Genomic DNA, 48,074 nt, shown 5'->3' with positions numbered 1-48,074 from the left:
GTTCGGATCGTCTGATCGAGCGCAACAACCGCGTCGCCGAAGGTGGTTCGGATCGCCTGATCGAACGTAACAACCGCGTTGCCGAAGGTGGCTCGGATCGCCTGATCGAGCGCAACAACCGCGTCGCCGAAGGTGGTTCGGATCGTCTGATCGAGCGCAACAACCGCGTCGCCGAAGGTGGTTCGGATCGCCTGATCGAACGTAACAACCGCGTTGCCGAAGGTGGCTCGGATCGTCTGATCGAGCGCAACAACCGCGTTGCCGAAGGTGGTTCCGACCGTCTGATCGAGCGCAACAACCGCGTTGCCGAAGGTGGTTCCGACCGTCTGATCGAACGTAACAACCGCGTTGCCGAAGGCGGTGCAGAACGTCTGCAAGAGCGCAACAACCGTGTTGCCGACAGCGGTGCCGAAGTACTGAATCAGCGCAGCGTCGCCGAAGGTGGCTCGGATCGTCTGGTCGAACTCAGCCGTGTGAGCTAACCCTTATGGCTGAAACCGACAACTTGACCTACCAAGCGTGTTCCCCTCCAAAGCCCGGTCCATTGACCGGGCTTCGTTTTTCCAGGCTGTGTAGAAAGTCGTGCATGACCAAGTATCAAGGCTTTTCGTACAGAGCTTGATCAGCCCATCCACTGCCCTGTTCATTTGAATGCCCCTCCCGCAAGCCGCCCGAATGGTGTTAGCGTTGCCGCCTTCCCGTTTCCTACAAACGGGCACCCTCTTTCAACACCTTGCGAAGGAATGCGCATGCTTTTGAAGAAGCTCTCCGCCACCACCCTCATGCTCGCCAGCCTGGCGCTGGTCACCGGCCACGCCCAAGCCAACCTCTCCACCGAACAATCCGCCGCCATCCTCAAGGCCTACGACGGCAGCAACCCCGCCGACTTCAAGCAGTTCCTCGACAAACTTGCCAGCAGCGACCTGGCCAAGCCCTATGCGCTGGGCGCCACCGTCAAGGCCTACCTGGCCGGCAAGCCGCTCAGCGCCGAGCAGCAGAACGAAATCAACCGCCTGCTGGGCCTGTACACCCGCATCAAGTACGCCAAGGCCGCCACCCAGACCCTGCGCGAACTGGTGGAAATTCCCACCTTCCGCGTCGACGGCCTGGCCCAGCACGACAACCCCGAGTTCCACAAGGTTGCCGCCAAGATCGAGACCCTGGCCAAGGACTTCGGCCTGCAGTTCCGCAACATCGACAACCGCGTGTACGAAATCACCCTAGGCGAAGGCAAGGAAGTGGTCGGCATCCACGCCCATGCCGACGTAGTGCCGGTGAACCCGGACAACTGGAAGCTCGAGGACGGCACGCGCCTCGACCCATTCAAGGTCACCCTGGTGGGCGACCGCATGTACGGCCGCGGCACCGAGGACGACAAGAACGGTATCGTCGTGGCGATGTACGCGATGAAAGTGGCCAAGGACGAGAAGCTGCCGCTGGCCCGCCAGTTCAAGCTGCTGATCGACACCACCGAGGAAACCACCGGCGACGCCATTCCCTACTACTTCGCCCGCAACCCCACACCGGCCTACAACCTGGCGCTGGACGGCGGCTACCCGGTGGTGATCGCCGAGAAAGGCTACGGCACCGTGATGGCCAGCTTCAGCCGCCGCCCCGCCACCGGCAAGGGCGCGGAAGTGGTGAACCTGACCGGCGGCCTTGCCACCAACCAGATCCCCACCACCTCGGTGGCGACCCTGGTCGGCGACAACCCGGCAGACCTGGCCAAGCGCCTGGAAAAGGCTGGCGCCGAATACGCCAAGGCCAATGGCGGCAACTTCACGGTCGATGCCAAAGTGTCCGGCAAACAGGTGTTGCTGACCGTCACCGGCGTCTCGGCGCACTCCTCCGAGCCCGAATCGGGGGTCAACCCGGTGGCGCGCATGCTGGTGTTGCTCAACGGCCTGGGCCAGCAGGTGCCGCTCAAGCACAACCATATCACCGACGCCGCCCGCTACGCCGCCGACAACTGGGGCCTGGACTACCTCGGCAACACGCTGGGCATCGGTTTCAAGGACGACTTCATGGGGCCGCTGACCGCCTCGCTGACCTACGTGAACCTCGACCAGAAAACACTGAAGCTTGCAGTTAACCTGCGCATTCCGAAAGGCAAGCCGGTCGCCACGATCAAGGACGAGCTGGCGGAAAAGCTCGGCAACTGGGCACGCAGCAGCCACACCTCGGTCGCCCTCGACTACACCCTGGACGAACCGATGTACCGCAATCCGGAAGGTGAGTGGGTCAAGGCACTGCTCGACGTGGCCACCGAAAACCTCGGCCTGCCCCACGCGTTCGACAGCTCCGCCGGCGCCACCTCGGTGCACGATCTGCCCAACGGCGTGCAGTTCGGCCTGGCGATGCCGGGGGTGAAGTACAGCGGGCACAACGACAACGAGTTCAAGACCGTGGAGCAGTTCATGCTGGATTTGCAGATCATCAGCGAGATGGTTGCGCGGATTGGGCAGATGCCCAAGCTCTAACCACTCTCAAGAACGGCGCAGTAACTGTAGGAGCGGGCTAGCCCGCGAACACCGGCAGAGCCGGTGCCATGCACCACGTGGCCATTTTCGCGGGCAAGCCCGCTCCTACAGAGACCTCACCGAACCTGAAGGCTTGACGCTTCGGGCAAATGACGTTTCTCAATAACCACTATGCCGTTTCTTGAATTGTCGTGCGGGACGCCGTGGCGGATGCTTTAGTTACTTTCAAAACAAGATTCGCCACCTACCGAGGCCTGTATGAAGAACGTCGAACAACTGCTCAAATGCAAAAATGCCCTGCACCAGACTGTCCACACCATCGGCCCGGATGACTCGGTACTCGATGCGCTGAAGCTGCTGGCAGAAAAGAACATCGGTGCACTGCCGGTCGTGGAAAACGGCCAAGTGGTCGGCATCGTCAGCGAACGCGACTACGCCCGCAAGCTGGTGCTCAAGGGCCGCTCGTCGGCAGCGACGCCGGTACGCGAGATCATGAGCGAGCCGGTAGTTACCGTCGGGCTGAAGGAGAATCTGGACTACTGCATGAAAGAAATGACCGACAAGCACCTTCGCCACCTGCCCGTGGTGGAAAACGGGCAGCTGCTCGGCCTGCTGTCGATCGGCGACCTGGTCAAGGAAACCATCTCTGAACAGGCCAACCTGATCCAGCAGCTGGAGCAGTACATTCGCGGCGAGTGAACACCCTCAGTGGTAGGCGCGCTCCAGTTCGTCCAGCTGATGGTCGAAACTGCGCAGCCGCGCGGACCAGGTGTACACCAGCACTTCCAGGTCCCGATTGAGCACGGCGGTATTGCCGCCGTCGCGCCCTTGCGGGTCGCACAGGTCCAGCTGGTAGCGCTCACGGGCCATGGCGGTGGCTACGCTGGACAGGTCGCGGGCATTGGCCAACCAGTGGTGGTGATGGTCATGCACCTCGCGGTCGAGCTCCCGGCATTGCAGCTTCAGCGCATCCAGGCATTGCTCCAGCGGCGTGCCCTTGAGCTCGCCCATAACTTCCTCGAAGGTCCGCCCCGAGTGCCAGTAGCTGCCCCAGAAGTAGCGATCGAACACCGTCTCGACCCGGCGCAAGGCAACCTTGGTATTCCAGATGGTCACCAACGTTCGGCCCTGGGCCACTTCGCGTTTGTTCAGGTGCAACTGCTCCCAGGCGATCCACGCCAGGCCGCAGAGCGCCACCGCCGCGGTGACCGCAGCGGCGGCATACAGGAACTGCACCGCCTGGTTCATCTGGTGGGTGTGTCGGATACCGTAGAAGTAACCGGCAGTCAGGGTGCCCAGGATCGTCACGGTGCACCAGAAGCCTGGTGCGTAGGGATCTTTCATCGCGCTATCCCCTTTTTGTTTTCCTGAGCATAGCAACGGTCAAATCACCCAACAGGTGCCGCTCGGCGCTTTATTTTCTCGGGCGACGCAAGGCCTCGTTGAGTTGGTCGAACGGCACGGCCCAGTCGGCGTCCTGGTTGACGCTTTCCTTGAGAAACGCGCGCTGGGCATCCGACCAGAACGGCGCATCGACCAGCTTGATCTCGTTCTTCAACGGCGAGTGGGAGGCGATGAACTGGTCGATGCTCACGGCATCGTCCGGCAGGCCCAGTTGCTTGAACAGTTCTGCGAACGGATGGATAGGCGCTTCCATGTTTGCTCCTCGGTGGTTAGCCAGGTGGCTTGCCTGTGGATAGACAGCGCCCAGGCCGCAACGACTCGCTCGGGATTTCAGAGCGGCGCGCGACGCAAGGTCGCGAGGAAGGCCGCCGCACCGAGGAACAGCCCGGCGAAGGTGCGGTTCAGGCGCTTCTGCTGCCGGGGTGTGCGCAGCATGCGCAACACCCGCGAGGCCAGCCCGGTGTAGCCGGCCATCACCAGCATGTCGACGCCGATCATGGTCGCGGTGATCGCCAGGTACTGCGCCAGCAGCGGCTGGTGCGGGTCGATGAATTGCGGCAGCACCGCCAGCATGAACACCAGCGCCTTGGGGTTGCTGACATTCACCAAAAAGCCCCGGAACACCAGGCTCAGCGGTTTGCCGATGGGGCGCACGGCGGCGTTGTCGCTCATGTCCATCGGCAGCGCGCGCCATTGACGGTACGCCAGGTACACGAGGTAGGCCACACCAAACCACTTGATGACCTGGAAGGCCGTGGACGAGGCGGCAAGGATGGCACCGACACCCGCAGCGATGATGGCGATTTGCACGATCAGCCCCAGTTGCAGGCCCAGGGCGTTCCAGTAGCCACGCCAGAACCCGTACTGCAGCCCGCTGGACATCGAAGCAATGGCCCCGGCCCCCGGCGACAGGCTGATGACCCAGCACGCGGCAAAGAAGGTCAACCAGGTTTCCATCGACATCACACACCTCACTCGAGCAAATGTTGCAAAAGGTTAAGCTACGGCGTGCCTCGGCGATTGGCAATCGCCAAACCGCGTCAGGCCTTGGAAAGGCGGCTGAGAATGCGGTCCAGGGCATTGGCGAAGGCTTGTTTCTCGCGCTCGCCATAGGGCGCCTGGCCACCGCCGACTTGGCCCTGCTCGCGCAGTTCGGTGAACAGGTTGCGCACCGCCAGGCGCTCGCCCATGTTGCGCTCGTCGAACTCGCGGCCACGTGGGTCGAGCGCGGCCACGCCCTTCTTGACCAGCCGATCGGCCAAGGGCACGTCGCTACAGATCACCAACTCGCCAGGCACGGCGTGCTCGACCAAGTAGTCGTCGGCCGCGTCCGGGCCGCTGGGCACCACGATCAGGCGCACCACGGCAAACGCCGGCTTGATCTGCGACTGGCCGGCCACCAGCACCACCTCGAACTTACGTTTGAGGGCGAACTTGACGATCAGGTCCTTGGCCGCCTTGGGGCAGGCGTCGGCATCGATCCATACACGCATTTTGGCTGTTTCCGTGATTCTGAATTTGCATAGTGTCGGCTGCGGCCTCTTCGCGGGCAAGCCACCGCTGATATCAGCCCGCCGCCGCCCGCCGCTTCTCGGCCAGCCACGAACGCCCGTACAGCATCACAATCGCCAGCAAGGCCAACGCCTGTGCACCCAGCGAATAGGCATCGGCATGAATCCCCAGCCAGTCGAACTCGAAGAACGCCACCGGCCGTGTGCCCAGCACACCCGCCTCTTGCAGGGCCTTCACGCCATGCCCGGCGAACACCACCGACAGCGCGCACAGCAGCGCGGCGTTGATGCTGAAGAACAGCGCCAGCGGCAACCTGGCCGAACCCCGCAGGATCACCCAGGCCAGGCCCACCAGCAGCACCAGCGCCGTGGCGCCACCTGCCAGCACCGCCTGGTGCCCGGCAGGGCCTGCCTGGAGCCAGAGAGTTTCGTAGAACAGGATCACCTCGAACAATTCGCGGTACACCGAGAAGAACGCCAGCGTGGCGAAGCCGAAACGCCCGCCGCCGCTGAGCAGGCTGGTCTTGATGTAGCCCTGCCAGGCAGTGGCGTGGCGCCGGTCGTGCATCCACACGCCCAGCCACAGCACCATCACCGCCGCGAACAGCGCCGTGCAGCCTTCGAGCAATTCGCGCTGGGCGCCGCCGACATTGATCACATAGGCCGCCAGTGCCCAGGTGGCGAAGCCCGCCACCAATGCCAGGCCCCAGCCGATATTGACGCTGCGCACCGCCGACTGCTGCCCGGTGTTGCGCAGGAACGCCAGGATCGCCGCCAGCACCAGGATCGCCTCCAAACCTTCGCGCAGCAGGATCAGCAGCCCGGAGAGGTAGCTCAGCGTCCAGCTCAAACCATCGCCGTCCAGCAACGAGGCGGCCTGATCGAGCTTGCCCTTGGCCTCGGCCAGGCGTTGCGCCGCCTGCTCGGCGGGCAGGCCGTCCTGTAGCGCTTGGCGGTAGGCCATCAGCGACTTCTCGGTGTCCCTGCGCAACTGGGCGTCGATGTTGTCCAGCGAGCTTTCCACCAACTCGAAACCTTCCAGGTAGGCCGCCACGGACAGGTCGTAGGCCTGGTCGTGGTCGCCCTCGCGGTAGGTGGCCAGGCTCTTGTCCAGGGTGCTGGAGGTGTATTCGAGCAACTGCGCCGTGCCGCGCTTGGCCTGCGGCGGCTGGGCACGCTGGGCGCGGAAGGCGGCCAGCGCCTCGGGGCCCGCGTTGACAGCGACTTGGGCGGGGGTTTGCCGAGCCAGGTCGGCGAGGCTCCAGGTGTGCTCGCCCTTGGCCGCCTGCGGGTCGGCAGTGAAGCTAGCGACATAGGCTGCCACGTCCCAGCGCTGGCGCTCGTCGAGCTGGTCGGCGAACGACGGCATTTCGGTGCCTTCGACCCCCAGGCCGATGGAGTTGTACAGGTCGAACAGGCTCAGCTGGTCGAGGCGCGCAATGTTGCGCAGGTTGCTCGGCGCCGGCTCCAGGCCCACCCCGGCGGGGCCGTCACCCGCCCCCGTGTCGCCATGGCAGATGGCGCAGTTCTGCGCATACAGCGAGGCGCCGCGGGCGGGGTCGGGGGTAATGACCGGTGCCTTGCCCACCTCGACGGGGGACTCGGCCAGCGCCAGGGTGCTGCACAGGGCCAGCAGCCAGGCGAACCAGCGGAAACGGGGGGGCATGGGGAGTCTCGGCGCACATACGAAAGTGAACATTGTTCACTTCCACTTCCCGGCGCTCAAGGTAGCCGGGCGGATTTCATGAAAAATTTAGTCACAAATTCTCACCGAAACATTCTGCGCCATCACGATCACGTCAAAATGCCATTATTACGCCACCAACTTTAGTTATAATCCCCGCGTTCTTGCGCCACCCACTCAGGGAAGAAACCACCCATGCTCCCCCGCGCCCTCCCGCTGGCAACCCTGCTCGCCACCTTGCAGCTCACCGGCTGCGCCGCGTTCCGCAGCTACGACAGCGAATTGCAGCAAACCAACCAGCAGCTGGCCGCTGGCAATGTCGACGCCGCGCTGACCCTGCTGGAAAGCAACAACAAGGGCGAGGACAAGGACCTGCTCTACTACTTCGAAAAGGGTGAGCTACTGCGCTCCAAGGGTGACCTCAAGGGCAGCCAGGACGCCTGGCGCGCGGCCGACAGCGTGGTGTTCCAGTGGGAAGAGGCGGTCAAGCTCGACACCGAGAAGTACCTCAGCCAGTTCGGCAGCTACCTGGTCAACGACAAGGTCCGCCGCTACGAAGGCTACGACTACGAAAAGGTCATGCTGACCACGCAGATGGCCCTGAACCTGCTGGCCAACAACGACTTCGACGGCGCCCGCACCGAAATCAGGAAAACCCACGAGCGTGAGGCTGTGATCGCCGAATTGCGTGACAAGGAATACCTCAAGCGCGAGGAAGACGCCGAGAAACAAGGCGTCCAGACCCAGTTCAAGGACCTGCAAGGCTACCCGGTGGCCAGCCTCGACGCCCCTGAAGTGGTCAACCTCAAGAACAGCTACCAGAGCGCCTTCAGCCATTATCTGTCCGGCTTCGTCTACGAGGCCCTGGGCGAAAAAGGCCTGGCCGCGCCGGGCTATCGCATGGCCGCCGAGCTGCGCCCCAACACCCCGCTGCTGGAACAAGCCCTGCTGGACCTGGACAAGAACGCCGCCACCCCCAGCGAAAGCGACGTGCTGATTGTGGTGCAAAGCGGCCTGGCCCCGGCCCGTGATTCAGTACGCATTCCCCTGCCGCTACCCATCGACGGCAACCTGGTGATCACCCCGCTGTCGTTCCCGGTAATGAAGGACGACACTTCCACCGTGCGTTTCAGCGAAGTGCAGCTCAACGACAAGGCCCTGGCCCTGACCCCGCTCAACAGTACCAGCGCCATGTCGCGCCGTGCCCTGCGCGACGACATGCCGGGCATCATCCTGCGCACCAGTGTGCGCGCCATCACCCGTGGCGTGGCGCAGAAGAAAATGAACGAAGTGAACCCCATGGCCGGCCTGGTCATGGGCATCGCCTCGGCCGTGGTCGAAGGCGCCGACACTCGCACCTGGCGCACCCTGCCGGACGAAACCCAAGTAGCCCGCGTGCGACTGGCCCAGGGCGAACACCACCTGAACGTGGGTGGCCGCCAGGTGAACGTGAAGATCGACCGGCCCTACCAGGTCGTCAGCCTGCGCGTGGTCGGCAGCCAAGTGTTCTCTGGCGGCCCGGCCGTCGAACTGCCCGCCCCGGTACAACCGCAACCCCAGGCCATCGCCCTCAAGTAATTGTTCAGGACCCGACCATGCGTAACACCTGCCTCGCCCTGTTCGCAGCCGCCCTGCTGGCCGGCTGCGCCACCCCGCCCCCACCGGCTCCCGGCAGCGCCGCCAGCAAGGTGGTGACCATGGGCCAGCTGGACGACATCGAAGTCGGCCAGATGCGCGTGGCCCGCGAAAACGGTTTTCTCACCGTCAAGGTGGCGCTGAACAACACCAGCCGCAGCAACCAGACCCTGTTCTACCGCTTCGCCTGGCTGGGCAACGAGGGTTTCCCGGTGGCCGATGAGGAAGGCTGGAAAGCCCTGTCGCTGTATGGCAAGCAAGCCAGCACCCTGCCGGCCATCGCCCCGACGCCAAAGGCCACCGACTTCCGCCTCGAAGTCCACACCCGCTGACCCCAGTTTCCGGAGTTTTCCCCCATGTTTGCACGCATCTCCCTCGCAGCCATCGCCATCGCCCTGGTCAGCGGCTGCAGCACCCCGTCGCCCGTGCTGGGCGGCAAGAACATCAGCTACGGCGACGCCAAGGCCGTGGAGCTGGTGACCAACGAATTCGGCTCCACCGACCTGCAGATGATTGCCGAGAGCATGACCCGCTCCCTGGCCCAGTCCGGCGTGCTGCAGGGCCGCCCGGTGGTGCAGGTCTACGACGTGAAGAACAAGACCAGCGAATACATCGACACCCGCGAGATCACCACCTCGATCAAGACCCAGCTGATGAAGACCGGCGTGGCGCGCTTCGCCAGCGACAACACCGACATGCAAAGCCAGACCGACCAGCTCAAACTGCAGAACCAGAGCGGCCTGTACAAGAAGAGCACCGTGGCCAAGACCGGCAACATGATCGCCGCACAGTACCGCCTGGAAGGCTCGATCAGCTCCATCGTCAAGCGCAGCGCCGACTACAAGGACGTGTTCTACAAGTTCAGCCTGCAACTGGTGGACGTGGAAAGCGGCCTGGCCGAGTGGATGGACGAAAAAGAAATCCGCAAGACCACGGAGCGCTAAGCGATGCGAGCATGGATGGCAGTGATGGGCCTGGCCTGCGCCTTCAGCGTGCAGGCCGCCCCCAAGGTGGCGGTAACCGACCTGGCGTACCAGGAGCGGGTGCAGGAATACATCCACATCGTCAGCGCGCAGAGCAGCCACCAGGCCAGCCCTTACAGCGCCAGCGGCCAGGCGAGCTACAACGAGTACGAGAGCGTCACCAGCTACATCGAGCAGGGCGAGCTGCGCAAGTTCGGCGGCGATATCAAGGGGGAGATCCTCAAGGGCGGGATGTTCCAGCTGGTGCAGGGTTCGGCGTACACCGCCGACTCGAAGGAGGATGTCTACGACGTGATCCGCCGCATCAAGAACGGCGCGTTCAAAGGTGCCGACTACGTGCTGTTCGGCACTGTGTCGGACATCGACTTCCAGCGCGACATCAATGCCCTGGACCACACCGACACCTACTCGGCGGTGCTGGGCCTGACCTTGGTGGCGGACTTCAGCCTGATCAACACCCGCACCTACGAGATCACCTCGGCGTTCACCGCCATTGGGGAGGCGCAGGACACCAAGCTGGTGAAGAGCCAGGATGCGCGTGTAACCCTCAACCGCCCACGTGTAGTACGTGAGGTGTCGAAGGCGCTGGGCATGGACGTGGCGCAGCAGCTGGCCGAGCAGCTTGGCGGCTTGGTGCCAGGGCAGCCTGGGCGGGCGCAGGGGCAAAGCAATTTGCCGCCGGATGAACCGGCGAAGATCTTGCGCTGAGAAATGTGCGAACGCCCGGTGATGAAACACCGGGCGTTTTGTTTTGGTCTTCGCAGTGCAGCAACTGGCCTATTCGCGGGCAAGCCCCCTCCTACAGGAATTGCGCAATATCTGTAGGAGCGGGCTTGCCCGCGAACCTGGGCGCAGCCCTGGCCATACAATGCAGTAGCTCCATCTTGGGTAACCGTGTTCATTTGAACAGCAAACGCATTCCATACACTCAGAGCTTAAACAATAACGTTATGATTTAAGACGTGCCGACACTAAGCCGCTATTAATCATGGGGCATATACCGAGCTGGACCGACGAAGGCCCGGAAAACGTTGAGATTGTTGACTATCACTGAGGTACATCATGTTCAAGAACGGCATGCGTCCCGTACATCCTGGCGAAATCCTGCGTGAGGACTTCCAGCGCGAAATGGGCTTTAGCGCTGCGGCCTTGGCCCGTGCGCTCGGCGTTTCTACCCCCACGGTGAACAACATCCTGCTTGAGCGCGGCGGGGTTTCTGCCGACATGGCGCTGCGCCTTGCTGCCTGCTTGGGCACCACCGCCGAGTTCTGGCTGAACCTGCAAACGGCCTTTGAGCTGCGCAAGGCCGAACTGGAGCATGGCGACGAAATCATCGGAACCGTACAGCGCCTGGTCGCCTGAGCGAAGTCAGGTCACTCCAGGCGCTTTTGCGCCAGCGGCTCACCGCTGTCGGTTCATCCCCATTTCCAGATCATTGATCAGCGCCTTGGCCATGGCGCTGAGCACCCGCGCCGCACTGCCTGCTTGCAGGTCACCTTCCATCTCGGCCTCGGTGGTCAGGTGACGGATGCAGCCCAACAGTATCGAGAGTTCGTCCAACGTGCGGTCCAGGGGGATGCCGGGTTGTACGCGGAACAGCTCCAGGAAGGTTTCCACGCCTGCCGTGGTGCAGGCCTTGAGGTCATCGTCGCTCATGCCGGTAGCTCCTGTTCGATATTGAGCCGTGCCAGCGCGTGCTCGACCAGAGCGCAGGCCATGTCGGCGGCGTGGGTGACGTTGGCGAGCATGTTCTGCCTGGGCTCGCCGGCGTGCAGGCGGCGGTGTTCTTCGAGGGTTTCGATCAGGCCGCGCAGCAGTTCGCTGGTGTGGGCCAGGGCATCGGGCGGGAGGAGGTCAGCGTGGACGCAGAAATAGGAATGGACGACGCGAGGCGGATCGGGGACGAGCTTTTTCATAAGAAGGCCCTGTATGCGCAAGTATGGAAACTGCCGTCCTCGTCGTCTCACGGAATGGGGTGGCAGTCGTGCACGGGGTGAGACCCGGGGCATACAGGAACCCGGCCAGGCCAAAGCCTGCCCGCACACGACCGCCATTGAAGCGGTGATCCTGCAAGCCGGGTGTCTCACGCCCGATCGCCTGGAAAGGCGACCCAGGGACGTTATCCGTGAGGCATTTCCCCGACAACACAGAAGCTTCCGCAAAGTGCGTAGGATACTTCGCAAGCAAACGGCAGCTGAACGAATAGCTTTCGAGTTCAGAATTGCCTTACGGGGAGTAAGAGAAAATATGAGAATTTCTCGGAAGTGAGGATTTTCCTTGTGAAGTGAGGAAATTTTTTGCCATTTCCTAGGGAAAAAGATTTGTCTTCGATACCGCTGGTTATCGCGGCCCCATTCAAGGCGCTACTTCCACCCCCCACCCAACGCCAAGAACACCCCCACCTGCCCCAAGGCCACCTGGCTATTAGCCGCCGCCAACTGCGCCCGCACATCGGTATAGGTCTGCGTAGCCTGCAAATCCGCCAGGAACGACTCACGCCCCACCTGGTAACGCAAATGCGTATGCTCCGCCGACTCCTTCGCCGAACGCTCGGCCTCGGCCAGGGCATCGCGCCGCTCCAGCAACGCGCTGTACTGCGCCAAGCGCGTCTGGGTTTCACGAATGGCGTTCAGCACCACCCCATCGAAATGCGCCAACGCGGCCTGGCTAGACGCCTCGGCCATGCGGATGCGCGCGCGGGTGCCGTTGGTAGGAATGGTCCAACTCACCAACGGGCCGAACCCCCAGCGGTTGGTGGCGGGCTCGCCGAGGTTATCGAGGATGCCGATGGTGCCCACCTGTGCGCCGAAGCTGATGTTCGGGTACAGCGCGCCCGTGGCCACGCCGATGTTGGCAGTGGCGGCAGCCAGTTGGCGTTCGGCCTGGCGTACGTCGGGGCGGCGCTTGAGCAGGGCGGCGCCGTCGCCGACCGGAATCAACTGCGCCAGGTGCGGCAGCTCGGCGCATTCGGCGGTGCCGACGGGCAGTTTTTCCACCGGCAGGGCCAGCAGCGCAGCCAAGGTGTACAGGCCCGTCTCGCGCTCGGCCTTGAAGCGCGGCAGCTCGGCGCGCAGGGTTTCGACCAGGGTCAGCGAACGGCTCACGTGGGTGTCGTCGCCCCGACCCGCGTCACGCAGGCGTTGGGTGAGTTGCATGTTCTGCTGCTGCAAATCCAGCGACTCGTGGGCGATGTGGTATTCCTCGTTGGCCGAGCACACCTGGGTGTAGGCCTTGACCACATCCGCCACCAGGGTGATACGCGCGGTGTCGGCGGCGGCCTGCACCGCGTCGGCATTGGCCTGGGCCGCCTCGGTACCGCGCTTGAAGGTGCCCCACAGGTCGAACTGGTACGAAGCGCTGAGGATCGCCTCGCCGATGTTCTCCACCGGCACTTTGTTCGGCAGAAGGAACGACTCGCCAGACTCCTGCAAACGCTGCGCAGCCACCTCGGCGCCACCGCTGAAACCGCCCTGGGCATCGGCCACTTCCACCTGGGCGCGGGCCTTGGCGATATTGGCGGCGGCCACGCGCAGCTCGGTGTTGGCGCTCAGGGCCTGGCGTACCAACGCATTCAAGCGTTGATCCTGGTACAGCTGCCACCAGTCGTCCGGCACCGGCGCCGACACCACGCTGTCGGCATCCTGGCGCAGCGGGCCGTTCAGGTCGCCACGCTGAATCGCGGCATCCTTGGGCACTTCGTAGTCCGGCCCGACCATCGCGCAGGCACCGAGCGACAGCGCCAAACCCGCCAGCATCAGGTGTTTCATAGCCGCTGGCCCTCGATGATCGACACCGTAGCAGTGCGCCCGGCAATCATGCGGAAGTCCTCGGGCACTTCATCGAAGGCGATACGCACGGGAATGCGCTGGGCCAGGCGCACCCAGCTGAACGCCGGGTTGACGTTGGGCAGCAGGTTGGCGCCACTGACCCGGTCGCGGTCCTCGATACCCGCCGACAGGCTCTGCACATGGCCAAGCAGGCGAGTGTCGTCGCCCATCACGCGGATATCCACCGCATCGCCGATATGGATCCCACCGAGCTTGGTTTCCTCGAAATAGCCATCGACGTGGTACGACGCGCTGTCGACCACCGACAGCACCGGTCGCCCTGCGCTGACGAACTCGTGGGCACGCGGGGCGCGGTCGTTGAGGTAGCCGTCCACCGGGCTGCGCACCACCGAGCGGTCGAGGTTGAGCTGGGCGGTATCCACCGCCACCTGCGCCTCGCTCACCGCCGAGCGGGCGCGGGCCTCGCGGGACTGGCTCTCCTCGAGCTGCTCGGCAGCCACCAGGTTGCCCAGCTTACGGTTGCGCTGTGCTTCGCGGCTAGCCTGGGCCTGGGTTTCCTGGCGCTCGGCGAGGGTCGCCTGGGCGTGGCGCAGGGCCAGGCTGAAGCGTTCCTGGTCGATGGTGAACAGCACATCGCCGCGCTTGATCGGCTGGTTGTCGCGCACCTCGACCTTTTCGATCAGGCCAGACACGTCCGGGGCGATCTGGATCACGTCGGCGCGAATGTGGCCATCGCGGGTCCAGGGGGCGAACAGGTAGTACACGACCATCTGCCACACCAGTACGGCGGCGAAGGTCACGACCAGCAAGGTCAGGGCCACCTGGCCCAGGGTCAACAACGGCTTTTTCATGGCAGCATCAGGCTTCGGCAAAAGTGGTCCACGCCGCCAAGCAGCACGGCGTAGAGGGCAACGTTGAACAACGCCCGGTGCCAGACCAGGCGGTAGAAATGCAGGCGCACCAGCACGGCGTGCACGCCCAGGAACAACACATAGGTACAGACCATCATCACCAGCAGGGTGGGCAGGAACACCCCGCTGATATCCAGTTCACCGATCACAGCGGCGCTCCATCGATGCCCGCAGGCAGTTGCGGTTGTTCGCCGGGTTCGAGCATCACTTCCACCCCCGGCAGCAGGGCCAGGCGCAGGCCGCTCAAGGCATGCAGCAAGTGCACACGGGCATCGCCGCGGTCGCTCGCGTCACCCAGCGCCAGGGCCTGGCGGGCACGCTCCATGTTGCGCAGCAGCGCGCTCGGGGCGTGCAGGCGTTCACCGGCGCGCAGACAGGCGGCGTAGTGCTCGCCCACTTCCTCGATCACCGTGCGCAGGCGCTCGCGTGGCTGTTGGCCGACGCGCGGCAGGTAGGCCAGCAGGTCGAGCAGGTTCAGGCCCACGCGCAGGTCACGCAGGGCCGCGCCGCTGTCCTGGCCGGTCTGCGACAGGCGCGGCAGGTGCTGCATCAGGCGGTCGAGCATCTGCACGCCCACTTGGCGCTGTTCGGCCAGGGTGGCCGGGGCGGTCATCTCGACGATGTCGCGCCAGGCGAAACGGGTCATGCGCTTGGCCGCCAGCTCCACGCCGAAGGGGCGCAACAGCAGGGTCCAGATGAAGGCGAACAGCAGCCCCACGGGGCCGGCCAGGTTGGCGTTGATGAAGGCCAGGAAGTCGGCGTCGTAGGCGCCCTGGATGCTGATGAAGGTGGAGGTGTTGACGATGGTCAGCAAGGTGCCGAGGTAGAAACGCGGCTGCACGGTGAGGGTGCCGACGCAGATGAACGGCACCGCGAAGGCCAGCACCAGCATGGGGAAGTCGTGCAGGTTCGGCAGCACCAGGAACAGGTAGACGCTGGAGAAGATCACCGACAGCAGCGTCCAGAAGAAGAACCGGTAGATCTGCGGCGCGGGGTCGTCCATGGCAGCGAAAAAGCTGCACGCAATGGCGGCGAGGATCACCGCACTGGCACCGTCGTTCCAACCCAGGCCAATCCACAGGCCGCAGGCGACGATGATGGCGGTGACGGTGGAAAACACCGAGTACAGCAGCAGGCCACGGTCGAAGAACGGCGTCAGGCGGCCCAGGCGCCAGTGTCGGTACACCGCACGCCACGGCGTGGCGTCGTCCAGGCGCAGGGCATGTTGCAGGGTGCAGCAGTCCTGCCACAGGTCGACCCATTCGGTGAGGCGGTAGAGGGCGTTGGACAGCAGCAGTTGCGGGCGCTGATCGAGGACCTCGCTGCTCGGTTGCAGTTGCTCGATGCGCTCGCGCAGGGCATTCCAATGGGCCTCGGACGCCCCTTCGGCGGTGCCCTGGAGCCAGGTGCGGGCCTGTTCCAGCAGTGGCTGGATCACCGCGAACTGGGCAGGCGCACGACTTTCGAGGGCCACCAGGGCATCGTCCAGCGCATCGATCACCGGCAGCAGGTGGATCATCCGCCCGCGCAGCTCGCGGGCGTTCTTCAAGGTGTGCGGGCCGGCGCCCTCGTGGCCGAGCTGGCCGATCATCAGTTCGAGGCTGTTGAAGGTGGCGACCATCGAGCCACGCAGGCCACCGACCTTGTCGCTGGAGGCCTCGCGGGCAAGGTACGTGTCGCTGTAGCGGATCGCCTCGGTGAACCAATTGCCCGTGGCGCCGACCACCACTGGTGCCAGCCGGCGTGGCCAGAAGATCGCCCCCACCACTGCCGCGCAAACGATGCCCAGGCAAATTTCCTGGGCCCGGGAAGACGCCACGTCGAACACCGCCAGCGGGTTATCGACCACCGCCAGGGCGATCATCGGCAAGGTGTAGCCGGCCAGCATCAGCACGTAGTTGTTGGCCGTGCGCAGGTTCAGCGAGAGGAACAGCAGGGTGCCGGTCCACAGCGCGATGGCGACGCTCAGCAGCAGCGGCGATTGCACCAGCGGCGGCACCAGCAGGATTGCCGCGCCCGCGCCGAGCAGGGTGCCCAGGGCGCGGTACAGGGCCTTGGAACTGGTCGACCCGACGAACGGGCTGGAGACGATGTACACCGTGGCCATGGCCCAATACGGACGTGGCAGCTGCATCAGCAGGGCAATGTACAGGGCGACCATCGAAGCGGCGAAGGTGCGCACGCCGTAGAACCAGTCACGCGCCGGGGGTACCGAGGAAAAGAACCCACTCATGCCGATTCGCCCGCCTCTTCGAAGGCGCGAATCACCCGGAGGGTGGCTTCCAGGTCGGCCGGGGCGATGCCGCGCAGCACTTCGCGGCGCAGGCGCACCAGCTCGCCCTCGATGGACTCGGCCAAGGTGCGACCAGCCGGGGTCAAGCTCAGGGCCTTGGCGCGGCGGTCGAGGGGGTCTTCGCTGCGCTGCACCAGGCCGGCTTTGCACAGCTGGTCGAGCAGGCGCACCAGCGACGGGCTTTCCAGCCCGGCGGCATGAGCCACCGCGACTTGGTGCACGCCATCACCCAGGCGCACGATCATCAGCAGCGGCACGGCGCAGGCTTCGGAAACGCCATAGCCGGTCAGGGCCGCATGGCAGATGCGCCGCCAGTGGCGAGCGGCAACGACCATGCCGCTGCTGATTTTAAGGTGCAGTGCGTCGAGGTTCATGGGAGGGGTATCGGCTATATTCATAGTTTGCTAACTATCAATATACGCCTTGCCCTCCCCCCAGCGTCAACCCGACGATGGTTTGGGCTGGATGAAAGGTTGTTCATGCGGGCCCTATCGCGGGCTTGCCCCGCGATAGGGCCGGTACAAACAGTACAAAGGCCTAAGGCTGAATCTGATCTTCCAGCTTCATGGTCAACGCCAAGGTACTGCCCATCCCGATGGCCTGGTCACGCCAGGCCAGGTACCGCGCAGCATCGCGCCGGCTGAAGTGCACCGCCAACTCTTCGGCCGCCTGCATCACCCCCGCTCCCGCCGCCAGCTCCAGCCAGTACAGCGCCGCCTTGGTATCCGCCTCGACATTCACCCCATGCAGCAGCCGGTAACCCACCTCGAAGCGGCAGCGCGCCTCGCAAGCCTCGGCGCCACGCAGGAACCAGCCATAGGCCTCGGCCAGGTCCACTTGCCAGAGCTGGTCGCCATCGCACACTTCTTCTTCGTAGAGGTCGCCCAGCGCCGCTGCGGCATGGGCCATGCCGCACTCGAAGGCATGTCGGTAGCAATCGACGGCGTTGGTATAGGACACCACCACCCCCTTGCCGAAGTAATGCTGCTGCCCCAGGTTGAACCAGGCGGCGGCATTGCCCTGCATCGCCGCCATGCGCAACAGGTGCCCGGCCAACGCGACATCGGCACGCCAGTACTTGCCGTTGAGCCACACCCAGCCCAAATCGTTGAGTGCCGCCACGCTACCCTCCAACGCCTGGCGCCGCAGCTCGGCATAGATCGCCTGCAAGTCGGCCGCGTCGTCCAGGCGTTCAGCCAGGCCAAAGCGCTCACCCAGCAGCGCCCGCTGGCTGGGCATGCCGACGCCGGCGAATACCCGACGCTGCCCAGGGTTGGCCGGGGCAGGCGTGATGCGCTCCGGCAACAGCCGAGCGAGCAGCGAATGGATATTGCTGGCAGCAGACATGTTCATCCTCATTGAACGATCCACAGCCCCGACCTCGACTGTGATGAGGCGTGATTCTGCGCGATGGCACGACAAAACCTGTCGCGAACGATTCGATCCTCGGCAACCATTGTGGTCTTCCTGGGTCCGAGCGGCATATGGCCATTTGCCATACAGCCTTACTGCCGCCATGCTATGCCGGCAAGCCTAGACAAGGACGCTACCTTTTGCCCTTCGCCACCACCCGCGCCACCCTCAGCCGTCAGTGGGCGCTATTGCGCCAGCTGCCCAGCCGCTCGCCCGGTACCACCAGTGCCGAGCTGGTGTGGCGGCTGCGTGATGTCGGTTTCCACGTCAGCAAGCGCACGGTCGAACGCGACCTCAACGAGCTGTCGCTGATCTTTCCGCTGGAGCGCAACGACAAGAGCATCCCGTTCGGCTGGCATTGGTCGGCCAGTGCCTTGGGTGAGTTGCGCGGGAATTTCGATCTGCAGGGCTACCTGCGTAGCGATTCACTGCAAGCGCGCCAGGATGAAGGGATCGAGTTGCACGCGTGGGTCAGCGATGCACTAGCCCGCCAGCTGCGCGAGGCACCCTTGACGCCAGACATGCACTTGACCCCGCTGGAACAAGGGCACCGCTTGCGGGCCACGGTCAGCGATTGCGGGTCGCTGCGCTGGTGGGTGCTGGGACAAGGGGACGGGGTGGTGGTGGAGCAGCCGCAGTGCTTGCGCGAGGAAATTGGGCGGATTCTGAGCACAGCGGCGGCCAGGTATCAGGATTGAGATCGGCGCAGCAGCCTTCGCGGGTAAACCCGCTCCCACAGGTGCGCCACTGAACCCAAGGGCTGTGGGGTGCCTGTGGGAGCGGGTTTACCCGCGAAGGCAGCTCCGCAAAACCCTCAGTTCAGCGCTGCATCCCCCACCGCCGCACAGTCACCCGCTCCAGGGTATTGAACACCAGCCCCTCCACCAGCAACCCGATCAGGATCACCACCGCCAACCCCGCGAACACCTTGTCGGTGTACAGCTCGTTGCGGTTCTGGAAGATGTACCAGCCCAACCCGCCCTTGCCGCTGCTGGCGCCAAACACCAGTTCGGCGGCGATCAAGGTGCGCCAGGCAAAGGCCCAGCCAATCTTCAGCCCGGACAGAATCGACGGCAGTGCCGCAGGCACCAACACATGCGCCACCAGTCGCAACCCTCGCAGCCCATAGTTACGCCCAGCCATGCGCAAGGTTTCGGACACCCCGAGGAACCCGGCATAGGTATTCAGCGCCAGCGCCCACAGCACCGAGTGCACCAGCACGAAGATCAGGCTGTTGTCGCCCAGCCCGAACCACAGCAACGCCAGCGGCAACAGGGCGATGGCCGGTAGCGGGTTGAACATCGATGTCAGTGTGCCGAGCAAATCGCGGCCCACCTGGGTGGACACCGCCAGGCTGGTGAGCGCGAAGGCCAGCACGATACCCAGCACATAGCCCTTGAGCAGCACCACCAGCGACACCGCGACCTTGGCCGGCAGTTCGCCACTGAGCATCCCATCCCACAGTGCCACAGCGGTTTGCAGGAAGCTCGGTAGCAGCAGGTCGTTGTCGGTATAGCGCGCCGCCACTTCCCAGATGATGGCCAGCAGCACCAGGATCAGCGCCTTGCGCAGCCAACCCTGTTGCCACAAGCGCTGGGCCAGCGGCAGTTCGCGCTCCACCGAAAGGCCTGGCAGGGGCGCGAGCTGCACTTCGTATTCCTGACGCGCAGGTGTAGTCGTCATGGGTCGGCTCCTGTCAGTAGGCGATGCGGATGTCGTTGAAACCCAGGTCTGGCGCTTGCTCCTGCTCGCCCGCCTCATCGAACAGCAGGCGATGGATACGCCGGGCGCTGGCCTGGAAGTCGGTACCGCCCAGGCTGCCCAAGTCGTACTGGTGGCTGTGCACCTCGGCGCGCACCCTGCCGGGGTGCGGCGACAGCAGCAGGATGCGGTTGCCCACCACCAGCGCCTCCTCGATGGAGTGGGTGACGAACAGCAGGGTGAAGCGCACCTCTTCCCACAGCAGCAGCAACTCTTCCTGCATCTTGCGGCGGGTCAGGGCATCGAGGGCGGCGAACGGCTCGTCCATCAGCAGGATTTTCGGCTGGGTGGCCAGCGCCCGGGCAATCGCCACGCGCGCCTTCATGCCCCCCGAAAGCGTGTGCGGATAAGCATCGGCGAAGGCGGCCAGACCGACTTTCTCCAGGTAGTGCAAGGCCCGCTCCTCGGCCTCGGCGCGCTTGAGCTGGCCCGACACCAGCAGCGGGAACATCACGTTCTGCTTAACCGTCTTCCACGGCGGCAGCTGGTCGAACTCCTGGAACACCACGATGCGATCAGGGCCGGGGCCTTTGACCGGCTGGCCCTGCAGCAGAATCTGCCCTTCCCTGGGCTCGATGAACCCGGCCACTGCTTTCAGCAAGGTGGACTTGCCGCAACCAGAGGGGCCGAGCAGCACGAAGCGATCGGCATGGTCGACTTCGAAGCTGACCTGGTGGGTGGCCCGCACTACGCGCTGCGCGGTGCGGTATTCGAGGCTGAGGTTGTCCACCTGCAACAGCGGCGGCGTATCGACACGGCTCAGGTTGCTGGCCGTGTGGCCTGGCAATGGGGCGGTCATGGGCAATCAGCTCCCTTGCAGCGGGCGTTCGTCCTGGAAGAAGTAGTCCTTCCACGACGCAGGCTTGTTCTTGATCGCGCCAACCCGGTAGAGGAACTCGGCCAGCGGGTAGGTGTTCTTCGGCGTGACGGTGAATTCGTACTGCGGGTTGTCGATGATGCGCAGCAACGCCTCGCGGTCGATCTTGGCCTTGGTCACGCGGATGTAGGTGTCGGCTGCGGCGCCCTTGTCCTTCTGGGCGAAGTCCGCGGCTTCGGCCAGCGCATCGATGAAGGCCTTGTAGGTCTTGGGGTTGTCCTGGCGAAACTTCTCGGTAGCGAACAGCAGGGTCGGCGAGTTGGGGCCGAGCAGGTCATAGCTGTTGAGCACCACGTGCACGTTCTTGTTGGCCAGGGCCTGGTCCTGGAACGGCGGGTTGGAGAAGTGCCCGTTCAGCTCGGTGCCACCGGCCAGCAGCGCGGCGGTGGCGTCTGGGTGCGGTACGGCCAGGGTGTATTTATCGAGGCGGTTGAATTCCTTGTCGCCCCACTGCTTGGCGGCGGCGTACTGCAGGAAGCGCGACTGCACCGAAACCCCCACGGCCGGTACGGCGATGCGGTCTTTCTCGCTGATGTCGGCGATGGTCTTCACGTTCGGGTTGCTGCTGACCAGGTAGTACGGGAAGTTGCCCAGCGAAGCCACGGCCTTGACGTTCTGTCGGCCTTTGGTGCGGTCCCACACAGTGAGCAGCGGGCCGACACCGGCGCCGGCGATGTCCACCGAACCCGACAACAACGCATCGTTGACCGCCGCGCCGCCGGAGAGCTGCGCCCAGTCCACCTTGATGTCCAGGCCTTGCTGCTTGCCGTGCTTCTCGATCAGTTGCTGGTCGCGCACCACGTTGAGCAGCAGGTAGACGATGCCGAACTGCTCGGCGATGCGGATCTGCCCTTCGGCCTGGGCCACGCTGGGGGCCGCGAGGCTGCCAACGACCAGGCTGGCGCCCAGGCCAATGCTCGCCGCCAGGCGGCTGATGGATTTACGCATGATGAAGTTCCTCAGTCGTCAGAACGGGGCATCGCCCTGGATGGTGGTTCGGTAGAGTTTGCGGCGCAGGTGCGCGGGGCAACCGGCGGCCAGGTGGATCAGCGAGCGGTTGTCCCAGAACACCAGGTCGTGGGGCTGCCATTGGTGGCGGTAGATGTTCTGCTCCAGCACGCTCAGGGCGTACAGCTGTTGCAGCACGTCGCGGCTTTCGTCCTCGGGCAGGCCAACGATGCGGGTGGTGAAGCCCTCGCTGACGAACAGCGCCTTGCGGCCGTTTTCCGGGTGGGTACGCACCACCGGGTGGATGACTTCGTTGACCTGCGCCAATTGTTCGGCGGTCAACGTGGGGCGCCAGTTGCCTTCGAACTTGGTCTCGGCGTAACGCGCGGTGTAGGAATGCGCCGCGCTGCGGCCCTCGACCACGGTGCGCAAGGCAGGCGGCACGGCATCCCAGGCCTTGTGCATGTCGGCGAACAGGGTGTCGCCGCCTTCGCTGGGCAGCTCCTGCGCATGCAGCATCGAACCGAGGCTCGGCAGCTCTTTATAGGAAAGGTCGGAGTGCCAGAACTTGCCGGCATCGCCCAGGCCGACGTTGCGGCCATCCTCGATGATGTTGGAAACGATCAGGATCTCGGGGTGGCCTTCAAGCAGGAACTGCTTGAGCACGTGAATCTGCAACTCGCCAAAGCGGCGGCTGAAGGCAACCTGTTGTTCGGGAGTGATGCGCTGGTCGCGAAACACCAGGACGTGATGGTCGAGGTGGGCACGGTGGATCTTGCGAAAATCCTCGGCATTGACCGGCCGGCCCAGGTCGAGGCCAATCAGCTCGGCGCCGACAGCGTCAGCGAAGGGGCGGATTTCAAAGGTTTGCGGCTGGGCGCTGTCGATCGACGACAAGGCGTTAGAGGCGGCGGACATGGTTCACTCCCACGCAGTGCGCGACATTCAAGGGGCGCGCATCGATTCAGAAACGCACGGGGGTTCTCCCGTGTGGGTTCGAGTCGTGCGGCGCGCCGATTGGTCGGCAGGTACGCAGTGGAAGCGAATATAAAAGAATAAGAAAATAAATTTAAATACGTTTATTGAATAAGCATATGTAATGAGATGTTTACGGTTTCCCGACGACCAGCAGCCTCCGGGTGCTTACGCTATACCGTAATATGGTTATCATTCGTAAGAATTATCCTATAAGCGGAGTCGGCATAAGAGGACACTCAGTCCCGCGCCCCGACCCGCTTGCAACGCCAGCGTCAACATCCTGCCCTAGACCCTTGTGTATTCAACTTCTGCCGCTAGCCGCCGAAATACAGGCTATGGCTCGGGTTAGACAGGTCGTGTGAAAGTCAAAAAAACGGCGCTGTTTTTTCGAATTCAGAAATTCTGAATCGAAATAAACAAATTATTGACACAGCCATTTTGATATCAGACCCTTGCCCCCGTGGTAGGCCTGATTTGACCCCAAGCCGTCCAGATAGCCGTAGGCTGGAAGTACATATATGAGCCAAGCAGACGATGTAGGGAACCTGTTCCTCCGGTTCGGGGCGAGCGCCGACAGCTACAAGGAAATCAATTCCGAGTTCGAGTACTTCGAGCCGCTGCTGGCCAGCGTCGAAGCGCCTGTGCCTGTGCCACCGCCCGCCATGGCCAAGAGCCCGGCGGCAACCCTGGTCGAACTCAAGCGCGCGCCAGCGCTGCCCGCTGTCAGCCTGCCCGTGCAGGCCACTGCGCAACCCGTGCCCGCCGCCAAGCTTCCGGCGCCAGTCGTAACCCCGTCGCCAGCCCCCGCCGGCTCGCTGCGTGAACGTTTGCTGGCCGTGGCCAGCGAGCGCCGCGCCCAGGTGCAACCGCCAGCCGCCCAGCCCGGCACGCCAGCGCAACGCCCACAAGCCCAGGTGATCGTGGTGCTGTCGGCCAAGGGCGGCGTGGGCAAGACCACCGTGGCGGCGTCCCTCGGCAGGCTGCTCAAGCGCCGGGCCGGGCGCACCGTGCTGCTCGACCTCGACCCGCAGAACGCGCTGCTCAGCCACTTCAACCTGTCGCGCAGCACACCCGGCCTGAACCATGCCCGCCTGCACGACAGCACCTGGGGCACGCACTGCGTCATGACCACTTCGGGCCTGGAGTGCCTGCCCTTCGGCCCCAGCAACGCGGCCGACCTGCGCGCCTTCGACAGCCTTCTGAGCACGCACCCTGACTGGCTGGCGCGGCAACTGGCCGACCTCAAGCTGGGCCGCGACGACCTGCTGGTGATCGACACCCCCACCGGCACCTCGCCCTGGCTGCAACAGGCGCTGGCCATGGCCGACCAGGTAGTCGGCGTGACCCAGGCCAACGCCGCCTCGTACCTGGTGCTGGACAAGCTGCAAGCCTGGCTGTCGCACCTGCACCCGCAGGCTTGCCACTTCCTGGTCAACAAAGTCGACCCGCAAAACGCGCTGAGCGTCGACATGGCCGAATTGTTGCATCGTCACCTGGGCAACCAGTGGCTGGCCGCCATTCCACTGGACGCGCAATTCGACCAGGCCCTGGCCTTCGAATACGACCCTTTCCAACAACCGGCCGACACCCCCGCCTGCCAGGCGCTGCGGGCGGTCGCCGTCAACCTGGCTCAACGGATCGAGCATAACCGCGAAGAATCCAGCGCCAGATGACCGTACACCACAAGACGGCGCCGGTACCCCCGACGCCGAGCAGCGCGCGGGCGGCTGCCTGGCTTGCGCCACTGCAACAGCTGCCGCAGGGCATCAAGCGTGCCCTGAAAATCGTCGCGTTGGTCCTCAGCCTGCTGTTCCTGGTGGCCGTGGTCACCGCGCCCCTGGACCTCGAACGCCAGTTCGCCTTCGCGGCGCTGTGCTTCGTCTGCCTGTTGGTGCTGCGCAAGGTGCCCGGCCGCCTGGCGGTGATCATGATGATCGCCCTGTCGCTGGTGGCCACCCTGCGCTACGTATACTGGCGCCTGACCGACACCCTGGGTTTCGACAACTGGCTGGACATGTTCTTCGGCTACGGCCTGGTGGCCGCCGAAACCTATGCGTTGATCGTGCTCGCCTTCGGCTACATGCAAACCGCCTGGCCGCTCAAGCGCCAGCCGAAGATCCTCACCTCGCCCCCTGAAGAATGGCCGGTGGTGGATGTGTTCGTGCCCACCTACAACGAAGACCTGAGCATCGTGAAGCTCACGGTACTGGCCGCCCAGGCGATGGACTGGCCGAAGAACAAGCTGCGCGTACACATCCTCGACGACGGCCGCCGCGAGAATTTCCGCGAGTTCGCCCGGCAGATCGGGGTGAACTACATCGTTCGCGACAACAACCGCCACGCCAAGGCCGGTAACCTCAACGAAGCGCTGAAGGTCACCGATGGCGAGTTCGTGACCATCTTCGACGCCGACCACGTGCCGACCCGCTCGTTCCTGCAAATCGCCATGGGCTGGTTCCTCAAGGACCCGAAGCTGGCGCTGCTGCAAACCCCGCACTTCTTCTTCTCGCCCGACCCGTTCGAGAAAAACCTCGACACCTTCCGCTCGGTGCCCAACGAGGGCGAGCTGTTCTACGGCCTGGTGCAGGACGGCAACGACCTGTGGAACGCCACCTTCTTCTGCGGCTCGTGCGCAGTCATTCGCCGTACCCACCTGCTGGAAGTCGGCGGCGTGGCGGTGGAAACCGTGACCGAGGACGCCCACACCGCGCTCAAGCTCAACCGCAAGGGCTACAACACCGCCTACCTGGCCATTCCCCAGGCCGCGGGCCTGGCCACCGAAAGCCTGTCGCGGCATATCAGCCAGCGTATTCGCTGGGCACGCGGCATGGCGCAGATCTTCCGTACCGACAACCCGTTCATCGGCAAGGGCCTGAGCTTCGGCCAGCGGGTCTGCTACGTGAACGCCATGCTGCACTTCTTCTATGGCCTGCCGCGCCTGGTGTTCCTCACCGCACCGCTGGCCTACCTGATCTTCGGCGCGCAGATCTTCCACGCCTCGGCGCTGATGATCACCGCCTACGTGCTGCCGCACATCTTCCACGCCAGCCTCACCAACTCGCGAATCCAGGGGCGCTTCCGCCATTCGTTCTGGAACGAGGTGTACGAGTCGGTACTGGCCTGGTACATCATGCGCCCGGTGCTGATGGCCCTGGTCAACCCTAAGTTCGGTGGCTTCAACGTAACCGACAAGGGCGGGATCATCGACAAGGAATACTTCGACTGGAAGCTGGCGCGCCCGTACATCGTGCTGCTGAGCCTGAACCTGATCGGCCTGGGCTTCGGCATCTTCGGGCTGATCTGGGGTGACACCAACGCCATGGTCACCATCCTGATCAACCTGGCCTGGACCGTCTACAACATCATCATCACCAGCGCCGCCGTGGCGGTGGCCTCGGAAACCCGCCAGGTGCGCACCGAGCCACGGGTTCGTGCGCAGCTGCCCGCCAGGGTGACCCTGGCCGACGGCCAGGTGCTCGACTGCACCACCGTCGACTTCTCGCAAAGCGGCGTGGGCCTGCAACTGCCGCACAACGACCTGATCGAGAAAGGCGCCAGCGTGGAGATCACCCTGCTGCGCAACAACCAGGCCTGCGTGCTGCCGGCCAACGTGGTGTTCGCCAAGGGCCGCATGGCCGGCGCGCGCTTCAAGCCGCTGACCCTGCGCCAACAGAGCGACATGGTGCGCATGACCTTCTCGCGTGCCGACACCTGGGCCCAGGCCTGGGGCAGCAGCAAGGTCGACACCCCGCTGGGTGCACTGCGCGATGTCAGCGGCATCGGCGTGCGCGGCATGCTCGACCTGGCCCGCGCCACCGTCGCCGCCTTGGCTCACCGCCGATACAAACGCCCGACTTCCACCCCTTTGGAACCTTCCCTGGACCCGCAATGACCGACATGCCTGACATCGACCGCGAGCCTCACCCGCTGCGCCGGCCACGCCTGCTGCTTGCCTGCTCACTGCTGTGCCTTGCCGGCCTCACGACCTCTGCGCACGCCGAAGAGGCTGGCGCTGCAGCCGCACCCGTCGCCTCGGCGCCGGCCCAGGATGGCTACCAGCTGACCTTCAAGCAGCTGGGCAAGGACTACACCATGGGCCTGCGCGGCATCGAGTCGACCGACACGGTCAACTTCGACGTGCGTGCCGACGAGGTGGTGACCGGCGCCCAGCTGACCCTGCAATACACCTATTCGCCAGCGCTGCTCAGCGACCTGTCGCAGATCAACATCATGGTCAACGACGAAGTCGCCGCCAGCCTGCCGCTGCCCAAGGAAACCGCCGGCACCGTGCAGAAGCAGACGGTGGAGATCCCGCCGTACCTGCTCACCGAGTTCAACCGCATCGGCGTGCAACTGATCGGCCACTACACCATGCAGTGCGAAGACCCGCTGCATTCAAGCCTGTGGGCCAAGGTCAGCAGCGACAGCCAGCTGAACGTGCAAGTAGCCCCGGTGGCGTTGCCCAACGACCTGTCGATCCTGCCGCTGCCGCTGTTCGACCGCCGCGACTCGCGCCCGCTGAACCTGCCGTTCGTGTTCGTCGGCACTCCGGACAACGCCATGCTCGAAGCTGCCGGTGCGGTGTCGTCGTGGATGGGCGCGCTAGCCAGCTACCGCGGCGCGAACTTCCCGGTGCAAACCCAAGGCCTGCCGGAAAAAGGCAACGCGGTGGTGCTGGTGACCGGCGACGGCGCCCGCCAATGGCACGGCCTGGACCTGCCCTCGGCGCAAGGCCCGAGCCTGACCCTGGTGACCAACCCCAACGACCCGCACGGCAAGCTGCTGATCGTCGCCGGCCGCGACGGCGCCGAACTCAAGCGCGCCGCCACCGCCCTGGTGATCGGCAACCGCAGCTTCGCAGGCAGCAGCGTGCTGATCGACAAGCTCGATGTGCTGCAACCGCGCAAGCCTTACGACGCACCGAACTGGCTGCCCACCGACCGCCCGGTGCGCCTGGGCGAGCTGATCGAAGCGCGCCAGCTCAGCGTTGCCGGCTACAACCCCGGCGTCATCACCGTGCCGCTGCGCCTGCCGCCGGACCTGTTCAACTGGCGCGAACAAGGCGCCCGGCTGAACCTGAAATACCGCTACACCCCGCAGCAAACCAGCACCAACTCGTCGCTGCTGGTGAGCTTCAACGACACCTTCATCCAGTCGATGAACCTGCCGTCGGTCGAAACCCTGGGCGCAGGTGAAGCGCTGCTGGCCTCGCTCAAGCGCGACGACAGCCTGGCCCGCGACGTTCGCCTGCTGCTGCCGCTGGACAGCGTGGCGCTGCAATCGCGCCTGCAACTGCGCTTCATGTACGACTACATCAAGCAGGGTGAATGCCGCGACATCATCATCGACAACATGCGCGGCGCCATCGACCCGGAATCGACCCTCGACCTGAGCGGCTACGACCACTTCATGGCCATGCCGAACCTGGGCGTGTTCAAGGACAGCGGCTTCCCCTTCACCCGCCTGGCTGACCTGTCGCAAACCGCCGTGGTGTTGCCTGAGCAGGCCGGCCCCGCCGACTGGAGCGCCTACCTGACCGTGCTCGGGCGCTTCGGCGAGTCCACCGGCTACCCGGCCACCGCTGTGACCGTGGCCCAGGCCGCCCAGGTGCCGAGCCTGGCCGACAAAGACCTGCTGGTGCTGGCCTCGGGCAGCAACCAGCCGCTGCTGGACACCTGGGCCGACCGCCTGCCAGGGCGCAACCAGGAAGGTGCGCAGTACGTCGAGTTCTCCGACCTGCCGCTGCGCCTGCGCGAGTGGATCAGCCCGGACCCGGTCGCCAACCTGCGCAAGGCCCGTGGCGCCTTCACCTTCAGCAGCGACGCCAGCAACTCCTACGTCACCGGCTTCGAGTCGCCGCTCAAGAGCGGGCGCAGCGTGGTGGTGCTGTCCAGCCCACGCCCGGAAAACCTGATGGAAGTGACCGACGCGCTGATCGGCGGCGAAGCCTACACCCAGACCCTGCAAGGCAGCCTGGCGGTGATCAAGGGCAAGAACGTCGAATCGCTGGTGGCCGAGCAGAGCTACTACGTGGGCAACCTGGGGCCGCTGCGCTACGTGCAGTGGCTGCTGTCCCAGCACGTGTGGGCGCTGTTGCTGCTGACCATTGCGGGTGTGGCCTTGGTCAGTGTGCTGGCCTACCTGTGGCTGCGTGCACTCGCCCGCCGCCGCCTGAGCGAAGGTGAATAAACCCATGGCCAAGCGTTGCGTCCCCTCCCGCCTGCGCCGTCTCGGCGCCGCCCTGGCCTGCTTGCTGCTGCCGGGCGTCGCCCTGGCCCAGGCACAGGCCTGCGAGGCCAACGCCTGGCCACTGTGGCAAACCTTCCGCACGCACTTCGTGCAGCCCGACGGCCGCGTGCTGGACGCCAGCACGCCGCAGCAGCACAGCTCGTCGGAAGGCCAGTCGTACGCCATGTTCTTCGCCCTGGTCGGCAACGACCGCGAAAGCTTCGACAAGCTCTGGGCCTGGGCCAAGGACAACCTGGCCGGCAGCGATATCCGCAGCAACCTGCCCGGTTGGTGGTGGGGGCTGGACGAGAAGAAAGCCTGGCGCTTGCTGGATCGCAACTCGGCCTCCGACGCCGATTTGTGGTTCGCCTACGCCCTGCTCGAAGCCGCACGCCTTTGGAAAGACGAGCGCTACACCAACGACGCCCGCTCCCTGCTGGCCAACATCGCCCGCCAGGAAGTGGCCGAGCTGCCGGGCCTGGGCAAGATGCTGCTGCCGGGGTTCATCAGCTTCGCCAAACCCGACCACTACTGGCAGCTCAACCCCAGCTACCTGCCGATTCCGGTGCTGCGCCGCCTGGCCGTGGCCGAGCCGAATGGCCCCTGGAGCGAGATCGCGCGCAACACCGGCAGCTTGTTCAAGGGCGTCAGCCAGCACGGCTTCGTCGCCGACTGGGTCGGCTACCGCGGCACCAGCCCCAACAGCGGCATGTTCGTGACCGACCCGGCCAAGGGCCCGCTGGCCAGCTACGACGCCATTCGCGTGTACCTGTGGGCCGGCGTCACCCCGGCCAAGGACCCACAGGCCAAGCCGATCCTCGACAGCCTGCAAGGCATGAGCCGCGCCGTGGCCAGCCAGGGCACGCCGCCGGAAAAGGTCACCCTGAACGACGGCGCCCTGCAAGGTACCGGCCCGTTCGGCTTCTCGGCCGCGCTACTGCCGTACTTCAAGGCCCTGAAACAGCCCTACCTGCTCGACCAGCAACGCGCCCGGGTCGACCAACTGATGGCCGCCAGCCTCACCGAAGAAGCGGTGAAAATGCGCCAGCCCCCTTACTACGATTTCGTGCTCAGCCTTTTTGCCCTCGGTTACATCGACGCGCATTACCAGTTCCTCGATGACGGCAAGCTGAAAACTTCCTGGGAGTCCTCATGTCCGCCCGCCGCAACACGCTAGCCCTGGGGGTCATGCTGGCCCTGATCCACAACAGCGGATACGCCGAGCTCAGTGCCAACGGCAAAGTGCTGCTCGAGCAGGGCCAGTACTGGCAGGCCCGCAAGGACAACGTCCGTGCTACCGAGGCCTGGCGCAAGCTGCTGCTGATCGATCCGCAACAGGCCGACGCGCTGTATGGCCTGGCCCTGCTGGAGCTTGACGGCAACCGCCCGCAGGGGGCTCGCCGCTACCTCGAACAATTGCGTTCCGCGCACCCCGAGGCACGCCAGACCCTGCTGCTGGAACAGGAAATCGCCCTGCATGCCGGTGGCAACGAGGAGCTGCTGGCCGACGCTCGCCAGCTGGCCATCTCCGGTGAGCTGGACCAGGCCGTCGTCGCTTACCGCAAACTGTTCGCCGGCCAAGTGCCGCAGGGCGATCTGGGCTTGGAGTTCTACAGCTACCTGGGCTACACCGAAGGTGGCTGGCAGGAGGCGCGCCAGGGGCTGGAACGCCTGTCGGGCCTTGCGCCCAACGACATGAAGATCAAGCTCAACCTGGCCAAGCTGCTGCTGCGCAACGAGAGCACACGGGTCGAGGGCATTCGCCGTCTCGCGTCCTATTCCTCGGACACGGTGATCGGTGGCGAGTCGGTGGAAGCCTGGCGCCAGGGCCTGTCCTGGCTGGGCAACCCGCGCCCGGCGGAAGTGCCGCTGTTCGAGGCCTACCTCAAGGCCTACCCGGACGACGAAGAAATTCGCGAGCAGCTCAAGAGCGGCGCCCGCGCCGCGCAGCCAGCAGCGCTCCAGCAGAACGCCAACCTCACCCGCGGCTTCAAGGCCCTGGACAACAACGACCTGGCCGCCGCCGAGCAAGCCTTCCAAGCGCGTCTGCGCGAGCAGGCGCAGGATGCCGACGCCCTCGGTGGCCTGGGCGTGGTGCGCCAGCGCCAGGGCCGCCTGGGCGATGCCGACGCGCTGTTCAAGCAGGCCATCAGCCGGGGCAACAGCAGCCGCTGGCAAAGCGCGTTGCAGGGCAACCGCTACTGGGTGCTGCTCGACGACGCACGCCAGGCCCGCGACAACGGCAACCCACAGCAAGCCCGCGAGCAGCTGCAACGGGCCATTGCCATGAACCCTCGGGAAATCCAGGGCCACGTGAGCCTGGCCGACCTGCAAGCCGCCCAAGGCCAGTTCGACGCCGCCGAAACCACCTACCGCCATGCCCTGTCGCTGGACGCCGGCAACCCCAATGCCCTGCGCGGCCTGGCCACGGTGCTGGCGCAGAACGGCAAGCTGGCGCAGAGTCAACGCCTGATCGACGGCCTCAGCGATGCCCAACGCCAGCGCCTGGGCGACCTGCGCACCCTGCGTGCGGCCATCGCCATCGGCCAGGCCAAGGAAGCCGAGCGCAGTGGCGACCTGGCCGGTGCCCGCACCGCCCTGGAAGCGGCGCTGCGCGACGATCCGCGCAACGTCTGGGCCAGCTACGACCTGGCGCAACTGCACCTGAAGGCCGATGCTCCCAGCAAGGCACGCCAGGTGATGGAGCAGATGCTGCGCAACAACCCAGGCCAAGCCGAAGCGCTGTACGCCAGCGCCCTGTACGCCAGCCGCCAGAACGACTGGGCCACCGCCCAGCAGCAACTGGCCCAGGTGCCGACGGCTCAGCGTACGCCCGCCATGCAGGCCCTGGCCGACGAAGTGTCGCTGCGCCTGCTGTCCGACCAAGCCCAGGAACTCGCCAGCCAAGGCCAGCGCCAGCAGGCCGTGCGGTTGCTGCAACGCGCCGAGAGCACTGCCGGGAGCGACCCGGCCAGCTTGTCGGCGCTGGCCTCGGCCTATATCGAAATCGGCCAGACCGACCGCGCCCTGACCCTGCTGCGCAGCGCCATCGCGCAAAGCCCCACAGCAGCCCCCAGCCTGCGCATCGCCTACGCCAACGCCCTGCTCAAGGCCGGCAAGGACGAAGAAGTCAGCAAGCTGCTGCGCGAGCTACGCAGCGAGCCGCTTCAAGGCGCCGACCAGCGCCAGTACGACGACCTGTTGTTCCAGTACACCGTGCGCCAGGCCGACCTGCTGCGCGAGAAAGGCGACTTGGTGGCGGCCTACGACACCCTGGCCCCGGCCCTGGCCCAGCGCCCGGAAAACGCCCAGGCCAACGCCTCCCTGGCGCGCATGTACCTGGACAACCGCAACCCACAGAAAGCCGTGGAGCTGTTCACCCCGCTGCTGCGCCGCGAACCGCAGAACCCCGACGTGCAAATGGGCGCGGCGCAGGCCTTCCTGGCCAACGGCGAGGCTGCCAAGGCCGAGGACGCCGTGGAGAAAGCCGTGCAGTTGGCACCGCGCAACCCGCAGATTCTCAGCAGCGCCGCTGGCTACTACCGTGGCCGCGGCAAGCTGGCCAAGGCCCAGGAGCTCTACGACCGGGCCCTGGCCCTGCAAGCACCGCAGGAAAACGAAATCCTCAACCCGTTCGGCCAGGCCGTAGCCGCCAACCCGTTCGTTGGCCAACCGGGCCAGCGCAAGCAGTCGCGCTTGAACGAAACGGTGCTGGCAGAAATTCCTGAGCCTGCTGCCGTGCAAACCCAGGCGCGTCGGCAGACCGCCTTCGATGCGCCGACCCTGGTAGCCAGCCGCGAGGCCGAGCCGCTGCCGCGTGGCGAACGCAACACCCTGGCGATGAATGACGCCCCCGCGCCTGTCGTCGACCCGCGCGCCGCGATCGAGCGTGAACTGGATCAGATTCGCGAGGCCCGAAGCCCGCAGATCAAGCAAGGCGTGACCTACCGCGGCAACGACAGCGAATCGGGCATGGGCAAGATCACCGATATCGAGACTCCGCTGGAAATCAGCCTGCCGTGGAACGATGACCGCGTGGCCCTGCGGGTGACGCCGGTGTCGCTGAATGCCGGCAGCGTGGGCAGCGAGCTGTCGTCCACCACCCGCTTTGGCGGCCCCAACGCCGACCAGGTCGCGCAGTACCTTGCCGCGCCCACCGACGTTGCGCGCAATGCCCTGGCTGACCAGTTCCTCAACGCCAGCACTGGCTCGCAAAAGGCCGAGGGCGTGGGCCTGGCCGTGGCCTACGAAAAGCCGTCGATGGGCCTGAAAGCCGACATCGGCACCAGCCCACTGGGCTTCCGCTACACCAACGCGGTGGGTGGCATCAGCCTCGACCGGCCGTTCGCCGAGAACAGCAACTTCCGCTACAACCTGAACCTCTCGCGCCGCTCGGTGACCGACAGCGTGGCCTCCTGGGCCGGCGTACGCGATGCCCGCAGCGGCCTGGAATGGGGCGGCGTGACCGCCACCGGCGGGCGCCTGCAACTGGGCTACGACAACCAGGAGTTCGGCAGCTACGTGTATGGCGCCTGGCACAGCCTGGAAGGCAACCATGTGGAGTCCAACACCCGCATCGAGCTGGGCAGCGGCATCTACTGGTACCTGGTCAACAACCTCGACCAGCGCCTGACCCTGGGCCTGTCGCTCACCGGCACGCGCTACGACGAGAACCAGAGCTTCTTCACCTACGGCCATGGCGGCTACTTCAGCCCGCAGAACTTCTTCTCCATCGGCGTGCCGGTGACCTGGGCGCAGCGCGGCCCGCGCTGGAGCTACCAGGTGCAAGGCGCCGTGGGCCTGCAACACATCGAGCAGGATGGCGCGCCTTATTTCCGCGACGGCACCACCCAAGCCGCGCTGGAACAGCTGAGCCGCGACTATGCTGCCGACGGTCGCGAGCTGCGCACCCGCTACGAGTCGCAGAACAAGTCCGGCATCGGCTACTCGCTCAACGCCAGCGGCGAATACCGCCTCGGCGATGGTTTCTTCTTCGGTGGCAGCCTGGGCGTGGACAACGCCCGCGACTACCAGCAATGGACCGGTGGCCTGTACCTGCGCTACCTGTTCGATGGCGCCAGCGGTGCGATGCCACTGCCGGTCAGCCCTTACCGTTCCCCTTATTCGAACTAAGTTCAAGGAGCCCTACCCATGGCGTCTTCCCTTCTCGCAGGCCTGACCATTCTGATGATCGGCGACAGCCACCTGGCTACGCCCGACTACCTGATCAAGAGCCTGCACGACAACTTCGTGCAGCAAGGCGCGCAAGTGCACTCCATGGGCGTGTGCGGCGCCAACGCCGGCGACTGGCTGAAGGTGACCCCCGGCACCTGCGGCGGCGCCGAGCGCCGTGGCACCGACAAGCCGGTAGTGCTAGGCACCAAGGCCGCCACCCAGCCGGTGGGCGAGTTGATCAAGGCCGACAAGGCCGACCTGATCGTGGTGGTGATGGGCGACACCATGGCCAGCTACACCAAGCCGGCCTTCCCCAAGGCCTGGCTGTGGCAGCAGACCAAGGATTTCACCAGCGCCATCAAGGCCTCCGGCACCAAGTGCGTGTGGGTCGGCCCGAACTGGGGCAGCGAAGGCGGCAAGTACGGCAAGACCTACGCCCGGGTGAAGATGACCTCGGACTTCCTCGCCGCCAACGTGGCGCCGTGCAGCTACATCGACTCGCTGGCCATGTCCAAGCAGGGCCAGTGGGCCACGGTCGATGGCCAGCACCTTACTGCACCGGGCTACCAGGCCTGGGCCAAGGCCATTGGCGAAGCGGTCGCCCAGAGCCCTGCCGTGAAGGGGACCAAATGATGCGCCGTGCCCTGCTGTCGCTTTCCTGCCTGCTGGCGGCCGGCGCCGCCCAGGCGGAAATCGCCCTGTACCCCACCGGCCCCAGCGAAGACTCGGCCTTCCTGCGCTTCGTCAACGCAACGCCTGCGCCCCTAGAACTGGTGGCCGCAGGCTCCAGCGCAAGCCTTGAGCTGAAGACCGCGAACAGTGTCTCGGACTACCTGCCGGTACCAGCGGGCAAGCCGATCAAGGGCACCCTCAAGCAACCCGCAGGCTCCGCCGCGCTGGACCTGAGCGTAGCGCCGGGCGAGTTCGCCACCGTGGTGGCGATTGCCGACGCCAAGGGCCTGCGCCAGGTCGTGGTGCGCGAGCAGCCCGATGACTTCAACGGCCTGAAGGCCTCTCTAGCCTTCGTCAACGTCGACCCCGCCTGCACCGGCGCCGCCCTGCGCCCAGCCGGACGCAACAGCGACCTGTTCAAGGATAGCGCCGAAGGCCAAGTGCAACGCCGCTCGATCAACCCGGTGAAGCTGTCGGTGCAGCTGGTGTGCGCCAATGCCAACGTCGGCGCCCCGGTAGACCTGGGCGACTTGCAGGCTGGCGAACGCTACAGCGTGATCGTACTGCCGGGCGCCAATGGCCCGCAGGCGCTGGCCACCGTCGACAAGCTGGCTCACTGACAGGGAACCCCGGCCGACCATGGTTTTCGCCTCGCTCGAGTTCCTCACGCTGTTCCTGCCGCTGTTCATGCTGGTGTATGCGCTGAGCCGTCCGGCCTGGCGCAACGGCGTGCTGCTGATCGGCAGTTGGCTGTTCTATGGCTGGCTGAGCCCGCTGTTCCTGCTGCTGCACATGGTGCTGACGGTGATCGCCTGGGTCGGAGGCCTGGCGGTGGACCGCAGCCGCGAGGACGGCCGGGGGCGAATGCGCCTGCTGGTGGCGCTGATCGTGCTGAACACCTTGGTGCTGTGCTGGTACAAGTACGCCAACATCCTCGCCGCCACCTATAACCAGCTGATCACCTACTACGGTGCGCTGCCCATGGAATGGCAACGGGTGGCCTTGCCGGCGGGCCTGTCGTTCATCGTGTTGCAAGCCATCTCGTACCTGGTCGACGTGCACCGGCACACCGTTCCGGTGGAGCGCAGCTTCGTCAACTACGCCACCTACATCTCGATGTTCGGGCACTCCATCGCCGGCCCCATCATTCGTTATGACTGGGTGCGCCGGGAGCTCGAGCAGCGCTACTTCAACTGGGCGAACTTCTCGCTGGGCGCACGCCGCTTCATGATCGGTATGTGCATGAAAGTGCTGGTGGCCGACACCCTGTCGCCGCTGGTAGACGTGGCCTTCCACCTGGAGAACCCGTCGTTCCTCGACGCTTGGCTGGGCTGCCTGGCCTACTCGCTGCAACTGTTCTTCGACTTCGCCGGCTACAGCGCCATGGCCATCGGCCTGGGGTTGATGCTGGGCTTCCATTTCCCGGAGAACTTCAACCGGCCGTACCTGGCCAGCAGCATCCAGGACTTCTGGCGGCGCTGGCACCTGTCGCTGTCGAGCTGGCTGCGCGACTACCTGTACATCGGCCTGGGCGGCAACCGCTTCGGCACCTGGAACACCTACCGCAACCTGTTCCTGACCATGGCCATCGCCGGCCTGTGGCACGGCGGCGACAGCTGGAACTACCTGCTCTGGGGTGCGGCGCACGGTATCGCGCTGTGCGTCGACCGGGCCTGGAGCCGCTCCAGCCTGCCGGCGCTGCCCAAGGTGCTGTCGCATACACTGACCTTGTTGTTCGTGTGCCTGGCCTGGACCCTGTTCCGCGCCCCGGACTTCGACACCGCCCTGAACATGTACGCCGGCCAGTTCGGCCTGCATACCTTCGCCCTGGGCGAGGCGCTGTCGGCCATGGTGCGTCCGGTGCATGGCCTGGCGGCGCTGCTTGGGGTGTTTTGCGTGGTCGCGCCGCTATGGCAGGCGCGCATCGAACGACGATTCGGTCACAGCCCGCTGTACGCGGTGGTGGCTGCCCTCTGGCCTGTGGCCGGTTTCCTGCTGGCGTTCTCGTTGATCGCTAGCCGTGATTCCGTGCCCTTCCTGTACTTCCAGTTCTGATGACCAACACGACCCCACCTCCAAGCACGGCCCCGACGCCTCCCAGCGACATCGCCGTGCGCACCAGCCCTGTGGCTGGCATCGCCCTTGCGGCTTTCCTCGGCATTGGCCTGGTGTCCTGCGGCTGGCTGCTGGCTAGCGGAAAACTCACCTTGCTGCCCGGCAAGGCGGTGTCCAACGACGAGGTACTCGAAGGCGAGATCACCCACCGCATCGCCAAGGAACTGGCCAAGGCGCCGCTGCCCGAACAGGCCGCACGCCTGGAACGCGCCGGCACCTGGCTGGTGCTGGGTGACAGCGGGCCGCGGGTGCGCCAGGGTTGCGAGCAGTGGCTGTTCATCAGCGACGAGTTCAAACTCGACCGCCATGCGCAGGCGAACGCCCAGGCCAAGCAGCAAGCGGTCATCGCGCTGCAGCAGGCCTTGGAAAAGCGCGGGGTGACGCTGCTGGTCAGCGTGGTGCCGGACAAGAGCCGCATCGCCGCCAGCCAGCTGTGCGACCTGCCGCGCCCGGCCAGCCTCGAGCCGCGTATCCGCAATTGGGCAGAGGGGCTACAGGCCGCGGGCGTGCCGGTGCTGGACCTCACGGCCGGCCTCCAGCCGCTGGGTAGCGATGCCTTCCTGCGCCTGGATACTCACTGGAGCGAGGCCGGTGCCAAGGCCGCTGCACAGGCCATTGCGGCCAAAGTAGCGGCGCTGGGTATCGAGGCCACGCCCACGCGTGCCTTCGATGAAGGCCAGCAAGCGGCCGCGCCAAGGCCGGGCGACCTAGTGCGCCTGGCGGGGCTGGACTGGCTGCCGACCTCGCTGCAACCGCCGCAGGAGTGGGTGCAGGCCACCACCTTCAGCGAGCAGACGCCGGGCGGCGACGATCTGGATGACCTGTTCGGCGACGACAACCTGCCCAACGTGGCGCTGATCGGCACCTCGTTCTCGCGCAACTCGAACTTCGCCGGGTTCCTGCAACAGGCGCTGTCGGCGCCGATCGGTAATTTCGGCAAGGATGGCGGCGAGTTCTCCGGGGCGGCCAAGGCGTATTTCGACAGCGCAGCATTCAAGCAGACGCCGCCGAAGCTGTTGATCTGGGAGATACCTGAGCGGGACTTGCAGACGCCGTATGCGGGGGATGTGGGGTTATAAATCCTGGGCTTGGCGCTGGCCCTGTGGGAGCGGCCCTTCCGCGACACAAGGCCGCTCCCACAGGATTTAGGGGCCACTATTCAGCGCTCGCGCAACGCCTCCGAATGGGCCTTGAAGATCGGCTTGAGCAGGTAGCTCATGATGGTTTTCTTGCCGGTGAGGATATCCACCGTCGCCACCATGCCCGGAATGATCAGCAGCGGCTTCTCGTCGGTGCCCAAATGGCTTTTGTCGGTGCGCAGCTTGATCAGGTAGTAAGTGGTCTTCTTGTCGTCGTCGGTGACGGTGTCGGCGCCGATCTGCTCGAGCTTGGCCTTGAGCCCGCCATAGATTGTGTAATCATAGGCGGTGAACTTCACCGTCGCCTCCTGCCCCGGGTGCAGGAAGGCGATGTCCTTGGGCAGGATCTTCGCCTCGATCACCAGCGTGTCGTCCAGCGGCACGATCTCGATGATGTCGCTGCCCGGCTGGATCACCCCACCGATGGTGTTCACCAACAGCTGCTTGACGATGCCGCGCACCGGCGAGGTGACCAGGGTGCGGTTGACTCGGTCGTCGAGGGCCTTGCTGGTGGCAGTGGCCTTGCTCAACTCGGTGCGCGCCTCGTTCAGCTGGGTGAGCGCCTCGCTGCGGAACTTGCCCCGGGTTTCCTCGACCTTGCTCTGGATTTCCTTGATCGCCGCCTCAGCCCGTGGAATGGCCAGGGCGGTGGCGTCCATCTGGCCGCGGTTCTCCACCTCGGCGCGGCGCAGGCGCAGGATCTCGACCTGGGAAACCGCGCCCTTGCCCACCAGCGGCTCGGACATGGCGATTTCCTGACGTAGCAACTGCAAGCTGCTGGCGTACTGGGCACGCTTGGAATTGAACTCGCGCAGCTCTTGCTGGCGCTGCACCAGCTGTTGCTCCAGACCGCCGATTTCATCCTGCAACTGCTGGCGCCGGCTCTGGTACAGCGACTCCTCGCTGGCGGCCTGGCTGGGCGAGGCCTTGCGCAGCTCCTCGTCGATCTTCAGCGGTATGTTCTCGACCTCGGCACTCAGGCGCTCGACCCGCAGCGCCATGGCCACGCGCTCGGCCTCGGTTTCGCCGACGTTGGAGGCGAAGCGTGTTTCATCCAGGCGCAGCAGGGGCTGGCCGACCTCGACGATTTCCCCTTCCTTGGCGAAGATTTGCGCAACGATGCCGCCTTCGAGGTTCTGTACCTTCTGCACCTTGGACGAGGGAATGGCCTTGCCTTCGCCACGGGTCACTTCGTCGATGGGCGCGACGCTGGCCCAGACGATCATGAACAGGAAGAAGGCGATGATGCCCCAGATGGTGAAGCGCACGATGCGCGGCGCATCCTCGATCAGCGACTTGCCGACCTCGGGCAGTGGCTGCCCGGCCAGGGATTCGGAGCCCTTGAAATAACGGCGTAGGTTTTCCTTGAAACTGCCGACATCGAGCTTAAGCGACACTGATCTGCCCCTTCTTCAGCGCTTCCATGACGGCGGCTTTCGGGCCGTCCGCGACAATTTGCCCACGGTCGATGACGATCAGCCGATCCACCAGCGACAACAACGAGGCGCGGTGGGTCACCAGCAGCACGGTCTTGCCTTCGATGACCGCCTGCAAACGCTGCTTGAGGCGCTCCTCGCCGGTGTTGTCCATGGCGCTGGTGGGTTCGTCGAGCAGCAGGATCTGCGGGTTGAGCAGCAGCGCCCGGGCCAGGGCGACGTTCTGCCGTTGCCCGCCGGAAAGGTTCTGCCCGCGCTCGCCCACTTGCAGCTCGTAGCCGTCCGGGTGCAGCCGGGCGAACTCGTGCACCCCGGCAAGCTCCGCGGCCTGCAGGATCATTTCATCCTCGATGTAGCGCGCGCCGCTGACCAGGTTGTCGCGCAGGGTACCGGCCAGCAGCTGGATGTCCTGGGGCACGTAGCCGATGTTGTGGCGCAGCTCGCTGACGTCGATCTGGCGGATGTCGACGCCATCGACCAGCAACGAGCCGCCATCGGCCTCGTACAGGCCGACGACCAGCTTGGCCAGGGAGCTCTTGCCCGAGCCGCTGCGGCCAATGATGCCGATCTTCTCGCCGGGCTTGATCACCAGGTTGATGCCCTTGAGCGCGAGGTTTTGCTGGTTCGGGTAGGTGAAGTCGACGCCACGGAACTCCACCGCGCCTTGCAGCACCTGGCGGCTGAGCGGGCGCTCCTCGAAATTGCGCTCCTGGGGCAGGCCCATCATCTGGTCGGTGGCGGTCATGGTCACCTTGGCCTGCTGGTAGCGCGCCAGCAGGCCGTTGAGCTGGCCGAGCGGGCCGAGGGCGCGGCCACTGAGCATGTAGCAGGCCACCAGGCCGCCCATGCTCAGGTTGCCACCGATGATCAGGTACACGCCGACGCAGATCATCGCCACCCCGGCCAGTTGCTGGATCAGCAGGGTGATGTTCATCGCCAGGCCCGACAGCACCTTGACCTTCAGTTCGAGGCGGCTGAGGGTGCCGAGGGTTTGCTCCCACATGTACTGGCGTTCGCTCTCGGCGTTGTTGACCTTCACCGCATCCAGCCCGGCGAGGGTCTCGATCAGGCTGGATTGCCGCTCGGAAGCCAGGGCCATGGTGCGCTCCATGGTCGCCATCAGCGGCTTTTGCAGGGCGTAGCCGATGCCCAGGGCCAGGGGGAAGGCGATGATCGGGATCCACACTAGGTGGCCGCCGATGATGGCGATGACCATGAGGATCAGTAGGGTGAACGGCAGGTCGATCAGACTGGTGAGGGTGAGCGAGGCGAGGAAGTCGCGCAGGCCCTGGAACTCGTGGATGTTCTGGGCGAAGCTGCCGACCCGCGCGGGGCGGAACTTCATCGACATGCCGACGATACGCTCGAACAGCGTCGCCGAGATGATCAGGTCGGTCTTTTTACCGGCCAGGTCCAGGCACAAGCTGCGCAGGCCCTTGAGGATCAGGTCGAACACGTAGGCCCCGGCGATGCCCACGGCGAGTACCCACAGGGTCGAGGTGGCCTGGTTCGGCACCACCCGGTCGTACACGTTCATCACGAACAGCGGCGCAGCCAGGGCGATCAGGTTGATCACCAGGCTGGCGGCAATCGCATCGATGTACAGCCACTTGCTGCGCAGCAACGTGTCGCGGAACCAGGAACGGGTGCGGGGGATGAGGTTGCCGTGGTTGACGTCGAACTTGTGCTGCGGCTGGGCGAAGAACACCTTGCCGCTGTAGTCGCTGACCAGCGCCTCGCGGGTGACCAGCACCTCGCCGCCGTCACTTTCGCTGAGCAGCAGGCGCGCAGTGTCGGCGTTTTCCCAACCCAGCAGCACGGCGCTGCGGCCTTCCTTGAGCAGCAACATGGCGGGCATGGCCAGGGTGGGGATCTGCTCGAGCTTGCGCTGCAACAGACGCCCTTGCAGCCCGGCACGGGCGGCGGCACGGGGCAGCAGCTCGGGGCTCAGGCGCTGGGCCGGCAACGGAAGCCCGGTGGTCAGCATGGCCCGGCTGGCTGGCTTCTGGTGCAGTACGCACAGGGTCAGCAGACTGTCCAGCAAGGGGTCGTCATGCTGGCTGCGGGGGTCGTGACTGAGTTGAACTCGACTGACTTCAGATTCCACGCGGCGCTCTCTTCATCCTTGCAGTAGATGGAAAAGTGGACAGGAGCGGCCCACTCAGCACTCAGGCTTTCGAATTAATGAATTAGCAATAGGCCATCATCCATTACTTCGTACCCGTCAATAACATGACAGGCTGTATCGTTCACCACCGGGCAAACTTTCGCTTGCTCTGCACTTAAACCAGACGGCAGCAGGCGCGGAAGGTTTCATATGACCCCTGCACTGCGGGTACTCCCCGATTTATACAATGCATCGCTGCCTGATCGAACTTCCTCAAAACGTCCCCAGCAAGACTAACCTGTGATTGAGCCGATGCAAGGTGTTGCCGTGAATTCCTTGTGAACCCGGCGAGACAGTCCAGAACGCCCGTTATTGACGCCTCGACGTTCAAGCCTGCATTCGACGCCCGCCGCTGCCAATGTTTTGCCAGGCGAAATTCCCAGGGAATCATTTGGAACACCTCCGAACTAATACCAAAGTAAGAATTGGCAAGCCTGCAATTCTCGATGTGACATGAGGCGAGGTGCGTCTGAATTTTCCAGACGCCTCGCTCCCGTCAGTGGCGCACATATCCGCCGCTCTAAAAGTTGGCGGCCCCACTGGCTTAGAACATTCCTCCCGCACGGTGAAGTCTGCGCCGACTGGGCATGGAAGCGATTGGTCGGGTAAACCGGAGAACTTCATGAGCACTGCCGTTGCCATCGTCAAAAGCGTTGTTGGCCAAGTTATCGCAGTATCCCCGGAGGGTATTCGCCGGGTCCTCATCGAAGGAGACCGATTGTTCGCTGGCGAGCAGGTGCTGACGGGCCCGGGTGGCGCGATCACCCTAGAGCTGGCCGACGGCCGCCTGCTCGACCTTGGCCGCGACACGCAGTGGAGCGCCGACGCCCCCGACAGCACCACCGACCTGAGCGAAGCCACAGCGCAGCAAGCCCCTTCGGTCGAGGAACTGCAGCAAGCCATCGCCGCCGGTGCCGACCCCACCACCGTGCTGGACCCCACCGCTGCCGGCCCCACCTCGGCAGGAGGCGGCAACGCAGGCGGTGGCCACAGCTTCGTGCAATTGCAGGAAACCGCCGCCGTCGTGGACCCCACCGTGGGCTTCCCGACCAACCCGCTGAGCTTCGCCATCAGCATGGCCAACCTGGAGCTGGGCGCGCCGGACACCAGCGTCAACAACCCGCTTGCCAGCAACAGCACCAGTGTCACCCCTGCGCCCGTCGGCACGGCGCTGACCCTGAGCGCCACGCCAACCCTCACCGAGGCCGGCGGGGTGATCGTCTACACCGCCACCGTGGGCCAGCCACCGCTCACCGACCTGGCCGTTACCCTATCCAACGGGGCAGTCATCGTGATTGCCGCAGGCCAGACCAGCGGCACGGTCAACGTGACCCTCCCGCCCAATGACACGGTGTACCTGGACGGCGGGCAGGTGTCCGCCACCATCACCGGCACCAGTGGCGGCAGCGGCCTGGTCGTCACCCCGAACCCCGCCCCTGCGATCACCACCATCACCGACACCCTCGACACCACCACTGCGACGCTGTCGGCCACGCCGAACGTGAACGAGGGTGGCGTGATCACCTACACCGTGACCCTGAGCAACCCGGCACAGACCCCGGTGACCATCACCCTGTCCAATGGCCAGTCGATTCTGGTCGAGGCCGGCAAGTCGACTGGCAGCATCGTGGTGCAGACGCCCGCGAACGATGTGTACGTCAATGGCTCCACGATAAACACGACGATCACGGGGGCAACGGGCGGCAACTTCGAGAATCTGGTCGCCAACCCGACACCTGCCAGCACCTTGGTGAGTGACAGCATCGATACCGTGACGGTCAGCATCACTGCCAATGGCAACGTGACCGAGGACCAGGCACCGACCTTCACCCTGTCGCTCAACCAGAAGCTGGACCACGACCTGAGCGTGACCCTGAGCAATGGCGCGAAAGTGGTGATCGCCGCTGGCCAGACCCAGGCCACCTACAGCCTTCCCGCCCAAGGCGATGACGTGTTCAAGGATGCCGGCCAGGTCAGCCTGGGCGTCAGCGATGCCGCTGTTGCCGGCAAGACCTTCGAGCACCTGGTGCTGGGCGGCCCGGCCACGGTGCAGATCAGCGATACCCAAAGCGACGTGGTGGCCACCCTGACAGCGGACAAGGCCACGGTCAGCGAAGGGGGGCAAGTCACCTACACCGTCACGCTCAGCAATGCCCAGGGCCTGTCGGTCACAGGGCACGGCGGCCTGACCTTCACCCTCAGCGATGGCACCCAGGTCACCATCCCAGCTGGCAGCGCCAGCGGCACGGCGACAGTGGTGGTCAAAGACGATGTCTATGTCGGCGGCCAACCGTCGCTGGTCAACAAGCTTGAGTCGGTGACCGGCGGGGATAACTTCGAGAAGCTCACCTTGGGCAGCAACACCCTCACCACCACCGTCACCGACGAGCCTGGGAGCGGTACGCCTGGCGCGGGCAACCAGGGCGACAAGGTCTCGGTCACCATCGTCAGCAACGGTGATGTCACCGAAGCTCAGCAACCATCGTTCACCGTGAAAGTGAGCCAAGCGCTGGATCGTCCGCTTACCGTCACCCTCAGCAATGGCGACCAAGTCACGATTGCTGCTGGCCAGACCCAGGTCGAGTACAAGGCCCCAGCCCAAGGCGACGATGTCTTCAAAGACGCAGGTTCGCTCACCGTCGGCATCAGCAACGCCACGGTTACTGGCAAGGCCTTCGAGAACCTGGAGTTCGGCGGTAGCGCCACGGTGCAGATCAGCGACACCACCAGCGAGGTGGTCGCCACCCTCACGGCAGACAAAACCTCCGTTGCCGAAGGTGGCCAGGTGACCTATACCGTCACCCTCAGCAATGCCCAAGGGCTCCCGGTCACCGGGCACAGCGGCCTGACCTTCACCTTGAGCGATGGCACCAAAGTGACCGTCGCAGCCGGCAGCGCCACCGGCACGGCCATCGTCACGGCCAAGGATGATGTCTACACCGGCGGCCAACCGAGCATCGTCAATAAACTCGAGAGCGTCACCGGCGGCGATAACTTCGAAAAACTGACCCTCGGCAGTAACACCCTCACCACCACCGTCACCGACGAGCCTGGGACAGGTACGCCCGGCGCGGGCAACCAAGGCGACAAGGTCGTGGTCACTATCGTCAGCAACGGCGATGTCACCGAGGCCCAGCAACCTTCGTTCACGGTGAAGGTGAACCAAGCACTGGATCGTCCGCTGACCGTCACGCTCAGCAATGGCGATCAAGTCACCATCGCCGCAGGCCAGACCCAGGTCGAGTACAAGGCTCCCGCCCAAGGCGACGATGTCTTCAAGGATTCCGGCTCGCTCACCTTGGGCATCAGCAACGCCACCGTTACCGGGAAAACCTTCGAGAACCTTGAGCTCGGTGGCAGCGCCACCGTGCAGATCAGCGATACCCAGAGCGAAGTGGTCGCCACCCTCACGGCGGACAAGACCACCGTCACCGAAGGCGGGCAGGTCACCTATACAGTCACCCTGAGCAATGCCCAAGGCCTCTCCGTCACGGGGCATGAGGGCTTGGTGTTTACGCTTTCCGACGGCACCACCGTCAGCGTTCCTGCGGGCAGTGCCAGCGGCACGGCCACGGTTGTGGCCAAGGACGACGTCTATGTCGGCGGCCAAGCCTCCCTGGTCAACAAACTCGAGTCGGTCGCCGGTGGCGGTAACTTCGAGAAGCTGACCCTCGGCAGCAATACCCTGACGACCACTGTCACCGACGAGCCGGGGACCGGCACACCGGGTGCGGGCAACCAGGGTGACAAGGTGTCGGTCACCATCGTCAGTAACGGCGATGTCACCGAGGCCCAGCAGCCTTCGTTCACCGTGAAAGTGAACCAGGCGTTGGATCGCCCACTCACCGTCACCTTGAGCAATGGCGATCAAGTCACCATCGCTGCGGGGCAGACTCAGGTCGAATACAAGGCGCCGGCCCAAGGCGACGATGTCTTCAAAGACGCAGGTTCACTCACCGTCGGCATCAGCAACGCCACCGTGACCGGCAAAACCTTCGAGAACCTGGAGTTTGGCGGCAGCGCCACGGTGCAGATCACCGATACCCAGAGCGAAGTGGTCGCCACCCTTACAGCGGACAAGACCACCGTCAGCGAAGGCGGCCAGGTCACCTACACCGTGACCCTGAGCAATGCCCAGGGCCTCCCGGTTAGCGGCCACGGCGGCCTGACCTTCACGTTGAGCGATGGCACCAAGGTCACCGTTGCGGCAGGCAGTGCCACCGGCACAGCCACGGTTGTCGCCAAGGACGACGTCTATGTCGGCGGCCAACCCTCCCTGGTCAACAAGCTCGAGTCGGTCAGTGGCGGCGATAACTTCGAGAAACTGACCCTCGGCAGCAATACCCTGACGACCACCGTCACCGACGAGCCTGGGACTGGTACGCCCGGCGCTGGCAACCAGGGCGACAAGGTCTCGGTCACCATCGTCAGCAACGGCGATGTCACTGAAGCCCAGCAACCGTCGTTCACTGTGAAGGTGAACCAGGCGCTGGACCGTCCATTGACCGTCACCTTGAGCAACGGAGACCAGGTCACCATTGCCGCTGGCCAGACGCAGGTCGAATACAAAGCCCCGGCCCAAGGCGACGATGTCTTCAAAGACTCCGGCTCACTCACCGTTGGCATCAGCAATGCCACCGTCACCGGCAAGGCCTTCGAGAATCTGGAGTTCGGCGGCAGCGCCACCGTACAGATTAGCGACACCCAGAGCGAAGTGGTCGCCACCCTCACAGCGGACAAGACCACGGTCACCGAGGGCGGACAAGTCACGTACACCGTCACCCTCAGCAACGCCCAGGGCTTGTCGGTCACGGGGCACAGCGGCCTGACCTTCACGCTGAGCGATGGCACCAAAGTCACCATCGCAGCGGGTAGCGCCACCGGCACAGCCACCGTGGTCGCCAAGGACGACGTGTATGTCGGCGGCCAGCCGTCGCTGGTCAACAAACTTGAGTCGGTGAGCGGCGGGGATAACTTCGAGAAGCTCACTCTCGGCAGCAATACCCTTACCACCACTGTCACCGACGAGCCGGGTACCGGTACGCCGGGGGCTGGCAACCAGGGCGACAAGGTTTCGGTCACCATCGTCAGCAATGGTGATGTCACCGAAGCCCAGCAACCGTCGTTCACCGTGAAGGTGAACCAGGCGCTGGACCGTCCACTCACCGTCACCTTGAGCAATGGCGATCAAGTCACCATCGCTGCCGGCCAGACTCAGGTCGAGTACAAAGCGCCCGCCCAAGGCGACGATGTCTTCAAAGACTCCGGCTCACTCACCGTAGGCATCAGCAATGCCACCGTCACCGGCAAAACCTTCGAGAATCTGGAGTTCGGCGGCAACGCCACCGTGCAGATCAGCGATACCCAGAGCGAAGTGGTCGCCACTCTCACGGCGGACAAGACCACCGTCACTGAAGGCGGGCAAGTCACCTATACCGTGACCCTCAGCAATGCCCAAGGCCTCTCCGTCACGGGGCATGGGGGCTTGGTGTTCACGCTTTCCGACGGCACCACCGTCAGCGTTCCTGCGGGCAGTGCCAGCGGCACGGCCACGGTCGTGGCCAAGGACGACGTCTATGTCGGCGGCCAGCCGTCGCTGGTCAACAAGCTCGAGTCGGTGAGCGGAGGCGACAACTTCGAAAAACTGACGCTTGGCAGCAATACGGTTACCACCACCGTCACCGATGAACCTGGGACAGGTACGCCTGGCGCGGGTAACCAGGGCGACAAGGTCGTGGTCACTATCGTCAGCAACGGCGACGTGACCGAGGCCCAGCAGCCAAGCTTTACCGTGAAGGTGAACCAGGCACTGGATCGCCCATTGACCGTGACCCTCAGCAATGGCGACCAAGTCACGATTGCTGCTGGCCAGACCCAGGTCGAGTACAAAGCCCCGGCCCAAGGCGAGGATGTCTTCAAAGACGCAGGTTCGCTCACCGTCGGCATCAGCAATGCCACCGTGACTGGCAAGACCTTCGAGAACCTGGAGCTCGGCGGCAGCGCGACTGTACAGATCAGCGATACCCCCAGCGAAGTGGTCGCCACCCTCACAGCAGACAAAACTACCGTGGCCGAAGGCGGCCAGGTCACCTACACCGTCACCCTTTCCAATGCCCAAGGTCTCCCGGTTAGCGGCCACGGTGGCCTGACCTTCACCCTGAGCGACGGCACCAAAGTCACCGTCGCAGCGGGCAGCACCACCGGCACGGCCATCGTCACCGCCAAGGATGACGTCTACGTCGGCGGTCAGCCGAGCATCGTCAACAAGCTCGAAAGCGTCACCGGTGGCGATAATTTCGAGAAACTCACGCTCGGCAGCAACACCGTCACCACCACCGTCACCGATGAAACCGGCTCCGGCACGCCCGGCGCAGGCAACCAGGGCGACAAGGTCTCGGTCACCATCGTCAGCAATGGCGATGTCACCGAGGCCCAGCAACCTTCGTTCACCGTGAAGGTGAACCAGGCATTGGATC

The 48,074-nt window shown here is 64.8% G+C and carries 37 protein-coding genes and 1 pseudogene; 19 read left to right on the top strand and 19 right to left on the bottom strand.

Annotated features, from left to right (window positions below):
• Positions 1–11: 11 nt before the first annotated feature.
• The 3 genes from ACQKPE_RS07225 (at position 12) to ACQKPE_RS07215 (ending at position 3,179) form a co-directional block, all read left to right on the top strand.
• Positions 12–482 (top strand): phage infection protein, encoded by a 471-nt coding sequence (locus ACQKPE_RS07225; RefSeq protein WP_427664540.1) that lies wholly within the window; start codon positions 12–14, stop codon positions 480–482.
• A 267-nt stretch (positions 483–749) separates the two neighbouring features.
• Positions 750–2,480 carry a dipeptidase gene (locus tag ACQKPE_RS07220; protein WP_427664483.1) on the top strand — a complete coding sequence of 577 codons (1,731 nt, stop codon included), beginning with the start codon at positions 750–752 and terminating at the stop codon, positions 2,478–2,480.
• Positions 2,481–2,738: 258 nt separating this feature from the next.
• Positions 2,739–3,179 carry a CBS domain-containing protein gene (locus ACQKPE_RS07215; protein WP_427664481.1) on the top strand — a complete coding sequence of 147 codons (441 nt, stop codon included), beginning with the start codon at positions 2,739–2,741 and terminating at the stop codon, positions 3,177–3,179.
• 6 nt (positions 3,180–3,185) lie between these two features.
• Here ACQKPE_RS07215 and ACQKPE_RS07210 read toward each other — a convergent pair whose 3' ends face one another.
• From ACQKPE_RS07210 to ACQKPE_RS07190, 5 genes and pseudogenes are all read right to left on the bottom strand, one after another.
• On the bottom strand, positions 3,186–3,824 hold the full coding sequence (locus tag ACQKPE_RS07210; RefSeq protein WP_427664479.1) for an NADH:ubiquinone oxidoreductase subunit N: 639 nt from the start codon (positions 3,822–3,824) through the stop codon (positions 3,186–3,188).
• Between the two features lie 70 nt (positions 3,825–3,894).
• Positions 3,895–4,137, bottom strand: a complete 243-nt coding sequence (locus ACQKPE_RS07205; RefSeq protein WP_427664478.1) for a DUF2789 domain-containing protein — start codon at positions 4,135–4,137, stop codon at positions 3,895–3,897.
• Positions 4,138–4,214: 77 nt separating this feature from the next.
• Positions 4,215–4,847, bottom strand: a complete 633-nt coding sequence (locus ACQKPE_RS07200) for a LysE family transporter (RefSeq protein ID WP_427664477.1) — start codon at positions 4,845–4,847, stop codon at positions 4,215–4,217.
• A gap of 77 nt (positions 4,848–4,924) precedes the next feature.
• The gene (locus ACQKPE_RS07195) at positions 4,925–5,377 is read right to left on the bottom strand and encodes a YaiI/YqxD family protein (protein ID WP_427664476.1); all 453 of its coding nucleotides are present in this window, start codon (positions 5,375–5,377) and stop codon (positions 4,925–4,927) included.
• Between the two features lie 73 nt (positions 5,378–5,450).
• Positions 5,451–6,986, bottom strand: a pseudogene (locus ACQKPE_RS07190) (FTR1 family protein); the annotation flags it as partial.
• 288 nt (positions 6,987–7,274) lie between these two features.
• Between ACQKPE_RS07190 and ACQKPE_RS07185 the strand changes: the two are divergent.
• The 5 genes from ACQKPE_RS07185 (at position 7,275) to ACQKPE_RS07165 (ending at position 11,059) form a co-directional block, all read left to right on the top strand.
• Positions 7,275–8,657, top strand: a complete 1,383-nt coding sequence (locus ACQKPE_RS07185; protein WP_427664474.1) for a COG3014 family protein — start codon at positions 7,275–7,277, stop codon at positions 8,655–8,657.
• Between the two features lie 17 nt (positions 8,658–8,674).
• Positions 8,675–9,046, top strand: coding sequence for a YcfL family protein (locus ACQKPE_RS07180; protein WP_427664473.1), 372 nt, complete (start codon positions 8,675–8,677; stop codon positions 9,044–9,046).
• A 24-nt stretch (positions 9,047–9,070) separates the two neighbouring features.
• A complete protein-coding gene (gene lpoB, locus ACQKPE_RS07175) occupies positions 9,071–9,658 on the top strand; it encodes a penicillin-binding protein activator LpoB (protein ID WP_427664471.1) in 588 nt (195 codons plus the stop codon).
• Positions 9,659–9,661: 3 nt separating this feature from the next.
• Positions 9,662–10,405: a penicillin-binding protein activator LpoB gene (locus ACQKPE_RS07170; protein ID WP_427664469.1), complete on the top strand. Its 744-nt coding sequence runs from the start codon at positions 9,662–9,664 to the stop codon at positions 10,403–10,405.
• 354 nt (positions 10,406–10,759) lie between these two features.
• A complete protein-coding gene (locus tag ACQKPE_RS07165) occupies positions 10,760–11,059 on the top strand; it encodes a HigA family addiction module antitoxin (protein WP_427664468.1) in 300 nt (99 codons plus the stop codon).
• A 39-nt stretch (positions 11,060–11,098) separates the two neighbouring features.
• Here ACQKPE_RS07165 and ACQKPE_RS07160 read toward each other — a convergent pair whose 3' ends face one another.
• The 8 genes from ACQKPE_RS07160 to ACQKPE_RS07125 all read right to left on the bottom strand — a co-directional run bounded on the left by ACQKPE_RS07160 (position 11,099) and on the right by ACQKPE_RS07125 (position 18,036).
• A complete protein-coding gene (locus ACQKPE_RS07160; RefSeq protein WP_427664466.1) occupies positions 11,099–11,353 on the bottom strand; it encodes a DUF3077 domain-containing protein in 255 nt (84 codons plus the stop codon).
• On the bottom strand, positions 11,350–11,613 hold the full coding sequence (locus ACQKPE_RS07155) for a hypothetical protein (RefSeq protein ID WP_427664464.1): 264 nt from the start codon (positions 11,611–11,613) through the stop codon (positions 11,350–11,352). The genes ACQKPE_RS07160 and ACQKPE_RS07155 overlap by 4 nt, the downstream gene beginning before the upstream one ends.
• 447 nt (positions 11,614–12,060) lie before the next feature.
• Positions 12,061–13,464, bottom strand: coding sequence for an efflux transporter outer membrane subunit (locus ACQKPE_RS07150; RefSeq protein WP_427664462.1), 1,404 nt, complete (start codon positions 13,462–13,464; stop codon positions 12,061–12,063).
• Positions 13,461–14,336 (bottom strand): efflux RND transporter periplasmic adaptor subunit, encoded by an 876-nt coding sequence (locus tag ACQKPE_RS07145; protein WP_427664460.1) that lies wholly within the window; start codon positions 14,334–14,336, stop codon positions 13,461–13,463. Before ACQKPE_RS07145 ends, ACQKPE_RS07150 begins: the two co-directional genes overlap by 4 nt.
• Complete coding sequence (locus ACQKPE_RS07140; RefSeq protein ID WP_375098992.1) at positions 14,333–14,545, bottom strand: DUF1656 domain-containing protein; 213 nt, start codon at positions 14,543–14,545, stop codon at positions 14,333–14,335. The genes ACQKPE_RS07145 and ACQKPE_RS07140 overlap by 4 nt, the downstream gene beginning before the upstream one ends.
• Complete coding sequence (locus ACQKPE_RS07135) at positions 14,542–16,629, bottom strand: FUSC family protein (protein WP_427664458.1); 2,088 nt, start codon at positions 16,627–16,629, stop codon at positions 14,542–14,544. The genes ACQKPE_RS07140 and ACQKPE_RS07135 overlap by 4 nt, the downstream gene beginning before the upstream one ends.
• Positions 16,626–17,063 (bottom strand): MarR family winged helix-turn-helix transcriptional regulator, encoded by a 438-nt coding sequence (locus tag ACQKPE_RS07130; RefSeq protein ID WP_427664456.1) that lies wholly within the window; start codon positions 17,061–17,063, stop codon positions 16,626–16,628. The genes ACQKPE_RS07135 and ACQKPE_RS07130 overlap by 4 nt, the downstream gene beginning before the upstream one ends.
• 163 nt (positions 17,064–17,226) lie before the next feature.
• Positions 17,227–18,036: a tetratricopeptide repeat protein gene (locus ACQKPE_RS07125; RefSeq protein ID WP_427664454.1), complete on the bottom strand. Its 810-nt coding sequence runs from the start codon at positions 18,034–18,036 to the stop codon at positions 17,227–17,229.
• A 206-nt stretch (positions 18,037–18,242) separates the two neighbouring features.
• On the opposite strand from ACQKPE_RS07125, the gene ACQKPE_RS07120 reads away from it, so the two are divergent.
• Positions 18,243–18,800 (top strand): WYL domain-containing protein, encoded by a 558-nt coding sequence (locus ACQKPE_RS07120; RefSeq protein ID WP_427664452.1) that lies wholly within the window; start codon positions 18,243–18,245, stop codon positions 18,798–18,800.
• A gap of 121 nt (positions 18,801–18,921) precedes the next feature.
• Here the strand turns inward: ACQKPE_RS07120 and ACQKPE_RS07115 are convergent, their stop codons facing one another.
• From ACQKPE_RS07115 to ACQKPE_RS07100, 4 genes are read right to left on the bottom strand one after another with little or no spacing between them, the layout of a single operon-like run.
• A complete protein-coding gene (locus ACQKPE_RS07115) occupies positions 18,922–19,785 on the bottom strand; it encodes an ABC transporter permease (protein WP_427664450.1) in 864 nt (287 codons plus the stop codon).
• Positions 19,786–19,798: 13 nt separating this feature from the next.
• Entirely contained in the window at positions 19,799–20,662 is an 864-nt protein-coding gene (locus tag ACQKPE_RS07110; RefSeq protein ID WP_427664448.1) for an ABC transporter ATP-binding protein, read from the bottom strand.
• 6 nt (positions 20,663–20,668) lie between these two features.
• Positions 20,669–21,688 (bottom strand): ABC transporter substrate-binding protein, encoded by a 1,020-nt coding sequence (locus ACQKPE_RS07105; RefSeq protein WP_427664446.1) that lies wholly within the window; start codon positions 21,686–21,688, stop codon positions 20,669–20,671.
• A gap of 18 nt (positions 21,689–21,706) precedes the next feature.
• Positions 21,707–22,606, bottom strand: coding sequence for a TauD/TfdA dioxygenase family protein (locus ACQKPE_RS07100; RefSeq protein WP_427664444.1), 900 nt, complete (start codon positions 22,604–22,606; stop codon positions 21,707–21,709).
• 578 nt (positions 22,607–23,184) lie between these two features.
• On the opposite strand from ACQKPE_RS07100, the gene bcsQ reads away from it, so the two are divergent.
• From bcsQ to ACQKPE_RS07055, 9 genes are read left to right on the top strand one after another with little or no spacing between them, the layout of a single operon-like run.
• Entirely contained in the window at positions 23,185–24,339 is a 1,155-nt protein-coding gene (gene bcsQ, locus ACQKPE_RS07095) for a cellulose biosynthesis protein BcsQ (protein WP_427664442.1), read from the top strand.
• The gene (gene bcsA, locus ACQKPE_RS07090; protein WP_427664440.1) at positions 24,336–26,558 is read left to right on the top strand and encodes a UDP-forming cellulose synthase catalytic subunit; all 2,223 of its coding nucleotides are present in this window, start codon (positions 24,336–24,338) and stop codon (positions 26,556–26,558) included. The genes bcsQ and bcsA overlap by 4 nt, the downstream gene beginning before the upstream one ends.
• Positions 26,555–28,855 carry a cellulose biosynthesis cyclic di-GMP-binding regulatory protein BcsB gene (gene bcsB / locus ACQKPE_RS07085; protein WP_427664438.1) on the top strand — a complete coding sequence of 767 codons (2,301 nt, stop codon included), beginning with the start codon at positions 26,555–26,557 and terminating at the stop codon, positions 28,853–28,855. The genes bcsA and bcsB overlap by 4 nt, the downstream gene beginning before the upstream one ends.
• A gap of 4 nt (positions 28,856–28,859) precedes the next feature.
• Positions 28,860–30,071, top strand: a complete 1,212-nt coding sequence (gene bcsZ / locus ACQKPE_RS07080) for a cellulose synthase complex periplasmic endoglucanase BcsZ (protein WP_427664437.1) — start codon at positions 28,860–28,862, stop codon at positions 30,069–30,071.
• Positions 30,047–34,027: a cellulose synthase subunit BcsC-related outer membrane protein gene (locus ACQKPE_RS07075; protein ID WP_427664435.1), complete on the top strand. Its 3,981-nt coding sequence runs from the start codon at positions 30,047–30,049 to the stop codon at positions 34,025–34,027. The genes bcsZ and ACQKPE_RS07075 overlap by 25 nt, the downstream gene beginning before the upstream one ends.
• An 18-nt stretch (positions 34,028–34,045) precedes the next feature.
• Positions 34,046–34,702, top strand: coding sequence for an SGNH/GDSL hydrolase family protein (locus ACQKPE_RS07070; protein WP_427664433.1), 657 nt, complete (start codon positions 34,046–34,048; stop codon positions 34,700–34,702).
• Positions 34,702–35,361, top strand: coding sequence for an alginate O-acetyltransferase AlgF (locus ACQKPE_RS07065; RefSeq protein WP_427664538.1), 660 nt, complete (start codon positions 34,702–34,704; stop codon positions 35,359–35,361). The genes ACQKPE_RS07070 and ACQKPE_RS07065 overlap by 1 nt, the downstream gene beginning before the upstream one ends.
• A 19-nt stretch (positions 35,362–35,380) precedes the next feature.
• Complete coding sequence (locus ACQKPE_RS07060) at positions 35,381–36,796, top strand: MBOAT family O-acyltransferase (RefSeq protein ID WP_427664431.1); 1,416 nt, start codon at positions 35,381–35,383, stop codon at positions 36,794–36,796.
• Complete coding sequence (locus tag ACQKPE_RS07055; protein ID WP_427664429.1) at positions 36,796–37,935, top strand: alginate O-acetyltransferase AlgX-related protein; 1,140 nt, start codon at positions 36,796–36,798, stop codon at positions 37,933–37,935. Before ACQKPE_RS07060 ends, ACQKPE_RS07055 begins: the two co-directional genes overlap by 1 nt.
• Positions 37,936–38,015: 80 nt before the next feature.
• On the opposite strand, the gene ACQKPE_RS07050 is transcribed toward ACQKPE_RS07055, so the two are convergent.
• Both ACQKPE_RS07050 and ACQKPE_RS07045 read right to left on the bottom strand, forming a co-directional pair.
• Positions 38,016–39,392 (bottom strand): HlyD family type I secretion periplasmic adaptor subunit, encoded by a 1,377-nt coding sequence (locus tag ACQKPE_RS07050; RefSeq protein ID WP_427664427.1) that lies wholly within the window; start codon positions 39,390–39,392, stop codon positions 38,016–38,018.
• A complete protein-coding gene (locus ACQKPE_RS07045) occupies positions 39,382–41,538 on the bottom strand; it encodes a type I secretion system permease/ATPase (RefSeq protein ID WP_427664426.1) in 2,157 nt (718 codons plus the stop codon). The genes ACQKPE_RS07050 and ACQKPE_RS07045 overlap by 11 nt, the downstream gene beginning before the upstream one ends.
• A gap of 682 nt (positions 41,539–42,220) precedes the next feature.
• Here ACQKPE_RS07045 and ACQKPE_RS07040 point away from each other — a divergent pair.
• On the top strand, positions 42,221–48,074 hold a 5,854-nt coding region (locus tag ACQKPE_RS07040), incomplete at its 3' end, for a retention module-containing protein (protein ID WP_427664424.1).

This window comes from Pseudomonas sp. NPDC089554, assembly GCF_050280645.1.
Classification (GTDB): domain Bacteria; phylum Pseudomonadota; class Gammaproteobacteria; order Pseudomonadales; family Pseudomonadaceae; genus Aquipseudomonas.
This window is presented reverse-complemented; position numbering and strand designations above follow the sequence as displayed.

Excerpts from the sequence above, each read along its gene's own strand:
- ACQKPE_RS07155 (WP_427664464.1), bottom strand. The coding sequence starts at position 11,613 with ATGAAAAAGCTCGTCCCCGATCCGCCTCGCGTCGTCCATTCCTATTTC.
- bcsZ (WP_427664437.1), top strand. The coding sequence starts at position 28,860 with ATGGCCAAGCGTTGCGTCCCCTCCCGCCTGCGCCGTCTCGGCGCCGCC.
- ACQKPE_RS07200 (WP_427664477.1), bottom strand. The coding sequence starts at position 4,847 with ATGTCGATGGAAACCTGGTTGACCTTCTTTGCCGCGTGCTGGGTCATC.
- ACQKPE_RS07215 (WP_427664481.1), top strand. The coding sequence starts at position 2,739 with ATGAAGAACGTCGAACAACTGCTCAAATGCAAAAATGCCCTGCACCAG.
- ACQKPE_RS07070 (WP_427664433.1), top strand. The coding sequence starts at position 34,046 with ATGGCGTCTTCCCTTCTCGCAGGCCTGACCATTCTGATGATCGGCGAC.
- bcsB (WP_427664438.1), top strand. The coding sequence starts at position 26,555 with ATGACCGACATGCCTGACATCGACCGCGAGCCTCACCCGCTGCGCCGG.
- ACQKPE_RS07180 (WP_427664473.1), top strand. The coding sequence starts at position 8,675 with ATGCGTAACACCTGCCTCGCCCTGTTCGCAGCCGCCCTGCTGGCCGGC.
- ACQKPE_RS07060 (WP_427664431.1), top strand. The coding sequence starts at position 35,381 with ATGGTTTTCGCCTCGCTCGAGTTCCTCACGCTGTTCCTGCCGCTGTTC.
- ACQKPE_RS07135 (WP_427664458.1), bottom strand. The coding sequence starts at position 16,629 with ATGAGTGGGTTCTTTTCCTCGGTACCCCCGGCGCGTGACTGGTTCTAC.
- ACQKPE_RS07100 (WP_427664444.1), bottom strand. The coding sequence starts at position 22,606 with ATGTCCGCCGCCTCTAACGCCTTGTCGTCGATCGACAGCGCCCAGCCG.
- ACQKPE_RS07170 (WP_427664469.1), top strand. The coding sequence starts at position 9,662 with ATGCGAGCATGGATGGCAGTGATGGGCCTGGCCTGCGCCTTCAGCGTG.
- ACQKPE_RS07075 (WP_427664435.1), top strand. The coding sequence starts at position 30,047 with ATGTCCGCCCGCCGCAACACGCTAGCCCTGGGGGTCATGCTGGCCCTG.
- ACQKPE_RS07205 (WP_427664478.1), bottom strand. The coding sequence starts at position 4,137 with ATGGAAGCGCCTATCCATCCGTTCGCAGAACTGTTCAAGCAACTGGGC.
- ACQKPE_RS07145 (WP_427664460.1), bottom strand. The coding sequence starts at position 14,336 with ATGAAAAAGCCGTTGTTGACCCTGGGCCAGGTGGCCCTGACCTTGCTG.
- ACQKPE_RS07055 (WP_427664429.1), top strand. The coding sequence starts at position 36,796 with ATGACCAACACGACCCCACCTCCAAGCACGGCCCCGACGCCTCCCAGC.
- bcsA (WP_427664440.1), top strand. The coding sequence starts at position 24,336 with ATGACCGTACACCACAAGACGGCGCCGGTACCCCCGACGCCGAGCAGC.
- ACQKPE_RS07105 (WP_427664446.1), bottom strand. The coding sequence starts at position 21,688 with ATGCGTAAATCCATCAGCCGCCTGGCGGCGAGCATTGGCCTGGGCGCC.
- ACQKPE_RS07185 (WP_427664474.1), top strand. The coding sequence starts at position 7,275 with ATGCTCCCCCGCGCCCTCCCGCTGGCAACCCTGCTCGCCACCTTGCAG.
- ACQKPE_RS07210 (WP_427664479.1), bottom strand. The coding sequence starts at position 3,824 with ATGAAAGATCCCTACGCACCAGGCTTCTGGTGCACCGTGACGATCCTG.
- ACQKPE_RS07165 (WP_427664468.1), top strand. The coding sequence starts at position 10,760 with ATGTTCAAGAACGGCATGCGTCCCGTACATCCTGGCGAAATCCTGCGT.
- ACQKPE_RS07220 (WP_427664483.1), top strand. The coding sequence starts at position 750 with ATGCTTTTGAAGAAGCTCTCCGCCACCACCCTCATGCTCGCCAGCCTG.
- ACQKPE_RS07065 (WP_427664538.1), top strand. The coding sequence starts at position 34,702 with ATGCGCCGTGCCCTGCTGTCGCTTTCCTGCCTGCTGGCGGCCGGCGCC.
- ACQKPE_RS07150 (WP_427664462.1), bottom strand. The coding sequence starts at position 13,464 with ATGAAACACCTGATGCTGGCGGGTTTGGCGCTGTCGCTCGGTGCCTGC.
- ACQKPE_RS07110 (WP_427664448.1), bottom strand. The coding sequence starts at position 20,662 with ATGACCGCCCCATTGCCAGGCCACACGGCCAGCAACCTGAGCCGTGTC.
- lpoB (WP_427664471.1), top strand. The coding sequence starts at position 9,071 with ATGTTTGCACGCATCTCCCTCGCAGCCATCGCCATCGCCCTGGTCAGC.
- ACQKPE_RS07160 (WP_427664466.1), bottom strand. The coding sequence starts at position 11,353 with ATGAGCGACGATGACCTCAAGGCCTGCACCACGGCAGGCGTGGAAACC.
- ACQKPE_RS07130 (WP_427664456.1), bottom strand. The coding sequence starts at position 17,063 with ATGAACCTCGACGCACTGCACCTTAAAATCAGCAGCGGCATGGTCGTT.
- ACQKPE_RS07115 (WP_427664450.1), bottom strand. The coding sequence starts at position 19,785 with ATGACGACTACACCTGCGCGTCAGGAATACGAAGTGCAGCTCGCGCCC.
- ACQKPE_RS07195 (WP_427664476.1), bottom strand. The coding sequence starts at position 5,377 with ATGCGTGTATGGATCGATGCCGACGCCTGCCCCAAGGCGGCCAAGGAC.
- bcsQ (WP_427664442.1), top strand. The coding sequence starts at position 23,185 with ATGAGCCAAGCAGACGATGTAGGGAACCTGTTCCTCCGGTTCGGGGCG.
- ACQKPE_RS07125 (WP_427664454.1), bottom strand. The coding sequence starts at position 18,036 with ATGTCTGCTGCCAGCAATATCCATTCGCTGCTCGCTCGGCTGTTGCCG.